This window comes from Altererythrobacter sp. Z27 (assembly GCF_052683155.1).
Map to the genome: position 1 here is coordinate 1,288,266 of NZ_JBQYMC010000001.1, position 57,671 is coordinate 1,345,936.

Genomic DNA, 57,671 nt, shown 5'->3' on the forward strand with positions numbered 1-57,671 from the left:
ACTCGGCTTGCTCAACCGCGTCGTCGACGGTTCGGCCCTCGATGCGGCGATCGAGCTGGCCCAGAAAATCAACGAAAACGGCCCGCTGGCGGTACGCGTTTCGAAGCAGATCATCGAGGAATCGCGCGGCTGGGGTCCGGATGAACGCTGGGAAAAGCAGGCTAAGCTGCTGCCGCAAGTGTTCATGAGCGAAGATGCGCGCGAAGGCGCCGCTGCATTCGCCGAGAAGCGCAAGCCCAACTGGAAGGGGAAATAAGATGTCCGTACTCAATGTCCCCCAGCCCGAGTTCATGGAAGACGAGGAAATCGCGATCTTCGCTGACGCGGTTGGCAAGTTCTACCAGCAGCATGCCCCGGAAAAACGCATCCAGAAATGGCGCGAGGACGGCCAGGTCGAGCGCGAATTCTGGAACGAGGCCGGAGCGGCAGGGCTGCTCGGCGTTTCGGTACCCGCGGAATACGGTGGCCACGGCGGCGACTTCCGGCACGACCTGGTAGTGATCGACCAGCAGGGCAAGCACGGGGTGGAGGGCTTTGCTGCCTCGCTCCATAACACAGTGATCCTGCCTTACCTCGTCCGCCACGGAACCGAAGAGCAGAAGAAGAAATACCTGCCCAAGCTGGTTTCGGGGGAACTGGTCAGCGCGATCGCCATGACCGAGCCGGGCGTCGGCTCGGACCTGCAGTCGATCACGACCACTGCGGTCAAGGACGGCAATGGCTATCGGATCAATGGTGCGAAAACCTATATTTCGAGCGGCCAGATCGCAGACTTCATCATCATCGTCGCCAAGACCGATCCAAATGAACGCGCCAAGGGCATTTCGCTGATGCTGCTGGAGACCGAAGGCGCAGAAGGGTTCAAGCGCGGCAAGAAGCTCGACAAGATCGGGCTCGACGCAGCCGACACCTCGGAGCTGTTCTTCGACGATGTCTTCGTGCCGGCGGAAAACGTGCTCGGCGGGGTCGAGGGCAAGGGCTTTTACCAGTTGATGGGCGAGCTGCCGCAAGAGCGCCTGATCATTGCGGTGGGTGCGATCAACAGCATCGAGAAAGCGCTCGAAACCACGATCGACTATGTCAAGAACCGCAAGGCGTTCGGGCAGACGATCTGGGACTTCCAGAACACGCAGTTCGTGATGGCCGACCTGAAGGCGCGCGCCACGGCGGCACGCATTTTCGTCAATGACTGCATTGCGCGCCACATCAAGCGCGAGCTCGATGTCGCGACGGCCTGCATGGCCAAATACTGGGTTACCGAGCTGCAAGGCGAAGTGGTCGACAAATGCCTGCAGTTCCACGGCGGCGCAGGCTTCATCAACGACTACCCGATCGCGCGCATGTATCGCGACAGCCGCATCACTCGCATCTTTGGCGGCTCGAACGAAGTCATGAAGATGGTGATCGCGCGCTCGATGTAAGTTGCTACGACTTTACATCGCTGCAATGCAAAGGGGCGGCCCGCGCAAGCGAGCCGCCCCTCTTGTTTGGCCGACCGACGATCAGAAGCGCTTGCGCGCCGTGATCCCGTAAGTCCGCGGGTCGTCGATGAAGGCACTGCGGCCTGTCGCCAGCCCGCTGCCGGTGAGCGGAGTGTTGAAGGTGATGCCGCGGGTGATCTCGTTGAAGATGTTGCGGCCCCACAATTCGATCGCGAAGCTCTTGTCAGGCGAGCTGATGCCGAGGCGGGCATTCACCTTCACATTGGCATCCTGCATATCGAACGCGACAGGTCCGGTAATCACGCCACCAGAGGACAGCAGCCCCTTGGTGCTGGTGCGCCGCTCGGTCTCGTAACGGACATTGACGTTGGCCAGCAGGTTCCATCCGGTATCCGAGCTGATCGGACCGTCATAGGTCATGCCCCAGACGCCCACGACCTTCGGCGCATTGGTGAGCGAGGTCCCGCACAGTTCGAGCGCCGGATTGGGCCCGCCCGCAGCGGTATATCGCGCATCGCAATTGCTGCCGTATTTCGCGTCAGTGTAGGTCACCGAGAACGAGTTGCTCAGGTGCGGGGTCCAGGCGGCGAACAATTCGGCTTCGACACCCTTCGCGGTCACATCGTCGACGTTGAAGGTCTGGAACTGCGTGCCGGTGAATTCGAGCACCTGGAAGTTCGCCAGCTCGTTATAGAAGATGGCAAAGTTTGCGCGGCCGCGACCATTGAGGATAGTGGCCTTGAGCCCGACCTCATAGGAGTCGATCTCTTCCGACTGGAAGCGCGGGTCCCCACCGCTTGCAGCCGCAGTGGAGTCGAGGTTGAAACCGCCCGCCTTGTAGCCATGAGTGAAGCCCGCATAGGCCAGCAGGTCGGGATTGGGTTCCCAGCCGATCTGTGCGGTGTAGATGAATTCGTCATCCTTGAAGGTGAGGTCGAATTCCTTCGGCAGGAAGCTGACCCCCAGCGCCGGAGCAGCAAAGGGGAAGCAGTTGATGAAGGCGGCCGGGCCGTTCAGTGCCGGAAGTGCAAGTGCGCCCGCTACCGTGCTTCCGAGGATCGGCTGCAGGGCTGCGAAGGCATCCGCCTGCGGAGTGCCCGCAAGCGTCAGGCCGGCGAGGCAGGCCGGATTGCTGGCGGCGAGCTGGTCATAGCTGCCATCCTTCCGGTCATCGACATAGCGCGCACCGAGTGTCAGATTGAACGTATCGGTGATGTTGATGATGTTGTGAGTGAAGACAGAGAAGCTCTCACCCTTCTGCTCATAATGGTTGTAGCCATAGCTATTGTCAGCGCTGATCGGCGTCGAGAAGATGCCCGGATTGGGCGATCCCGCAAGCACCGAATTGAGATAGGCGCCCGATTGCGCGACCAGGCCGAGGTAGGCCGGAGCAAGCGCGCCGAGCACGCTGCCGAAGTTGGCCTGCCCGACATAGGCTTGAAAGTCCGGGCCGAGGGTAAGGCTGGCTTCTTCGACAATCTTCTCGTCTGCGTAATAGACGCCAACCAGCCAATCGAGCACATCATCGAAGGCGGAACCTTGCAGTCGTGCTTCGGCAGTGAAGGTCATGATATCGTCAAAGGTCGGCGGAAGGTTGTCTTCTGTTACACCCGCGACCGAATAGACCTGCACACCCTGAAAGTCGTCCTGGATGCTCTTCGCGTGGAAGTCCCGATAGGCCACCAGGGTGGTCAACTCTGCCGGCCCGAAGTCCCAGCTCAGCTCACCCGAGATGCCCCATTGCTCGTTGCCATTCACGAACATTTCGGAGTTTCCGAACAGCTGGTTCTTCTTGATCGAGGGCAGCGAGACTTGGCCCGTGGCCGCCGGCAGGAACGGCGCGACGAAGCCATTGGGATAGGCCGCAGCAACAAATGGCGCGGTGTAATTGGCCCCTGGCGACAGCGTGATTGCATCGCAGCACAGTTCGTCGGCCTTCTGGTAGTCGCCGATGATGCGCAGGCTGATGTCGGGGGTCGGCTCCCACAGCGCCTGGCCGCGGATCATGTAGCGATCCTTGTCGTTCACGTCATTGCCGCTGGCGTCGATCAGGAAACCGTCGCGCTTGCGGTAGGCACCGGTAAGGCGAACGCCTAAAGTCTCGCCAACAGGAGCGTTGATCGCGCCCTGCACGTTCATGAAGTCGTAATTGCCGTAGCTCGCCTGCACAAAGCCGCCGAACTCGTTGAGATCGGGTGGATTGTTGCGAACGACAACGGCGCCAGCGGTGGTGTTACGACCGAACAGGGTACCCTGCGGGCCGCGCAGGATTTCGACCTGCTGCACATCGACCAGTTCGCCGAGCGCGATGCCCGGGCGCGACTGATAGACGCCGTCGATGAAGACGCCGACGGCGCTTTCAAGCCCGATGTTGTTACCGGTGGTGCCAATACCGCGAATACGGATCGAGGTACCTTGCGATTCCGTCTGTGACGACTGGATATTGAAGCTCGGCGCGACGGTCGAAAGCGTCTGGATATTGGTGATGCCCTGCCGCTGCAGTTCCTGCGGGGTCACCGCAGTCACCGCGATCGGAATATCCTGCACGTCCGACGCGCGCAGCGTGGCCGTGACGATGATCACGTTTTCGTCCATTTCCGACTCTGCCTGAGCGGCCGAGCCGGCATCCTGCGCAAGTACCGGTGATGTCAGAAAGCTGCCTGCCAGCAGGCCCGCTGCGAAAGTCGCCAACTTACGTTGCATAGGTTCCTCTCCCAAAAAACCTTATATTTGTGCGCGAAAGCTATCACTCAGGCGACTCATGTAACAAGAGCTCTGCCGTCCAAGCGGCCGAGACAATGTTCACCCGATGCAAAATTGGCACAGTTGCGGTTGCACGACGGAAAAAGGGAGTTTCGCGAAAGCTCAAAAGCCGTAGCGTAGACCTGCCCACAAGGTACGCGGGGCTCCAAGGTCGGTCGAGCCCCCGGAATTGCGAGTCACGATCCTCTCGCCGGTCAAATTCTCGCCCCTCAGCACGAGTTGGAGCTTATCGCGCAGCGTAACTCGCGCAAAAAAGCCCAAAGTCGTGGCGGGCGGCAAGCGGTCGGTTTCCTGCTCGTCCTCATATTGCGCGCCGACATGCCTCAGCGTCGCAGCAAGCTCCCAGCCCACGGCGGGAGTCCAGGCGAAGGTTGTCGATGCAGCCCAGCGCGGAGTTTGTGGCGGGCGGTTTCCGTCGACATCGGCGGAGGCACCGCGCCCCTCAATCGAAGCATCGCTGTAAACGATCGAGCTATCCAGCCTTACGCTTCCCAGCACAGCCTTGGCAGAGGCCTCAATGCCCCTCGCCTCGATCGCAGGAAGGTTCTGGCGCTGGCGCAGGATCTGCGTCAGCGTGACATTGGCTATCGCGTTCTCGACCCGGTTCTCGAACGCGGTCATCGAAAGTTCGAAACGATCGCTCGGCGAGAAATCGAACCCGGCTTCGAAGCCCTCGAGCCGCTCGTTGCGAAGCTCTGCATTGGCTTCCGTAACAACAGGGAACACCACGAAGGGTCGATAAAGCTCGTTGAGTGTAGGCAAGCGGAGCCCGGTGTAGGCCGCCGCGCGCAGCCGCAATGCGTCGCTTGCATCGAATGCTGCCCCTGCGCGCCAAGACAGCGCCCAATCCGCCCGGTCCAAGGCCACGGTCTCGTCCACCAAAGCTCCAAGCGCATCGACCGCCCTGTAGAAGCCGTCGGCAATGGAAGTGCGGTCGGCCCGCAAGCCGCCGGTCAGCGTGAGCGCGCCAGCCCGCCAGTCATCTTCGACGAACAGGCCGAGATTGGTGTTGGTGCCGCCCGCGCGGCGCCTTTCGCTGAGGTTGCCGGTGAAGGCGCTATAGGCCTCTTCCTGGAGCTCTCCCTCGGCGCGGCGATAGTCGATCCCCAGCCGCAACGTGTGGTCCCCACCCACGGGCGGCCGAAGCTCGAACTTGCTCCCCAGCCCGGTCGACGGCGTGTTGCGCTGATCGAGCACACGCACGAAGCGGGTCGCACTGACGACTACGTTCGAGAAATTGCGCGCCTGCACATAGGCCACGGCATCGAACTGCCAATCGCCGCGCCCGACCAGCCGCAAGCTGGCATCCTGGCCTTCGCTCGACGAATCCGCGCCATCGAACCGCAAGGTGCGTTGATCGCGGAAAGCCAGCACACGTGCCTGAAGTTCGACCGTGTCCGACAGAGGCGCGACGCCGCGTAGGCCCACCGACCAGCTATCGAAGGCGGCACGCGCGCTGGCGGGCACACGCTCGTCTCGCGGTGTGGTGTAGAAGCCCTGCCCGCGATCCCAGCGCGCGCTCAGCACGCCAAAGCCGCTGCCCAGTTCCTGCGCCAGCGATGCGCTGGCTTCGGTTTCACTACGATCGTTCGTCAGCAGGCTCGCCGCAAAAGGGCCAAGGGCAGCGGCATCGGCGCTCTCGAGTTCGATTGTCCCCGCGAGCGCCCCCGCGCCGAATGGCCCTGAGCCGCCGCCCCGGGTCACGCGGATCGCGGCCAGCTGCTCCGGCGCAATCGCGCTCAGCGGAATATAGCCGAAGAACGGGTCAGCCATCGGAACGCCGTCGAGCAGCACCAGTGCCCGGCTGGTGGCGTTGCCCCCCAGGGCGCGCAGCGTCACCCCTTGGGCGCTGGGGTTGGACGATCGGCTGTCCGATCGGCGGAATTGCTGGAAGCCCGCGACATTGACCAGCACGTCTTCGATCCGGCCGGAAGGCGCAGCCACGATTTCAGCGCGTTCGATCTCGCTCACCGCATAGGCCACCACGGATGGAGCCTGGGCCAGGCCTTCGCCTATGACCACGATTTCGCCTTCTGCTTCGTCGGGCGCTTGCGTGCTGTCTTGAGCGACAGCGGGGATCGCAATCAGGGCGGTGGTTGCAGTCAGGAAAAGCCGGGCAGGTATGGACATGGCGCGCGCCCTAACCCATCCTCTCATTCCAGTCAGTTGCAAAATGCCATTCGAACTACCATTCTGGGATGGACTATGCTTACATCGGTGTAAGTAAGGGAGAGAATTCGATGCTCGCAACCCCGCCCGATTTCGATGTCCTAATCGTTGGCGCCGGCATTTCCGGCATCGGCATGGCCGCACATCTGGAGATGATGTGCCCCGGCCGCAGTTACGCCATTGTCGAACGGCGCGATCAGATCGGGGGCACGTGGGACCTGTTCCGCTATCCCGGCATCCGTTCGGACAGCGACATGCACACGCTCGGCTTCGTGTTCGAACCATGGAAGCACGAAAAGTCGATCGCCGACGGCCCATCGATCCTCGAATATCTCAATCGCATCGCCGATGAACGCGGCATCAGGCCGCACATCCGCTTCGGCTACAAGGTCGTCTCGGCCGATTTCCGGCCCGACGAGGCACGCTGGCACGTCACGGTCGAGCTGGCCGATGGCGAGCGCAAGCTGCTCACCGCCAACTTCATCTATCTCGGCGCCGGCTATTACGACTACGACGATCCCTATGACGCCGGGTTCGATTTCAGCGAATTCGAAGGCGATGTGATCCATCCGCAGTTCTGGCCGAAGGACTATGACTACACCGGCAAGAAAGTTGTGGTGGTCGGATCGGGAGCGACCGCCGTCACGATCGTGCCGTCGATGGCCGACAAGGCAGCCCATGTCACCATGCTGCAGCGGACGCCCACATGGATGTTCTCGCGCCCCGCAAAGGATGCAATCGCCAATTTCCTGCGCAAGGTCCTGCCGGAAAAGGTCGCCTATGCGATCACTCGGTTCAAGAACATCACGATGCAGGATTTCAGCTTCAAGGCGGCGCGCAACAAGCCTGAGAAGGTGAAGCAGGCTCTGCACAAGCGGATCGAGAAGGCGTTGGGCAAGGATTACGACAAGGAAGCCTTCACCCCGCCTTACAACCCGTGGGAACAGCGGCTGTGCCTCGTGCCGGACAATGATTTGTTCGACGCGATGAAATCGGGCCGGGCATCGGTCGTCACCGGGAATATCGCCAAGTTCGAGAAAAACGGCGTCCGGCTGACGTCTGGCGAACTGCTTCCGGCCGATATTATCGTCACCGCCACCGGGCTCAAGCTGGCGATCGCCGGCAAGATCAAGATCAGCGTGACGGGCGAACCGGTCGATTTCAGCCAGCGCTATTACTACAAGGGCTGCATGTTCTCGAACCTGCCGAACCTTGCGGTGGTGTTCGGCTATCTCAACGCCAGCTGGACGCTGCGCGCGGACATCAATTCCGAATTCGTCTGCCGTGTGCTCAATCACATGGAAGCGACCGGGACTAACCTCGCCACCCCTGTGCTGACGGCGGCGGCCGAAGCGAAGATCGAAGATGACGACCTGTTCGACTTCTCCTCGGGCTATATCCAGCGCGGCAAGCACATCATGCCCAAGAGCGCCAAGGATTACCCATGGCGGCTCAACCAGGAATATGTGTTCGATCGCAAGGTGCTGCGGCAGGGTGATGTCGACGACGGCTTGCTGAGCTTCACCCGCGCCGGGGCCAATGCAGTGATGGAGGAAGAACAGCTTGAAGCGGCGGAATAACAGCCCCCTTCCCTCGCGCTGCGCTGTCCACTAACGCCTGGAATATGAGCGCATCGGATAAGATCTGGACCGCAGGGCTCGTCGTGATCGGCGACGAGATCCTGTCTGGCCGCACCCATGACAAGAATATCGCCCAGGTGGCGAGCTGGCTGCAGGTCCAGGGCATTCGCCTTGCCGAAGTGCGCGTGGTGCCCGATGTCATCGATCGCATTGTCGAGGCGGTGAACACACTTCGTGCGCAGAATGATTACCTCTTCACCACTGGCGGCATCGGCCCGACACATGACGACATCACGGTGGACGCGGTGGCGGAGGCGCTGGGCGTGCCGGTGGTCATCCACCCGCAGGCACGCGCCATCCTCGAACGCTATTATGCCGACAAGCCGGGCGGCCTGAACGAAGCGCGGCTGCGCATGGCCCGCGTGCCCGAAGGCGGCGAGCTGATTCCCAACCGCATGTCCGGCGCGCCTGGGATCAAGCTCGGCAATGTCTTCCTGATGGCAGGCGTGCCGCACATCACCGCAGGCATGCTCGATGCCCTTACGGGCACACTGGAGGGCGGCGCTCCACTGCTCTCTGAAACCGTGGGCTGTTGGGTCCCCGAAAGCGAAGTGGCCACGCTGCTGCGCGAGGTCGAGAAGGCGCATGAGAAGTGCCAGATTGGCAGCTATCCTTTCTTCCGCGAAGGCCGCGTGGGCGCCAATTTCGTGGTTCGATCGACCGATGCCGACGCATTGCAAAGTTGCGTGCATGTCTTGTGCGAAGGCCTGGGCGAACTCGGTCATGACTTCACGCCCGGTGGCATCTGACGTCAGCGAGGCACTGGCCTAGTAACAATTCGGCCTTTGTAGCTCTGCCAACTCGCCCTATCCTCCCCGCAAGGGGAGAGGGCACGATATGAATTTCCTTCTGATCTTGCTGCTTGGCACTGCCGTGGTCTGGCTGTGGAAGCGGGTGAACCGGCTTGAGCAGAGCATCTCCACGCTCGAATACCGCACCGCGAAGGAAGCCCGCGCACAGGAAGATCGGATCGAAGCGCAAGAGCGGCCCAGTGAGGCTGCTACTGTTTCCCGCCCGAGCGTCCCGCTAACACGCAGCGAAGAGCCACCGGAGGCGGTGGCGCAAGAGGCCGAGCCCCCACCTGCCGAACCAACACCCGCATGGGAGCCTGAATGGGCGAGCCAGGCCGCGCCCGATCTCGCGCCAGAAGTGGAGCAGGCGGTCGAAGAGCCGAGCCAGCGCTTCCAGTTCGATTTCGAGGATGTTTTCGGCAGGCGCCTGCCAATCTGGGCCGGCGGCATCACATTGGCGATCGCGGGCGTTTTCCTGGTCCGGTACTCGATCGAATCCGGCCTGTTGACGCCCGTGGTGCGGGTGGCGCTGGCCTTCCTCTTCGGCTTCCTGCTGCTTGGCGGTGCCGAATGGGCCTGGCGCAACGAAGAGAAGGTAGCCGATCCGCGCGTGCGCCAATCGCTCGCCGGAGCGGGCCTCGCAACGCTCTATGCCGCGTTCTACCTCGCCGGGACGCAATACGGACTGGTCGGGCAGACCGTGGCGTTCCTTGGGCTGGCGGCGGTCACCGCGGGATCCATCGCGCTGTCCTTCCGCTTCGGCCTGCCCTGCGCCGTATTGGGCCTTGTCGGAGGCTTCGCCGCGCCGGCGCTTGTCGGCGGCGAGGAAGCCAATTTGCCGCTGCTGTCGCTCTACCTTGGCCTTGTCACCGCCGGGCTGACCGTAACCGGCGAGCGCCAGTCCCGCCCATGGCTGTCGATCGCAGCGCTGGTTTTCGGCCTTGGCTGGGGCGCAGTGCTGCTGCTGGCAGGCGATCCCGGCGTGGCCGAAGTGATCGCGCTTGGGCTCTATTTCGTGGTGCTGGGGGCAGTGCTTCCCGCCTTTGCCGGGGCGCAAGGCTTCGAACGACCATTGCGCTTCGGCTCCGCGCTGGTCGCCAGCGTCCAGCTGGCGCTGCTGGTCGACCAGGCCGGCTATTCGCCGCTGGTCTGGGGGCTCTACCTGCTGCTGGGTGGCACGCTTGCCTTCCTTGCATGGCGCAAGCCCGAATTGCGCGAGACGAGCGCGGTCGCCGCGGTGGTCGCCATATTGCTACTGGCGCAGTGGGACGGTGCCCAGCCCATGATGTTCGCGCTCGTGACCGCAGGCATCGCGACCGTCTACGCGGCGGTGCCGCTGGCGCATCTCTGGCGCAGCGAAGCGACCCGGATCGACCTGTTCCAACTTGCTGGCGCGCCCATCGCGCTCGCATTGGTGGCCTATGCGACGTTCGGCGATCCCGATGCGGACGTTCCCGAGCTGCAGCTTGCGCTAGCGGTCGCCGCGCTTTCGGCATTCCCGCTGGCGGGCGCGTGGCGGATCTGGAACGGCGAGAAGTCCGGCGACCTCGCATTACTGCTCGCGATCGGCTCGCTCATGCTGTTCGGGGCCATGCTGCTGGTCACGCCCGCTTGGCTGGCGGTGGCGATGGCGACGCTGGTCTTTGCCGGGCTGTTCGCCTTGCTGCGCGAACGCAGCGACATGCCTTTGCACGCCCTGCCCTGGGCCGCTGCCTCCATATCCCTGCTTGCCCTGTTCGGATCGACATATCTCGGCGCCGAGATGGTGCGGCTTGGCGGCGGGACCAGCGATGGCGACTTGCTGACAGCCGGGATCCGCTGGCTGGCGGCATTGCTGCCATGGTGCGTCCTAGCCTGGTCCGAGAGTGACAAGCGCGGGCGCGGCATCGCCGAAGTATTGGCGGCACTGGTCGCCTATGGCCTGGTGGCGCAGTTCCTGCCCGAAACAGCCTTGACCTGGGCCGCCGCGGTCGGCGCGATCGCGCTGTGGCAATTGCAGCCGGGCCGCATCGCGGCGCAGCTCACACTCGTTGTGCTGACCGCATTGTGGGCGATTGCGCCACTCGCCACATGGCTTGCCGGAGGCGTGGCCGCCCTGCTTGGCGATCCGATGCTCTGGCGCGACCTCCCCTCCATGCGCGACTTGCTGGTCCGGGTACTGCCGCTCGCTGCAGTACTGGCGGCGGTGCGCCTGCCCCTGCCCGAGGGATCGAGCCGCTGGCTGCCGCACTCCTACCTGCTGGCAATCCCGATCGGTTTCGTGATCCTTCACACGCTGTACAAGCAGCTGTTCGCGATCGACACGGTTACGGGCTTCACCGACTATGGCATGGCGGAGCGGACGCTGTGGCAAGCGCTATTGCTGGCAGCGGCGGTGGCGCTCGATCGCGGGCTGCCGAAACTGGGCCCGCAGCCGCGCCTCGGCGCGCTGGTCGCCGGATTGGCACTGGCCCATGCGCTGTGGTTCACCGGTATGCTGCACAACCCCTTGTGGAGCAGGCAGGCAGTCGGGCCGACGCCGATTGCCAACCTCGTGCTCGCCGCAGGGGCAATCGCCAGCATTGCCGCGCTGATGCTGCGGCGCCATGCCGCCGGGCTGCCGCGCGCCATTGTCGACGGCGCGATCATGCTGGTGGTCGGCGTGGCCGCGCTGGCGCTCCTGCGCCAGGCATTTGCAGGCAGCATATTGGTCGATGTGCCGATGACGCAGGCGGAGGATTTGCTGCGCTCGCTGCTTGGCATACTTCTGGCGCTAGGCTTCCTCTTCATCGGGAACCGCTTGGCCGAACGCAGCTGGCGGATCGGTTCGCTGGTCTTCATGCTGCTGGCCGTGGCCAAGGTGTTCCTGTGGGACGCCGCCGGGCTTGAGGGCTTGTTGCGGATCGCCAGCTTTATGGCGCTGGGTTTCAGCCTGATCGGGATCGGCTGGGTCTATGCCCGGCAGCTGAGGGGAACGCCGAGCGCTTCTCCGCCCGAATGACATAGCCGTTCGTCGCTCAGCGATGCGACACATGCGACACATGCGACACTGTCTAAGCAGAAAACTCTCGGCTCGTCATTGCGAGCGTAGCGAAGCAATCCATGCAAACGCGAGCCAAGGTGGATTGCCACGTCGGCTGCGCCTTTTCGCAACGACGATACGAGGGATGGAGCGTTGGGGTGATGCGACGATGGCAAAGAGCGCCGTGCTCTTGCCAGAACGCGGCCAAGTAGGAAAATCGGATTGTCCGGTGACGGTTCAGAACTCGTCATTCCCGCGAACGCGGGAATCCACGAACTATCAGCACCAGTTGGCCTATGGATTCCCGCGTTCGCGGGAATGACGATGGGATAGTTTGCTCACAGATGCCCGCTAGCGACCCAATTGCGGACGTTGATCTTTCGTAGGCGCCTTGTTATCTGCGGCGCGTCATCTGGGGAGTAGCCCGCCGCCTTCGGCGGTTCCCTCGCGTCAACATACTCGGCTGAGAGGTCGTGGCGCAGGGGTTCGAAGATTTCCGTTCGGGCAAGACCAATGGCACCTAATTTCCGTCTGGCTGGGCGGGAAATCAGGTGCTGTTGCAGTCTTGAAGCCCGGCCCGGAGATAATCATTGGAAGCTATTCTCACCTCTACCGCAGTCGTTGCGCTGGCCGAAATCGGCGACAAGACAATGTTGCTCGCCATTGTCCTCGCCACCCGGTTTCGCAAACCGTTGCCGATCATTCTCGGCATCCTCGTCGCGACCCTTGCCAATCATGGGATTGCTGCCTTTCTGGGTCAAACGGTTGCAAGCCTGCTCGAGGGGCAGTGGTTCCGCTACGCAGTCGGCATCAGTTTTATTGCCATGGCCCTCTGGACTCTCGTTCCGGACAAGCTCGACGAGAGTGATGAACCCAAGGAACCACGTTTCGGCGCGTTCGTGGCGACGACTATTGCTTTTTTCCTTGTGGAGATTGGCGACAAGACACAGGTCGCAACTATTGCCCTGGGCGCACAGTTCCAAAGTGTGGTGCACGTCACTCTGGGAACAACGCTGGGCATGATGCTCGCCAACGTGCCCGCAGTCTATTTCGGCAATGTTATCGTTGAACGCGTATCGCTCAAGGTCGTCCGGATCGTGGCGGCGTTTTTGTTTCTGGCTATTGGCGCATGGGTTGTGTGGGAGGCAGCTGGTCTATGACCGCTATCCACCCAATTTCGGCCATTCCCAACCCCGCAGAAGCAAAGGGCCGGAGGATTGCTCCCCCGGCCCTTCGAAATTTGATTTGGTCGGGAAGGCTTACGCGCCTTCGACTTCCGACAGGGCGACCTTGAGGCCCGGGCCCATCGACGAAGTGACGGTGACCTTGCGGACATACTTGCCCTTGGCGCCGCTCGGCTTGGCCTTCACCACAGCTTCGGTCAGCGCCTTGAAGTTCGCCATCAGCGCCGCATCGTCGAAGCTCAGCTTGCCGATGCCCGAGTGGATGATGCCCTGCTTTTCAACGCGGAATTCAACCTGGCCGCTCTTGGCGTCCTTGACGGCCTGTTCCACGTTCGGCGTGACGGTGCCGAGCTTCGGGTTCGGCATCAGGCCCTTGGGGCCCAGCACCTTGCCGAGGCGGCCGACGACACCCATCATGTCGGGGGTCGCGATCACGCGGTCATAGTTGAGGTTGCCGGCGGCCATGTCGTCCATCAGGTCTTCGGCACCCACCTTGTCGGCACCGGCGGCCAGCGCCTTGTCGGCATTGTCGCCGCGAGCGAACACGGCAACGCGCACGTCCTTGCCGGTGCCCGAAGGCAGCGACACCATGCCGCGCACCATCTGGTCGGCGTGACGCGGGTCAACGCCCAGGTTCATCGCGACTTCGACGGTTTCGTCGAACTTGCCCTTGAACTGGCGCAGCGTAGCGAGCGCCTCTTCAACCGAATACAGCTTCTCGTGGTCGAGATCGGCCAGCAGCTTTTGCTTCTTGGTCGGCTTTGCCATGGTCTTAGCCCTCCACCACTTGAAGGCCCATCGAACGCGCGGAGCCTTCGATGATGCGTGTTGCCATTTCGATGTCGTTGGCGTTGAGGTCAGCCATCTTCATTTCGGCGATTTCGCTCAGCTGCGAACGCTTGATGGTTCCGGCCGAAACCTTGCCCGGCTCCTTCGAGCCTGACTTCAGCTTGGCAGCCTTCTTGATGAGGAAGGTCGCCGGCGGCGTCTTGGTGACGAAGCTGAACGAACGGTCCGCATAGACGGTGATGATCGTCGGGATCGGCATGCCCTTTTCGAGGCTGTCGGTCGCGGCGTTGAACGCCTTGCAGAATTCCATGATGTTCACGCCGCGCTGGCCCAGTGCGGGGCCGATCGGCGGCGAGGGGTTTGCGATGCCCGCGGGCACCTGCAGCTTGATATAGCCAGAAATCTTCTTGGCCATGAGGTCATTCCTTTCACACTGTCGCCGCGGATTGCGATCCTTGGCTCATGTTAAGCGGTCAAACAGGGTACCGAGGCACCCCTTCCGCACGGTTCTCCAAAGCTGTCGCTTTAGGAAGGCGCGCACATAGCGTTTTCGGCGCCAGATGCAAGCGATTCCGCCCGGCGGGCCTGCGGTGGAACTAGCCTGCGGGCGCCGGCTCGAACTCGTGCACAAACAGCCCCTGCCGCCGCGCGTCATACTGTGCCTGCATCGTGCAGGGTTTCGCCTTGCTGCGCTTGCACCAGCCCTGCGCCGACCTTCTCGCCCGGTCACCGCTGTTTTCGACCACTGCGGCATGGTCGGCTCCGAGCAGATAGACCTGCATCACGCCGTTGCCGGTGTAGCCCTGCACCCCGCATTCGCGCTCGGGATTGGCCTTGCCGCATGCCGCGATCGCCATTTCGGCGGCCGCCGCATAGGTGGGTTGGCCGCTGGCGATGTAGAGCTTGCCGTCATAGCCCTCGAGCCCCTTGACCCAGGCCGCGACGAGATAGCTCTTGCGCACTTCCGCGCCGGGAAAACGTTCGCTCGTGTTCGAACCCAGCCGGTGCACCCGCTCGCAGGCGAGGATGGCGTCGCCCCGGCAATCGGCCTGCGCCTTCTTCACCGCGTTCTTGTCATTCGCCCATGCCGAGAACAGCTCGCCGCGGGCATTGCGATAGAATTCCATGTAGGAGTTGGACCATTCGCCGCCGCTCACGCATCCTTCGCCCATCGCGCGGGCGCAGGCAGCGAGCGCCTTCGCAGGCCCTGCATTGTTGGGGCCGGTGTAGCCCCCGTCGACCCAGATGTCCGCAGCGTCGACGTGCCAGGCAAATGCGGCGTGGCTTTGTGCGACGGCAACCGCCTCGCCGCCGTTACCGGGGCAGAGCGGGACATGCGCGCTGGGGTTCGACGTATCCACCGCCACGGGGGTTTCACCCGGGCCGCACATCCGCATCTGCGCCTGCGCGGGAGACGGCGCGAAGGCGAGGCAGCTTGCCATCCCGATCAGCAGGAGAAGGCAATGGCGGAGAAATTGCGGCATGGTGCATCCGTGGTCATCGTCCGGGCAGGACAGGCAAGCGCCCACGCCCACAATGGCGCGTGAAGCCCACCGGCGCGAGCGCCGGCGATGTACTGATGCATCGGAATTCCGGCCGCAGCCGGATTACTTGACCAGTTCGACCTGTTCGAAGTCGAGTTCGACCGGCGTCGCACGGCCGAAGATCGAGACCGAGACCTTGACCTTCGCCTTGTCGAAATCGAGTTCCTCGACCACGCCGTTGAAGCTGGCGAAGGGCCCGTCGAGCACCTTGACCTGGTCGCCAATTTCGTAATCGACGCTGATGTCGCGCTTGGGTGCGGCCTTGGCTTCTTCGACACCGCCGAAATAGCGTGCGGCTTCCTTTTCGCTGATCGGCTGGGGCTTGTTGCCCTGCCCCAGGAAGCCGGTCACCTTCGGAGTGTTCTTGACGAGGTGGTACACGTCGTCGGTCATCTTCAGCTTGGCAAGGACATAGCCGGGCATGAACTTGCGTTCGACCTGCACCTTCTTGCCGCGCTTCACCTCGGTCACGGTTTCGGTCGGGACCTGCACGTCCTCAACCGCATCGCTCAGGCCCAGCCGCTCGGCTTCGGCGATGATCGCATCGCGGACCTTGTTCTCGAAACCCGAATAGGCGTGAATGATATACCAGCGAGCCATGGTGTGTTCCCGTGAATATTGAAGGCGCGGATCAGGCCAGCGACAGCAGCCACTGCACGATCGCACTGAAGACAGTGTCGATGCCAAGGAAGAAGACCGACAGAATCACCATCATGATGAAAACGAAGATCGCGGTGCGGATGGTTTCCTCACGCGTCGGCCACACCACCTTCTTCGTTTCGCTGCGAACCTGGTTCACGAACTCGGCGGGCGATGTCTTGCGCTTCTTTTCATCGGCCATGGTCTGACCTTTCGTCCTCGGTAAATTTCGTTCCCGCCTTCCGGGATCGGTTTCAGGTAGGGTTCTTCGCCGCCCCGAACAAGGTCCGGGAGGGGCAAGGCCTGATTCCAATGTCGGAAGACGATGCCGCATGTAGGACCGGCCCGAACCAAAAGCAAGCGGCGTTAGCGCGGCCGCAACGCAGCCGCCCTGTGCATGCGCGAGCATCGGGGGCTGGCCAAGCGCGCATGTCGTGGCTAGCGTGCGCGGCTTATTAAGGGTTGCTTTTGGGGAAGCCACACATGGCAGTTACAGATTCCGGGTCGGTCGGTCTGATCGATCACGTGACGAATGTTTCCGATTTCATCTGGGGCGGCACGTGGGAAGGGGAACTTGTTCCCTGGCTTTCCATCGGCGGCCAACCGATCCCTCCCATGACGATCATCCTGTTGGGTGTCGGCATGTTCTTCATGATCGGCCTGAAATTCTATCCGCTGCGCCAGCTGGGCAGCGCCTTCAAGGGCCTGTTCGCAGGCCGCAAGGGCCAGGGCGACGGGGAAATCAGCCCCTTTGCCGCGCTCTCGACCGCGCTTTCCGGGCAGGTCGGCACGGGCAACCTCGCCGGTGTCGCCACCGCGATCGCACTGGGTGGGCCAGGCGCGATCTTCTGGATGTGGGTTACCGCGCTGATCGGCATGGCGCTCGCTTTCGCGGAAGGTTCGCTGGCGATCCGCTATCGTGAAAAGACCAGCGACGGCACCTATCGCGGCGGCCCGATGAGCTACATCATGATGGGCCTTGGCCCGAAATGGACCTGGCTCGCGATCGTGTTCTGCCTGGGCACTTTGTTCTCGGCGATGGTCACCGGCAATTCGATCCAGGCCAATGCGGTGGCTGACGGGCTGAACGAATTGTTCGGGATCGAGGAAGCCGTGGGCGGCCTGATCGTGGCGATCCTGGTGTTCATCGTGATCATCGGCGGGATCAAGTCGATCGGCAACGTCGCCGAGAAGGTCGTGCCCTTCATGGCCGGCGCCTATATCGTGATGGCGATCATTGCGCTGATCCTGAACATACAGGACATTCCCGCAACCTTCGGCCTGATCTTCAACGGCGCGTTCAACCCGCAAGCAGCGACCGGCGGCTTCGTGGGCGCGGCAATCGCCCTCGCCATCCGCGCGGGCGTGGCACGCGGGCTGTTCTCTAACGAGGCAGGCCAGGGTTCGACCCCGATCGCCCACGCCGTGGCGCAGACCAGCGACCCGGCGCAGCAGGGCCGCATGGCGATGCTGGGCACCTTCATCGACACGATTGTGATCTGCACCATGACCGCGCTGGTGATCCTGACGGTGGAGGGCAATTTCACCGGCGGCGGCCAACAGGTCATCCATGCGTGGAATTCGGACCTACAGGGCTTCGCCATGACCAGCGGCGCATTTGCGGCAGCCTTCCCGACGCAGATCTTCTCGATCCCGTTGGGCACGCTGGTCGCTTCGACTGCGCTGATCCTGTTCGTGTTCACCACCCTGCTCACCTGGAGCTATTACGGCGAACGCGCGATTACCTTCCTCTACGACCGCGTCCCGGGCTCGACCCGTCGCGGCGAAAAGGTGCTCCACATCATCTGGCGCCTGCTGTGGTGCGTGGTGATCTATGTCGGCTCGACGCAGGACCTCACGCTGGTCTGGCGCCTGGGCGACATTTCCAACGCGGCGATGGCGCTGCCCAACCTGCTGGCCCTGGCCCTGCTTTCGGGCGTGGTGTTCAAGCTGGCGCAGGGCGACAAGACCGCGGGGCAAACCTTCGGTCGCGAAACGCCGGAGGAGCCGAACGAGTACTGACGGCAATCTGAAAAAAGGAAGGGCCGGTCCCACGCGGGGCCGGCCCTTTCATTTTGCCGCCAGCAGTAAATGGCAGGGGTGACAGGATTCGAACCCGTGGCCCTCGGTTTTGGAGACCGATGCTCTACCAGCTGAGCTACACCCCTGCAGGCGACGCAGCCCTCTATAGCCAAGCGTCGCACATGGCAACACGCCAGTTTGGCGCCTGAGCAGAACTATTTGCAATTGGCGATGCGCCCTCCTCGCCTGCTATAGAGCGGCATCATGCATTCTCCCTATCCCGCCCCGATCCCGGCCGAGATGCTGCTGCTGGCCTATCGCAGCGGGATTTTCCCGATGGCGGACCGGCGCGACGACCCGGAGGTGTTCTGGGTCGAGCCGCGCCAGCGCGCGATCCTGCCTTTGGAGCGCTTTCACCTGTCGCGCAGCCTGAGAAAGGCGATCCGGCAAGACCGCTTCACCGTCACGCTCGACCGCGATTTCGCCGCCGTGATCGCCGCCTGCGCGCAGCCGCGCACAGACCATCCGGAAAGCTGGATCAGCGACAGGATCATGGCGAGCTATCGCCAGCTCCACGAACTGGGCCATGCCCATTCGATCGAATGTTGGGACGGCGAGGAACTGGTTGGCGGGCTCTATGGAGTCGCCTTCGACCGGGTATTTTGCGGCGAAAGCATGTTCAGCCGCCGGACCAATGCCAGCAAGGTCGCGCTCGGCTGGCTGGTCGCCCTGATGCGGCGCGCGGGCTACCGCCTGCTCGATTGCCAGTTCATGACCGAGCATTTGCAGTCACTCGGCGCTGTCGAGATCGAGCAGAAGCAATATCTCGAAGGGCTGGCGCGCGCTTTCGGCGATCCCGCCATGAGCCTGCTCGATGCCTATGCCGCGCTGCTACGCGAGGCAGAGGCGGATCACTCGTCGTCGGGGAAGCTCATCGCGCAGTCTTTGACCCACACGTCATAGATCGGGTGTTCGACCACATTCAGGCTGGGCGAGTTCTTGAACAGCCAGCCCGAGAAGATGCGGCGGAAATCCTCCGAGCCGCGATCCTGCACCAGCACTTGCACGAAAGCGCCGGTTTCGCGCTGCATTTCCCACGGCGCGGTGCGCTCGCAAGCCTGCAGGCGGATGATGATGTCGCCAATCCGGCGCGATTCGCCCGGCTTCAGCTCGATATCCTGGCTCGAATTGTTGCGCTTGTTGAGCAGGCCCAGCGTCGCCACCCGATCTTCCATCGGCGTGCCAATTCCCGCGCTGCCCGCTGCGTCAGCCGGTAGCGGGGATGCTGGCGTCGACAAATCCTGCGGCAAATCGGTTTCAACCGGCTTGGGCGCCGGAGGTTCCCCATCGCATGCCGCCAGCGCCATCGCACCGGCTAGGGCCAGGCAGATATGCGGGGCGCGCATGTTCAGCCTTCCGGGCTCCACGCTTCGTAATCCCCGGTCGCGCGCGCGCGCTTGCCGCCGCGCTCGAGCGCACCCTGCGGCCGGTAGGCGGCAGAAGTGCCGGTGGCGTTGGGCGTATAATCGGCTTCCCAGATCCGCGGAGGCGGCAGGCGGCTTTCCGGCACATCGTCGAATGCGCCGTGCAACCATCCGTGCCATTCGCTCGGCACGCGGCTGGCATCGTTATTGCCGTTATAGATCACCCAGCGGCGCTCACGCTCGCCAGCCTTGGGCTTCGAGCGGTAATATTTGTTGCCTTGCGCATCGGTGCCGACGTGCTCGCCCTTGCGCGCGGTGAAGAGCATGGTGCCGATGGTGGCGCCATCCCACCAGGTGAAGATCTTGCTGAAGATACCCATGGCCCGCGCGATTAGCGGATAAGCATGCCCGCGCCAAGCACGAAGCTGACTCTAAGGCAGGGTGTATTCGACCTTGTCACCCGGCGCGATGCCCAATTCGGCTGCCCGGCCCGCGCGCAGTTCGAGCACTGCGCTGGCAATCCCCTCGGAACGGACCGAATCGAGCGAATAGGGTTCGGTATTGGCGGCGATGTTGATGATCCGCCCGTCGACCCCGACGAAGATGATGTCGAGCGAGAGCGGGGTGTTTTTCATCCAGAAGCTGCGCACGTCGGGAATATCGGACGGGAACAGCATTCCTTCGCCATCGCCCAGCTCGGTGCGGAACATCAGCCCGCGCGCCTGGGCTTGCGGAGTGTCGGCCAGCTCGACCCGGAATGGGTGGCTCTTTTGCCCGGACACGACCGACAGGTCGATCACCTGAAGCCCTGAAACCGGATGGCGGCTGGCGGCAGCCGGGGCCGATTCCGCATCGCTCGACCCTTGCCGCGCCGTGGCGTCCGGATTGGGCGAACAGCCGAGCGAAGCGAAGGCCAGCAAGGAGACAAGCCATTTCGATCTCATCAATCCCACTCCTCTGCTTCGCATGCCCAATTCTCGGCATCCTCCACGCTGGCGGCATCCACCAGCGCGCGCGCCGCATCGAAGCCATGGCCCGCCCGGATCATCGCCGCAATCTGTTTCTCGCGCCTTGCGCGATCAAGGCCCTCGTCATCCTCCGCAAGCGCCCCGAACGGGCCGAAGCCGCGTTTGCGCGCCAGAGCGAGCGCGGCGCGGCGCGCGACAGCTTCTTCCGGTGCCGCATCCTCGCGCAATTCCTCGTCGATCCCGGCCGCGCGAAGCGCCTCGTCGACGCGCCTTGCGCCATAGCCCTTGCGCAACAGGCCCGAGGCACGCGTGCGGGCGAAGGCGGCATCGTCGACATATCTCAGCTCGACCATGCGTTCGACGAGGGACGCCACATCGAGCGGTTCCGCCCCTTCCGCCACGCCTCGCTCGCGGATCTTGCGCCGCAAATAGGCCTCCAATTTGGCCGAACTGGTCGCGAACCGCGCCAGATAGGTCAGCGCCAATTCTTCCAGTTTTGCACGGTCGAGCGGTGCCGGGGTGCGACGTTTGCGTGACAAGGTGGTTTGCTTTGCAACCATTTCGCCTTATTCGTGCCACACTCCTTATCAAATGGGAAAGCTGGAATGGGTGCGGACATGGGGAGACTTCCGCATTGGGGACGATTAAAGCGCCATTTTGCGCCACATATAACGGGTATCGCTTAAAAATATGACCGACGCCGCACTCACGCCGACGCCGAACGACTGCCCCTTGCCGCGCAGGCGGTCTGACTTCGCTACGTTCAACGAAGCGATCGACTACGCCGCGCAGAGCGAAAAGGGCCTCAATTTTCACGATATGCGGGGCATGATCGAGCGCCCCTACCCCTATTCCGAGATGCGCAAGGACGCATTGGTCATGGCGCGCCGCATGGTCGCTGCCGGAATTGGCAAGGAAGACCGGGTTGCGCTGATCGCCGAAACCGGCCCCGATTTCGCGGCGCTGTTCTGCGCCTGCGTCTATGTCGGCGCATGGCCCGTGCCGCTGCCGCTGCCGACCACCTTCGGCGGCAAGGAAAGCTATATCGACCAGCTTGCGGTACAGCTGCAAAGCTCCGACCCCAAGATCCTGATCTATCCGGAAGAAATCACCGAGATGGCGCAGGCCGCCGCCGCCAAGCAAGGCTGCCCGAGCGAATCCTGGCAGGATTTCGCCAAGCGCGAAGCGCCCGAATGCGAATTGCCCGAAGCCGATCCGGAAGACATCTGCTATCTGCAATATTCGAGCGGCTCGACCCGTTTCCCGACCGGCGTCGCCGTGACTCACCGTGCCTTGCTCCACAACCTATACGGCCATGCCACTTCGATGGACTTGGGCCAGGGCGACCGAGTGGTCAGCTGGCTGCCGTGGTATCACGACATGGGGCTGGTCGGCTGCTTCCTGTCGCTGATCGCCAACCAGGTGAGCTGCGACTATCTCAAGCCCGATCATTTCGCGCGGCGGCCGCTCGCCTGGCTCGACATGATCAGCCGCAATGAGGGCAAGACGCTCTCCTATTCACCGACCTTCGGCTACGACATCTGCGCCCGCCGCATATCCAGCCAAAGCCATGTGTCCGAACGCTTCGACCTGTCGCGCTGGCGGGTCGCCGGGAATGGCGCGGACATGATCCGCCCCGACGTGATGCAGAATTTCGTCAACGCCTTTGCCGAGGCAGGGTTCAAGGCCAGCGCCTTCACGCCCAGCTACGGCCTCGCGGAAGCGGTTCTGGCGGTGACGGTGATGCCTCCGGGCGAAGGCATCCGCGTCGAATTGGTCGAGGAAGAGCGCCTTTCGGGTTCGGAGCGCAATCTGTCGCGCCCCGCGCGCTATCGCGCGATCGTCAATTGCGGCAAGCCGCTGCCCGACATGGATGTCGAAATCCGCGGCGAAGCCGGCCAGGCCCGGGGCGATCACCAGATCGGCAAGGTGTGGTGCCGCGGCCCCAGCGTGATGCACTCCTATTTCCGCAATCCGGAAGCGACCGAGGATTGCCTCGTCGACGGCTGGCTCGACACTGGCGACATGGGCTATGTCGCGGACGGTTACCTGTTCATCGTCGGCCGCGCGAAGGACATGATCATCATCAACGGCAAGAACCACTGGCCGCAGGATATCGAATGGGCGGTGGAACAATTGCCGGGCTTCAACCATGGCGACATCGCCGCATTCTCGATCGAGATGGAGAATGGCGAGGAAGCGCCCGCCGTGCTGGTGCATTGCCGCGTTTCCGATCCGGAAGAGCGCGTGCGCCTGCGCAACGAGATCGCCGACAAGGTCCGCTCGGTCACGGGAATGAGCTGTATCGTGGAACTGGTGCCGCCGCGCACACTGCCGCGCACCAGCTCGGGCAAGCTCAGCCGCGCCAAGGCGAAGAAGCTCTACCTCTCAGGCGAAATCGAGCCGATCCAGCTGGCGGCCTGAACGCCTGCCAGGGCCGACCTAGTTTGCGGTACTGGCCCAGCGCGCCTGCACCGCGCCGGTCCGCTGCGATGTCGAAGCCAGCGTCACCGTGACGCCTTGTTCCCTAAGTAATTCGGCAGCACGCGCCGCCTGCGCGGAAGGGCCTTCCAGCACTACCGGCGAATCAAGCCGCTGTGCGGCCCAGCCGATAAGCGCCAGAGCGGCCTGACCCGAGTCATCGGGTTCGCCATTGGCGAAGGGGATGGCCGGAAGCGAACGGCGTGGTGGAAGCAGCTCAATGCGCCATTCAGGCTCGGTTGCCGCGATCCGCTGTTCCAGCACACGATAGGTCGAAAGTGCAGCACCATCGAGCGGCTTCGCGCGTACCACTGCCCTGCGCCGCTGGCGGTCAACGATCACATCTTCGTCCGTAACGCCAGCCACAAGGGCAAGCCGCTGGGCCAGCGTCTCTGCACGTTGAATCGCCGCCGCTTCTTCCCTCGCGCGCGATGCCGAGAGTTCGGCCTGCTGCGCCGCCGTGGCACTTGTGCCGACCTGGTACTGTGTAATCGTCAGCTCGACCGGGCGTCCGAGCCGCTCAGTCAAGGCGCGCTCGGTGCGCGATTCGGCGTCGGGCTTCAGCGTGGGGGTCAAGACGGTGGCGCTGACCTTGACCGGCTCGGTCGCGTAGTCGCTTGCAACTTCGCTCAGCCGCGAACGCCCGCCGAAATTTTCCATGATCTCCGAACGGATGATCCGGTCCGCATTATACTCCCAGCCGATCTGGCGAAGCGTGAAGAACAGCGGCACCGCCAGCGCAACGAATACCGCGGCGACAGCCACGTTCTGAAAAAGCGATTGCCGCTCGCTCAGGCTACTGCGGAAGCCATAGAGCCGCGCCATGCCCCATGCGGTCAGCGCGATCGTGATCAGGTTGGTGACGAACAGCAGCAGGGCGCCCGAAAAGACCGTCCAGTTGACCGTCGCCACACCGAAGCCCACCACAGCCAGCGGCGGCATCAAGGCGGTGGCGATCGCCACGCCCACGATCGTGCCTTCGCGCCCTCGGATCATCGCATAGGCGCCGGCCAGCGACGAGAAGAGCGCGATCATCAGGTCAAAGAGATTGGGTCTCGTCCGTGCCGCTATCTCGGGTGTGACCGTCTGTATAGGCGACATGAAAACCACCACTGCGCACAGCATGATCGCCATCAGGCTGCCCCACGCCAGCGAGCGCGCGGATTGCTTGAGCCAATGGTAATCCCCGATCGCCAGAGCGAAGCCCAAACCCATGATCGGCCCCATCAGGGGCGACAGCAACATCGCGCCGATCACCACTGCCGGTGACGACAGCAACAGGCCAAGGATCGCGATGCCGCCCGACATGGCGGTCATGAACAGGTAGCGCTCGGTCAGCCCGCAATCTTCGCGCCGCTTCTCGATAACAGAAGCCTGGTCGACCGTGCCGACCACGTCCTGTCGCCACCAGAGGCGGAAACTGAGAAGGACGCTGGAGAAGTTCGAACTGACGCTGGCGAAGCCTTTTTCGGACGCCGGGCTCTGCTGTGCGGGGGTTTCTGTCAAACTTTCCATCCATCGCAAGTGTTGGCTTTTGGCTTTCTACCTCCTTGTCTCTTCGAACGAAAGCATGGACGTGAGCGCACGATTGCGGCACACTTCTTGAACTTCGTGTCTTAGGGCACTAATACAGTATCAGAAACCGGCTTGTCGCCGCCCCCAGGGAGCTTGAAGACCGACCATGAGCACGCAGGAAACCACCACCAAGACGGCTACCGATTTCGAGCTGTCGCCGCCCGATCCGGTGCCCACTGTCGCGCCGGAAAAGGCAGCCGGGCTCGTGCCTGTGAATGAGGAAAAACGCTCGAAGCTCGATGACAAGGTTGATGCCTTTGTCGCCGACCTGATCGCGGAAGATGCCAATTCGCCTGCTTTCGGCGAAAAGGTCGACCAGATCACGCGCATGGGGCAGGAGCAGATTCGCGCCGCAGCCGCCATGTCGAACCGCTTCCTCGACCGGCCGGTGCGGGCGATGGACAGCGACACCAGCGTAGGCGCGGATCTGGCCGAACTGCGCCGCACGGTCGAAGACCTCGATCCGGGTCGCAAGGGCAAGATGGCAGGCCGCAAGCTGTTCGGCATCATCCCGTTTGGCGGCAAGCTGCAGCGCTATTTCGACAGCTATACCAGCGCACAGGGGCACATCCAGGCCATCCTTGACCGGCTTTCCTCGGGCAAGCGCGAGTTGCATGAAGACAATGCCGCGATCGACGTCGAGCGGCAGAAGCTGTGGGCCGCGATGGGCGAGCTCGAACAGATGATCCACATCGCCAAGACGCTCGACGAAAGGCTCGAAGCCAAGGCCGACGAGATCGAGAGCGTGGACCCGGCCAAAGCCAAGGCGATCCGCGAAAGCGCGCTGTTCTATGTGCGCCAGCGCACGCAGGACCTGCTGACCCAGATGGCGGTGAGCGTGCAGGGCTATCTCGCGCTCGACCTGGTCAAGAAGAACAATGTCGAACTGGTGAAGGGTGTCGACCGCGCCAGCACCACCACCGTGGGCGCGCTGCGTACTGCCGTAACGGTCGCACAGGCGATGACCAACCAGCGGCTCGTGCTGCAGCAGATCACGTCGCTTAACGAAACGACTTCGAACATCATCGATTCGACCAGCACCATGCTGCGCGAGCAGACCGGCAAGATCCACGAACAAGCTGCTTCGAGCACGATCCCGCTCGAAACGCTGCAGCGCGCCTTCCAGAACATCTATGACACGATGGACGAAGTCGACGAATTCAAGGTCAAGGCGCTCGCCAGCATGAAGCAGACGGTCGAAACGCTGTCGCAGGAAGTCGAGAAATCGAAGGGCTATATCGCGCGTGCCGAAGGCCAGGCGCAAGCACAGAAAAAGGCGCTTGAGCCGTCATTGCTGGCGCTGGAGAGCTGATGGCGGATTCCACTCATCAGTCCGACCTGATCCTGAACGCTGCGGGCAAGTCGCTGGCGCTGCAGCGCGATGGCGGCGTGCACCGCCGCCCCTCGATCGGGCGCGGCTCGGCCGAACTCAAGACACAGCATTGGAAGAAGAAACTTGGTCGCATCCTGATTGCCTTCGGGGCGATCTGGACGACAGCGGTAATTGCCGGCCTGATCATCGACGGGATCGGGTTTACCGGCATCATGCTGACGCTGTTCGCCGCGGTGATCGCGGTCGGCCTGTTGGCGAATTACCCCAAGATCAAGGTGCCCAAACGCGCCGACCTGAAGAAAGGCGATGCCAAGGCGATGGTCGCGCGCACCGAGCTGTGGCTTGAGGCGCAGCGCCCCGCCCTGCCCGCGCCGGCGGTCCAGATCGTGGACCAGTTGGGTGTGCAGCTCGATGCACTGGGGCTGCAGTTGCAGAGCATCGACCAGAACGATCCGGCGGTGAACGAAGTGCGCGAGCTGGTGGGCGAGTATATTCCCGAGACGATCGAGAACTATCGCAAGATACCTGCCCACCTGCGCGGCGAAGACCATGCCGGGAAGACTGCGGACGAGCGAGTGACCGAAAGCCTCGGCAAACTCAGCGGTGAAATCGATCGCGTAACGCGCCGCCTGGCCGAAGGCGCGCTCGACGATCTTGCGATCAAGTCCCGCTACCTCGACTACCGTTTCGGAGGCGCCGAAGCGCTGGAGGATCTCAGCAAGTGAGAGTCGCGCTGCCGCACGATCTGGGCCGCGAGGAAGTGCGCCGCCGCCTGAGCGAGCGAAGCCACGAGATCGCCGACCACATGCCCGGTGGGCTGGCCCAGGTCGAAACTGACTGGATTGGCGAAGACAGCATGGCGCTGCATATTTCGGCGATGGGCCAGAACCTCACCGGCCATATCCATGTCGAGGACAGGCAAGTCGTGTTCGAGATCAAGCTGCCGGGGATGCTGTCCTTCGTCGAACCGATGATCGAAAAGGCGATCCGCAAGGACGGCGCGAGGCTGCTGGAAGCGCCGAAATAGAGGTCAGGCAGGGCGCGCCAGCAGGGTGATTGCAGCGGCGGCGAAATCCACTTCATCGATCGACGGCGCGTAGGCGCAAGCGCCCGCTGCCAAAGTGGACGAGCCGATCCGCAATTCCCCCTCAATCGGTAGCGCCAGCAGCGCGTCATCATATGCCGCGCGGATCGCAGCGTCGGGCGCACCGATGATCCGGTCGAGCCGGAAATGCGGCCCATCGACGAGGCACTGGCTACTATCCGATATCCTTTGGCGCATGGCTGACGGATATGGCGCGCGTTGCGCGACGTCGATCGCGCGGTCGAGATGCAATTCGCGCGGGCGGCCATAGTCATATAGGCGGAAGGTAGTGTCGCTGTTCTGTTGGATTTCCACCAGGCTCAGCCCCCCGCCGATCGCGTGGATCGTGCCTGCGGGCAGGTAGAAAAAATCGCCGGGCTGCACTTCATGCCATTCGAGCAAATGCTCGATCGAGCCATCGATTGCCGCGTCGCGCAATTGCTCTTCGCTCGCCGCGTTCCGCAGGCCGATCGCAATTTCCGCGCCGGGATCGGCATCCAGGATAAGCCAGCACTCTTCCTTGCCTTCTTCGCCCTCTCGGGCTTGCGCGTCGGACGGATGGACCTGGACCGAAAGCCTTTCGCTCGTGAACAGGAACTTCACCAGCAGGCTGTCGAGTTCGGGCGGGGGTTCGAACCAGATCTCTCCAATCCGCTGGCCGGCAGGCGCCACGAAGGGCGCAGGAAGCTCGTCACGACCCCAGACCTTCTCCACCGTAAGGGTCGCAAGTGTCCGCGCGAACGTCATTGTTCGCTCGCACCGCGCAGCTTGCCGACATGCGGCGCCGCGTCGCGCGTCGTGACGAGAACCTCGTCGCCGTCGACAATCACGCACACGTCGGAAAGGCCCAGCACTGAAATCCGCGGCCCGTCGCTCACTGCCAACACGCGCTGGCAATCGACCAGTTCGGCATTGGAAGGCGCGTAATTGCCCGCCGGATCGGCCGGAAGCGCATCCTGCAGGCTCGCCCAATTGCCAATGTCGGACCAGCCCATTGCCGCCGGGACCATCGCCGCGCGATCGGTATTCTCCATCACGGCATAGTCGATCGACTCTCCGACAATTGCAGCGAAGGGCTCTGCGGCCGGATGGAAGCGAATGCCTTCGACGCGCCCTTCCGCCACCGAACGCATGACAGCCTCGGCCATGTCTGGACGGTATCGCGCCAGCTCCTCCAGCAGCTTGCCCGCGCGGAACGCGAATATCCCGCCATTCCAGGCATATCCCCCTTCCGCCAGGAATTGCTCGGCAAGCTCGCGCGACGGCTTCTCAACAAAGCGTTCGACCTTGACGCCGCCCGGCAGCGGTTCTCCCGGCTTGATATAGCCGTAGCCGGTTTCGGGCCGATCCGGCGTAATCGCGAGCGAAACCAGCCAATCGCCATGCGCCAGCCCGGCCGCGGCCTTTGCCGCGGCATGGAACGCATTCACATCGGCAATATGGTGATCGCTCGGGCACACCAGCATGATTGCATCGGGATCGAGCCTTGCGGCAGCGAGCGCCACGGCGGGCGCGGTGTTGCGTGCTGCGGGCTCGACGATCAGCGCAGTTGCACCGAGCCCCGGCACCTGCTCCTCGATCAGCGGCGCATGGTCGGCACCCGCGACCAGCGTCGGTGGCGCAAAAAGAGAGGGTTCCGCGCAACGTGCCATTGTCTGCTGGAGCATCGTGCGCCCACCGATCAGCGGGAGGAACGGCTTGGGGTGCGCCTTGCGGCTGCGCGGCCATAGCCGGGTACCGCCGCCGCCACACAGGATAACGGGATAAATCAGTGAGTTCTGGCGATCGGACGACATGGGAATACTCTAACAAAGCCCGGGCAATCGCACCATCGCCAATTGTCAGTCCGCGCGGCGAAACCGCTGCTCCCATCCGAATTCCGCTTCGATCTTTTGCCCCCTTGCGTTGCGCGCCGGCTCGAAGCGAAAGCGCGCCATCGCCAGCTCGCAAGTCCGAGCATCGGTGTCAGGCAACCCGCTTGAGCGGAACACGCGGCAGCGCTTCGGCAGGCCATCGGTGCCGACCAGCAGCGCGATCCGCACCGACGTACCAAAGCGCACTTCGCGCCCGCCCTCTGGCACGGGATAGTCGCGCGCGGAATTGATCGTCCCGGCAATCTTGACCGGCCCTGTCGCCATGCTCGATCCTTGCCCGCTGCCCTCATCGCCGGACCCGGTGCCTGCGCCACTGCCGCTGGCGCCGGTGCCCTCGCCGCTGTCGCGCGCGCCTGAAGTAGCGGCATCGCCGGTCGAGGACGCGCGCGGAATCTGGCGATCGGGCTTTGGCGCGACTCTGGGCGTGGGAGCGGTGACCGGCTGCGGCACCGCCTGCTTGCCAGCATCGCCCGCCATGCCTTCGTCAGGCACTTCAGGCACGTCGTCAGGCGGGGCTGTGATCGTGACGGTAAAGGCTTCGACTACGTTGCGTTCGATCGTGGCGGTCACTTGCGGAGCGAAAGCGCGGGTCAGGCCATAGAGCGCCACGATGTGCAGCAGGACAATCAGGGCAATCAGGCCGGGGTGCAGGCGCCGCCTGGTTTCCGAATAGCGCTGCACGGGCCTGTCCATCCGGGCAGCTTATCGCGCCTTCACCCCAAAGCAAAACGGCGGAGCCATGGGCCCCGCCGCTTCACTTGTTCCAGCAATGTTGCCGAGTTCTAGAACTCGTAGCTCACGCCCAGCTGGATCTTCCACAGCGAGGAAGAAGACTGGACCACCGGATCGCGGAAGCCGGTCGTTCCGGCAGTCGCATCATACTGCGCCGTGATCGGCGAGTAGACGTAGCGACCCTGCGAGTCGATCGCCGCGGCGCGCACGAGGCCTTCGGTGTAGCTGTAGCGCTTGAAGACGTTCGAGCCCGAGTCGAGCAGGTTCAGGAAGTTGTCGAAGTCCACGAACAGGCGGAACTTATCGTCCTTCATCCCGAATGCCTTCATCGGCCCCGGCAGTTCCTGGCTGAAGCGCAGGTCGAGGTCGTAGAACCAGGGGTTGCTGCAGCTGTTACGCGGCAGCGTCTGGCCACGGTACTTGTTGATGCACGGCGTCTTCGAAATGAAGTCGTCGAGCGCCTGAGCGAACGTAGCATCGGCAATCACCACGTTCGGGTCGCCCACGCCGGTCGGGATGTACATCAGCGAGTTGAAGTCGCCGCTCGAGCTGTCGTTCAGCACTTCGCTCGGGAGGTTGTCCCAAACGACCGAGAACGGACGACCGGAGCGGGCAACGAACATGAAACCGAAGCTGGTTGCATAGTCGCCGAAGAATTCTTCGCGCATGTTCAGGCCAAGCGTGAAGTTGTGCTTCGAGGAATATTCGCTGCGAGCAACGTCCGCAGCCTGACGGTCCGCAGCCGCGACGATGTCAAAGCTGGAGGTGGCCGTCGAGCTGTTGTTGTTCCGGTTGTTCTCGGAGTCGGTGTAGGCATAGCCGAGGTTGAAGCGGACGCTGCCGCCCTCGGTGAAGATGCCGCTGCGCCAGGTCTTCGAAAGGATCGCCGAAGCAATCTTGCTTTCGTAGCTCTTGCCGTTGGTCAGCTGGATTTCGTCGTCACGGCTGGTGCCAAAGCAGGCCGCGGTGACACCGCTCCACACCGGCGGGCTTCCGCCCTGGTTCTGCAGTACCGCGTCGCAACCCGTGCGGGTCGGGTCGATCGCACGATAGATCGGGCGACCGTCAACGGTGTAACCGTTGAGGCCCAGCGCCGTGTTCACGGTCTGCGACAGGTCGACGAAATCGACCGGATTGTTGAACTTCGAATAGATGAAGTCGAGGTTCAGGTTCCAGTCGCTGAAGAAGCCGCTTTCGGCGCCGAAGGTCGTCGAAACGCCCAGGTTTGCACGCCACACTGTCGGCATCTTGAAGTTCGGATCGGTCGACTGAGTGTCAGCCAGGCCCTGCGCCGACTGTGCCCCCGCGTTTGTGAGCACGCACTGCGGGATACCAGTGAACTGGCCATTGGTGACCACGTCAGCCTGCGTACCGACGAAGCAGCCATTCTGGCCGGTCCGTGCGAAGCCGGTCACGAAGCCGTTGTTAGAGAAGGCGTTCGAGAAATATACGCCCGGGTCGCCGCCGGTGAAACGGCCCACACCACCCTTGACCTGCGTGTTCGAGAAGAACCCGTCATTGTAGAGCTTGTAGGTAAAGCCGAGGCGCGGCAGGATTTCCGGATCGATCTTGCCGAAGCCAATCCGGTTGGTGAAGCCGTAGCGATCCACGAAGTTCGGGTTCGCAGTCGGTGCATCGCCCGAAAGCCATTCGACGCGAACGCCGCCGATCACGTCGAACTGGTCCGACAGGCTCCATTCGTCCTGAGCATAGATTGACCAGGTCCGGCGCTTCCAGCGTGCAGCAGCGTCGTTGATGTCGCCGCTTGCGGTGAAGTTGCCGTAAGCGCCTGCGCCGTTGCCATTGTAGACGTCAGCGCCGCCGGGGTTGGTGTTCGAACCGCCCGACAGGATGCCATTGGCGAAATCGGTCAGGTTGTTGAACGTCAGCGTGCCGGTCGAGTTCTGCGCGAACAGGTTGAATACCTTGAGTTCGTTCAGTTCGGCACCGATCGTGATCGTGTGATCGTTCTTGTTCCAGCGACCGAGCGCCTTGACCTGGGTAACCGTGGTCTTGAGGTCGTTCGAAGTACGCGAGAAGCCCGGGCCTGCCAGCAGCGAGCCGAATTCGCCGCCATTGGTGACGCCGACCATGAAGCGCGGCATCGGGTTGGCGTCTTGCGCTTCACCGCCGCCGACCGGGCCCTGGATGTCCTGCACGATGGCGCGGCTGGCGCGGATCTCGGTCGAGAAATCTTCCGACCAGTCAGAGTAGAGGCGGACCGAGTAGTAATCGCTCTCAGTACCTTCATCTTCGAAGCTGTTGTAGCCGGTGAAGATGTTGTTGGTGTCGGAGAAATCGTCGCTCTCGACGTTGGTTTCCTCGAGGCGCTGGTAGCTCGCTTCGAGGCGGTGATTGTCGCTGATCAGCGCGTCGATACGGCCGAAATAGCGCTTGTTCTTCTCCGGCAGGTTACGCGCGAGGCCGCCGGTTTCAAAGCCATAGACGTCGCTGAGAATTTGCGAGAACTGTTCGAACTGCGCGGTGGTCACATAGTCGACTTCGTTCGGATAGCCTTCGCCCGCCGGGCCATATTCGAAGCTGTCCGAAAGGTCGGTCGCTTCGTAGCCGAGGAAGAAGAACAGGCGGTCCTTGATGATCGGGCCACCCAGCGTCGCGCCCCAGCGCTTTTCCTTATAGGGGCTGGCGCTGAAATCACGCCCGCCGGCGGTGTCGCCCTGCAGGCTGTCGCTCGCATAGGTGTAGAATGCCGAACCGGTGAATTCATTGCCGCCCGACTTGGTGACGACGTTGATCGCGCAGCCCGTGAACTGGCCATACTGAACATCGAACGGTGCGAATTCGACCGAGGTTTCACGCACCACATCATAGGGAAGCGGGAGCGAGTTGCGGCTTGCGAACGGCGTGCCGTTGAGGCCGAACAGGTCGGACTGGGCGATACCGTCAACGGTGAAGGCGTTCGAGCGGTCGTTGCCGCCAAGGCAGGACACGCGATCGACTTCGTTCGAACGGTCGAGGCTGACGCGCGGGTCGATGCGGATGATGTCGCGGACGTCGCGGGTGATCGAGGGGAAGGCTTCGATGGTTTCGACGCCGAACGACTGGCCCGGGCCGATTGCGCGCTGGCTGAGCTGCACGCGGGCGCCGGTCACGATGATCACATTATCGCCGCCGGCCGATGCACCGGCCAGGCTGAAGACCAGCTGGGTATTGCCCTGCAGGGTCAGGAACACGTTCTCGAGCGTCTGGCCTTCAAAGCCCGACGAGGTCGCCGTGACGGTGTAGGGACCGCCGGTGACGAGGCTGTCGACGCGGAAGGTGCCATCGGAACCAGTCGACAGCGTGCGGACCTGGCCGGTGCGCGTGTCGGTGACAGTGACGGTGCCCGAAATCGCGGTGCCGCTTTCGTCCACAACGCGGCCTTCGATGCCGGAAGTGATCTGTTGCGCCACGGCAGGCGTTGCGATCGTCGTCGCAGCGGTAAGGCTGACAACGCTCGCTGCCAGAAGATACTTGAGTTTCATGTGTATTGCCCCTGGTGAGAATGGGAAACGAAAGTGATTCTCTGAACACGGCGATAAGCGTGTTGCGCTGCGGCAAAAAGGCAGATTTGTGACAAATCTGTGAAATGCCCTGCCGTGGTTAACCTGCTTCAGGCGTCATGCTTCCTCTTGCCCGCCGCAAAGCCGCAGAATCCCTTCGACTCCTGCGACTGTTGCGACAGGGCAACAGCCTGAAAATTTTTGAAATTCAGGCCGAATTGAGGGGGCGATCAGGCGAGATTTATCTCGCGCAGCCGCTGCTGGAGGAATTCGTGGCTCGAAATCGGCGCCGGAGCCTCCGATTCGTGGCCTTCCTCAATGCATTCCGGCAAGGTCTCGATCACGTAATCCGGCCGGAAATGGAGGAAGAACGGCATCGAGAACCGCGCCCGCTTGGCAGCCGCTCCCTTGGGGTTCACCACACGGTGCGTGGTCGAGCGCAGGCGGCTGTTGGTGAGCCGGTCGAGCATGTCGCCAACGTTGATCACCAGCGCGCCCTCGGGCACATCCACGGCCTTCCACGAGCCCTGCTTGGTCAGCAATTCGAGGCCCGCTTCCTCTGCGCCCAACAGCAGGGTAATCGTGTTGATGTCGCCATGCGCAGCCGCGCGGATCGCACCTTCGGGCGCTTCCTCGCCAAGCGGCGGATAGTGCAGGAGGCGCATCACCGAATTGCCGTCTTCAACCGTCGACGCGAAATAGTCGCGATCGAGCCCGAGATGCAGCGCGATCGCTTCGAGCACGCGGCCGCCAGCGGTTTCAAACGCGGAATAGAGCTCGCTGAAAGTCTCGCGGAAGCTCTCGACTTCGTTCGGCCAGACGTTGGGCGCCATGTATTGGGCGAGCGGATGCCCTTCGGGGAGCGAACGGCCGACGTGCCAGAATTCCTTGAGGTCCTGCACTTCGGCGTCCTTGGCCTTCTCGGTGCCGAACGGCGTGTAGCCGCGCGCGCCGCCGCCGCCGGGGATGTGATAGCCGCGCTTCACCTCCTCGGGCAGGGCGAAGAACTCTTTCGACTTCGCTTCGGCGCGGTCGATCAGTTCCTGCGGGATGCCATGGTCGCGGATCACGGCGAAGCCGAATTCGGCGAAGCTGCGGCCAAGTTCGTCGGCAATATTCTCGAGCGGCTGGTCGAGCGATACGGATGCTATTTCGGTCATGATTCTTCTTAATATGGGAGGAACAAGCTTGCCAGAGCCGCGCTCATTAGATTGGCGAGGCTACCGGCGGCAAGCGCTCTCATACCGAGCCGTGCGATGACCGGTCTTTGATTTGGCGCAAGCCCGCCCGTCACCGCCATCTGTATGGCAATAGAGGAGAAATTGGCGAAGCCGCACAGCGCGAATGTCACGATTGCACGGCTGCGATCGGACAAAACGTCAAGCTGGCCGAGTTCGATGAAAGCGACGAATTCGTTGAGCACGACCTTGGTGCCGAACAGCCCGCCGGCGATGCCTGCTTCTTCCCATGGAATGCCGATCAGGAACATCACCGGGGCAAAGACGAAACCGATGATCTGCTGGAAGCTCAGATCGGGATAGCCGAACAGGCCGCCGACACCGCCAAGGATGCCATTGGCAAGCGCGACCAGCGCCACGAACACCAGCACCATCGCGCCCACGGCCACCGCCAGCTTGACGCCGGTTTGAGTGCCCTGCGCCGCGGCCTCGATCACATTGGCGGGGTGATGCCCTTCCTCGAAAGTCTCGGACACGGTGATCGGCTGTTCGTCCGCAGCATCGTCACCCTCTTCGTCGGGATAGATGATCTTCGCCATCAGGATCCCGCCCGGGGCCGACATGAATGCGGCGGCGAGCAGGAACGGAACCGAATCATCGCCGATGAAGCTGGCGTAGGCGGCAAGGATGGTGCCCGCCACGCCCGCCATGCCGACGCACATGAGCGTGAACAGGCGCGCGGGCGGAAGCGCGGCGAGATAGGGCCGCACGACCAGCGGGCTTTCGGACTGGCCGACGAAGATGTTGGCCGCGCTGCCCAGCGCTTCGACCTTGCTGACGCCGGTAATCCAGCCAATCGCGCCGCCGACCCAGCGCACCAGCCGCTGCATGATGCCCCAGTGATAAAGGATCGAGACAAGCGCGGCGAAGAACAGGATCACGGGCAATGCGGCGATAACGAACGTATGGGCGAAGGGGTTGGCTCCCATCGGGCCGAACACCGCCTCGATCCCGATCTTGGAATAGGACAGCAGCGCGATCACGCCGTTCGAAAGCCCCTCGATGGCAGTGACGCCCCACGGCATGCGCAGCACCAGCAAGGCCATGGCGGTTTGAAGGGCAAATGCCGCGATCACGACGCGCGGCTTGATCCGTTTCTTCCCGTTCGAAAGCAGGAAAGCGATGGCGAGGATCGCGGCGATACCCGCGAGGCTGATGAGGAACTGCGGCATAAGACCCCTTACACTGCCCTTACGTTAGGCTCTGGAACGGACTTCGCCTTTTGTTTCCAATCAGTCAAACCCGCGAATGACCCACAGAAGCTTGCTGTCCCCCGCTTTTCTTTTGCCCCGCGCGCGGATTAGACAGCTGGGATGACAGACCAAGCCCCTGCTATCGCCGCTCCGGCCATGCCGCGCTCGCTCACCGTCTATATGCTGCTTTATGGCGGCATGACCGTGCTGGCCGGCGTCCTCGCCTTCAAGCAGGTGCAATTGCCCCCGACCGACCTTTCGGTCGAAGCAGGCATTTTCGCCTTCCTGATCCTGGTGGTGATTTCGAGCACCGTCGCCCAGCTGCACGGCCAGCAGGCCGCCAACCGCATCGTGTGGTGGGGCTTCGTCCCGCTGGTCGTCTCCGCCCTGCTGATGCAGCTGGTGCTGAACCTGCCCCCCTCGACCGAGATGGTTGAATTCCGGCCGGACGATCTTGCCGGTTTCGAACGGGTCCATGCATCGACCTGGCGCGTATGGCTGGCTGGCCCGGCCGCCTACCTGACTTCGCTCCTGCTCAACGTCTGGATCTTCTCGAAGCTGCGCGGCAGCGGGGAAGCGACGACCTTGGGGCTGATGGTACGCGGCGCGATCGCTTCGGCGCTTTCGCAGGCGGTCGATTCGGTAATCTTCGTGACGCTCGCCTTCTACGGCGAATTCGACATCACCAACCTCATGATCGGCCAGGTGATCGCCAAGGTCGCGCTCAGCTTCGTGCTGGTGCCGTTCCTGATCACCGGTGGCGTGGCGCTGGCCAAGAAACTCGACGCCAAGGCGTGATCGACCAAGGCGAGGTTGTCGGGCGGCCCTTTCGAGCCGCCCGCTTGAACCTCATTCCGGCTTGAAGCGGATCGCAAAGCCGCCGCCCGGCGCCATCGCCAGAGCCAGCACATCGCCTGACGTCACGCGGCGCTGCTCGATCACGATGTCGAAACGCGCATCGCCTTCGTAATTTGCGTTCGGCCCGTCGCGATAGATCTGCGCCGTGTAGCGCCGCCCCTTGTCGAGGAAGTCGAGCTTGAGATCGACCTTGCGGCCCTGTTCGTCGGCACCGCCACCTACATACCAGTCTTCGCTGTTGCGGTCCTTGCGCGCAGTGACGACGTAATCGCCCACTTCGGCATCGAGCACCAGCGACTGCGACCAGTCCGCCGGGACATCCTTGATGAACTGGAAGGCGGATTTGTGCTCTTCGTAATGCTCTGGCAGGTCCGCCGCCATCTGGATCGGCGAATAGATCAGCACATATTCGGCCAGCGCGCGAGCTTGCGTCATCTGGATCGGCTGGCCGCTGCCTTCGAGGCTGAGGACGCCGGGCGTATAATCCATCGGGCCTGACAGCATGCGGGTGAATACCAGGATCGGCACATGGCTTGGGCCGTTGGGCGGCACACCCCAGGCATTGAATTCCATGCCTCGCGCACCCTCGCGGCTGACCCAGTTGGGATAGGTACGGCGCAGGCCGGTATCCTTCACCGGCTCATGCGCGTTGATCGCGATCTTGCGCTTCGCCGCTTCGGTCACCACGCGCAAATGATGGCGCTGGGTGATCTGGCTTTCCTGGTGCTCGCGGCTTTCGCTGCCGTCCGCATGCGCAAAGCGCAGATTGTGGGCGTCGGTGACATAGCCGGTCTTGATGGTTTTCACGCCGCGCGCGGCCATCAGGTCGAGCGCCGCTTCGAGCTGCGCCTCGTAATTGCCGACATCGCCCGAAGTCTCATGGTGGCCCACGATCGGCACGCCCTTTTCCGCGGCATAGCGGGCAAGTTCGGTGAAATCGTAATCGGGATAGGCCTGAGTGAAGCTGAAAAGTTCGCCATTGAAGAACCAGTCGCCATCCCAGCCGACGTTCCAGCCTTCGACCAGCACGCCTTCGAAGCCGTTCTCGGCAGCGAAATCGATATAGCGCTTCACATTGGCGGTGTTGGCGCCGTGCTTTGGCCCAGAGCCCCAGGTCTCTTCGTTCAAATGGAGCGACCACCACACGCCGATATATTTGTGCGGCTTGAACCAGCTGACATCGCCAAGCTTGTTCGGCTCGTTGAGATTGAGGTCGATGTCGCTCATCGCCAGCCCGGCGGCATTGTCGCTGATGCGGATCGTGCGCCACGGCGTGGCGAAGGGCACATCGCGCTCTGCACGGGCAGCGCTGCTGCCACTCGGCGCGAGCGTCGCGCGGAAATGCGTGCCGCGCACGCGCTTCACGAACATGCCCGCAAAGTCGACCAGTGCCGCTTCGTGGATCGCAACATGCGTTCCGCGCTCGAGTTTGAAGGTGAGCGGTGTGAGCGCTGTCCCGACTGCCGAGACCGGAGTTTCCTCATAGAGATATTCGTAGCGGTTCCACTCACCTGCCGGAATCCACCATGCCTTGCCGTCGCTGGCGAGGTTGAACTCGGTCAGTTCGTCCGCGACCCGCAGGGTCTCGCCCACGCTCGCATCGTCGAACAAATAGCGGAAGCCCACACCATCGTCGAAAACGCGGAACACCACGCCGAAGCGGCGCTTCTGCTCGCTGGCTTCCTCGAAGCGAACGGTCAGCTGGTTGTAGTGATCGCGCACGAAGCGGCGCTCGCCCCAGGGCTGTTCCCATGTGCTGTCATTGCCGCCCAGTTCGCCTGAAACGATCGAAAGGCGCCGTTCGAGCTTGTCCTGATCGGTGAGCAGGAAGCCGAGCCGACTTTCGGTGAATAGCGGTTCGCCGTCGAGATCGATCCGGTAGAACGGCCGGCTCTCGCCATTCACGTCCACCGTCACCACGATGCGCCCGTCAGGCGATGCGACTACCTCCTTTGCCGCGGCAGGAGCGACCGGCGCGAAGAGCAGCAATACGACAAAAAACAGCCTCTTGGGCAGGGCGAGCATCATCTTCTCCTTGTTCAATTCAGTCGGCCTCGCGGAATATGCGGTAGCCCCAGGGCCCGAGCTTCAGCCCGTCGCCTGCGCCAAAACTGGCCCCTTCGCCGCTCAGCGCGTCGATGTAGTTGCCGGTGTGTCGCTCAAGCGAGAAAGCGACGTCCTGCGGCTCACGCGAGAGGTTGAACACGGCGAACACCCGCTCGCCCTTGCCTCCGCGCACGAAGCTGTAGACATTGGCGCTGGCGCTGTTGGGCACTTCGACCATCGCCGCGCCAAACTTGCCGTTCCACAGCGCCTTTTCTTCGGTCTTGAGCGCGATCAGCTTTGTGAAAAGGTCGGCATGCCTGCCATCGCGCCAGGCGATCTCGTCCTTGGTGAAGAATTCGAGCCGATGGTCGAGATCGGCTTCCTGACCATTGTAGATCAGCGGGATGCCGCTGCCGACAAATGACAGCGCGATCGCCGCTTCATAGGCATCGCCATAGATTTCGGACGCAACCCCGTCCCACGCGTTCTGGTCGTGGTTGTCGGTATAGACCATGCGATATGCCGCCATGGGCCAGGCGGATTGCTGCTCGCCGTAATAGGCACGTATGGCCCCTGCCCCGCCGTCCTTTGCGCTGCGCTGCATCGCGTTCTTCCAGCTCCAGCCGTAAGTCGCATCGAAGGCGCGTGCGTGAAGGTCGCGGCTTTCCCACTCGGCCAGCATGAAGACCGGCTTGATGGCATCCAGCTTCGCCCGGGCGGTGTCCCAGAAGTCGACCGGGACATAGCCTGCCACGTCCGCGCGATAGCCGTCGATGTCGAATTCGCGCACCCAATAGGCGAGGCTTTCGGTCATGTATTCGCGCAGGCCCGGCTGGTCGTAATCAAAGGTGACCACATCGCTCCAGTCGGTGCCCAGCGGCGGCATCATCTCGCCTTCGGGATTGCGCATGTACCAGTCGGGATGCTCGCTGGTCAGCGGATTGTCCCAGGCTGAATGATTGGCCACCCAGTCGAGGATCACGCGCATCCCCAGCCGATGCGCTTCCTCGACGAAGGCACGGAAATCGGCCTCGGTACCGAGATCGGGATTGATCGCGCGATAATCGCGCACCGAGTAGGGACTGCCGAGTTCGCCCTTGCGATTGACCTCGCCGATCGGATGGATCGGCATCAGCCACACGATGTCGACCCCCATCTCCGCGAGGCGAGGCAAGTGCGCCTGCGCCGCCTTGAAAGTGCCTTCGCGCGTGAACTGGCGGGTATTGACCTGGTAGATCACCGCATCGCGGGTCCAATCCGCATGCTCCAGCTTCACATATGGCTCTGGCTCATAATCGCCAGCGCCGCCATTGCTGCACGCACCGAGCGCCAGTGCGCCAAGTGCCGAAAAGAAAAACTTGCGCATCATGCTTGCGCTCCCGCTAATTGAGCCGTTGCGGCCGTGTCATTGACGAACAGCGTCGCGATGGCGGCGATGACGAAGGACGCGGCGGAAATCGCCAGCGCCCAGATCGGCGCGCCGTCGAAGAAGGTCGTCAGCAGGAAGCCAAGCAACGTCGCCGCAACCAGCTGGGGCACCACGATGAAGATGTTGAAGATGCCCATGTAGATGCCCATTTTCGACGCGGGCACCGACCCTGCGAGGATCGCGTAGGGAAGCGACACGATCGAGGCCCATGCGATCCCGACCCCGATCATGGCGAGCCAGAGCAGCTGCGGATCGCGGATCAGCAACATCATCGCAAAACCGATCGATCCGATCAGCAGGTTGGCCGAATGCAGGCGCCGCCGATCGATCCGCGATGCCATCCAGATAAAGCCGAGCGCCGCTGCTGCCGCCACGCCATTGCGCACCGATCCGAGCAGGCTCCACCAATCGGCTGCGTCCTGATAACCGCGGGTCGCAGGATCGGGCGACATGAAATGATACTCGGCAACCGCCGGCGTGCCGTAAATCCACATCGCGAACATCGCGAACCACGAGAAGAACTGAACCACTGCAAGCTGGCGCATCGTGGCGGGCATGGCGAACAGGTCGTTCACCACTTCCATGAAGCCGTTGCGATCGCATCCCTTGCTCCTGAGCATCCCGGCGACGAGCTGGATCACGCCGAAGGCCGCCACCAGTCCGGCAAGCACGAACAATTCCTGCGAAATCTGCACTTCGCCGAGGAAGTCGAGCGCGGCCGGCCGCGGATCCTGCCGCCCGAAGAAGACAAAGGCGGCGAAGGCGAGCCCCGCGATGAGCCAGATTGCCGCGCCGCGCCGGAACTGGCTTGCACTGCGCTGCGCTTGCACGTTCTGCTCCGCTTCGCCCCCGAGCCCCGCCTTGCGCGCCGCCTCAAAAGCCGCGAGCTGTTCGGGGCTGTATTCCTTGGTCTTGTAGACCGTCCAGGTGACAGCGGCGAGCAAGGCCGCTCCCCCGATGTAGAAGGCCCAATGCACCGTCTCGGGTATTTCCCCCGGAGGCGCGGTGTTGCTCAGCCCCATCCAGTTGGTCATCACCCAGGGCAAGGCCCCTGCAACGACGGCGCCCACCCCGATGAAGAAGCTTTGCATGGCATAGCCCATGGTGCGCTGCTCGTCGGGCAAATTGTCTCCCACGAATGCGCGGAACGGCTCCATCGTGATGTTGAGCGACGCATCCATCATCCACAGCATGCCCGCCGCAATCCACAATGCGGGCGAATTGGGCATGATGAACAGGGCGAGGCTGGCAAGGATCGCGCCGGCGAGGAAATAGGGGCGGCGGCGGCCGAACCTGCCCCAGGTATGGTCCGAAAGGTGCCCGATGATCGGCTGCACCAGCAACCCCGTCATCGGCGCGGCGATCCACAGGATGGCCAGTTCGTCGACCTGCGCGCCAAGCGTCTGGAAGATGCGGCTGACATTGCCGTTCTGCAGGTCAAACCCGATCTGGATCCCGAGGAATCCGAAACTCATGTTCCAGATCTGCGCCGGATTCATCGCCGGTTTCTGCATTCGCCTGACCTTCCCCATCCCTGGCCCAAAGCGCCCCGCCAAATGCGTGACCTCTGGCCTTAATTATCCTATACCGCAGCCTTCTGGCGGGCGCGGCCGGAATCCCAATCAAATCGCAGTCTGGCTGAATTGCAAAATTTTGCAAGATTTTCCGTTATTCAGGCCTGTCGATTGCCGTTCCGCATGCTTCAATTCGCATGATACCGCCACAATTCAATGATATTCCTGATTTTCGCCATGCAAAATTGTGAAAACAAAAATTTGTAAAATGGCTGCAAACATGGCAGTCATGGGCTTCAGGGGGAGTCTTGGCGATGCGAAAGGTATTGGTTCCGATTCTGGCAGCGCTTTGGCCGATTGCGGCCAGTGCCAGCGCGCCCGCACCGCAGGACCGCCTCCCTGAAGACGAGATCATCTATTTCGTCCTGCCCGACCGGTTCGAAAATGGCGACACCAGCAACGATCGCGGCGGGATTCCCGGTGGTCGGCTGGACCACGGCTTCGACCTCACCCACAAGGGCTTCTTCCAGGGCGGAGACCTGAAAGGGCTCATCAAGCGGCTCGACTACATCCAGGGGCTCGGTGCAACCGCAATCTGGCTCACCCCGATCTTCGAGAACAAGCCGGTTCAAGGCCCGCCGGGGCGGGAATCATCCGGCTATCACGGATATTGGATCACCGACTTCCTCAATGTCGATCCACACCTTGGCACGCGCGCAGATTTCAAGGCGCTGGTCGAGGCGGCGCATGCGCGCGGGATGAAGGTCTATATGGACATCATCACCAACCATACCGCCGACGTGATCAAGAATGAGGAATGCCACGGCCCCTCGGCCCCTGCCGAATATCGCGAAAACCTGAGCTGCCCCTATCGCTCGCTTGGCGACTATCCCTACACCACGGCAGGCGGACCCGACGGCGAGCCGATCAACCAGGGCTTTCTCGGCACCGACAGCAAGCATCTCACTGCCGAAAACTTCGCCAAGCTGACGCGTCCCGACTGGGCCTATACGCCCTACGTCCCAAGCGAAGAGCGCGAGGTGAAGAACCCCGCCTGGCTCAACGATCCGATCTACTACCACAATCGCGGTGACAGCATCTGGGAAGGCGAGAGCCGCGTCACCGGCGACTTCTCTGGCCTTGACGATTTGATGACATCGCACCCGCGCGTGGTCGAAGGCTTCATCGAGATCTACAAGCAGTGGATCACCGATTTCCGCGTCGACGGCTTCCGGATCGACACCGCCAAGCACGTCAATCTCGAATTCTGGCAGCAATTCGCGCCTGCCATCCTCGATCATGCCAAGGCTGAGGGAATCGAGCACTTCCACATGTTCGGCGAAGCCTATGAATTCGAACCGGCACAGCTGGCCAAATTCACGACAACGGGAAAGCTGCCGACCGTGCTGGACTTCGCATTCCAGAGCCGCGTGCAGGCCGTAATTGCCAATGGCACCCCGGCGACACGGCTGAGCTATCTGTTCGAAGCCGATGCCGCCTATGCGAAGGGCTTCGAAACAGCCAAGCAGCTGCCGACATTCCTCGGCAATCACGACATGGGTCGTTTCTCCATGTTCGTGAAGCAGGGCAGGCCCGATGCTTCCGACGAGGAACTCGCCGAACGGGTGATACTGGGCCATGCGCTGATGATGTTCTCGCGCGGGGTACCGACGATCTATTACGGGGACGAACAGGGTTTCATTTCGGACGGCAACGACCAGAATGCGCGCGAAACGATGTTCCCATCGCAAACCGCCGTGTATCTCGACAATGATCTGGTCGCGACCGACGCGACCGTGGCCGACGACAATTTCGACACCACCCATCCCATCTACCGCGCGATCGCCGAAATGGCGAAAGTCCGGCTGGGCGAAGTCGCACTGCGGCATGGGGAGCAGGTAACCCGCCATGCCGATCATGACGGCGGCGTGCTGGTCATTTCAAGGCTCGATCCTGAAGACAAATCGGAAGTGGTCATTGCCTTCAACGCCGGCGATAGCGATCGCACGATCGCCTTTCCGGTGGATGGGCGGGCCGTCTCATGGACATCGCTCATCGGAAGCTGTGGCGTTTCGTCGAAAGCTCCTGGTTCCTATCAGCTGGACGTGCCTTCGGCCGGCTTCGTCGTCTGCAAATCGGAGTACTGATCCTGTGAATGCGCCGTCTCTCGACAAGGCACAGGCTAGCGAAGCTGCCCGCCACCAATGGTGGCGCGGCGCGATCTTCTATCACATTTATCCGCGCAGCTTCCGCGACACCAATGGCGACGGCATCGGCGATCTCAACGGAATCGTCGAAGGGCTGGATTACATTGCCTCGCTCGGCGTCGACGCGATCTGGATCTCGCCTTTCTATACCTCCCCGATGGAGGATTTCGGCTATGACGTGGCCGATTATTGCGGGATCGACCCCAGCTTCGGCGATTTCGACGATTTCGACCGGATTATCGCGAAGGCGCACGCGCTCGGCCTGAAAGTGATCGTCGACCAGGTCTATTCGCACACTTCGGACCAGCACGCCTGGTTCCAGGAAAGCCGGCAGGATCGCACCAATCCCAAGGCCGACTGGTATGTCTGGGCCGATGCAAAGGCGGACGGATCGCCGCCGTCGAACTGGCAATCGGTGTTCGGGGGCTCGGCCTGGCAGTGGGATGGCCCGCGCAAGCAGTATTACCTACACAATTTCCTCACCAGCCAGCCCGACCTCAACCTGCACAATCGCGAAGTGCGGGATGCGCTGATCGAAGTGGCGAAGTTCTGGCTTGATCGTGGGGTCGACGGGTTTCGGCTCGATGCGATCAATTTCGCGATGCACGACCCACAATTGCGCGACAATCCGCCTTCAGGCTTGCCGATCGAACTGGTCACCCGCCCGTTCGACATGCAGGACAAGGTCTACAACCAGTCGCACCCGGACATTGCCGCTTTCCTCGAACGCGTCCGCCACACGATGGACGAGTATCCCGGCACCTTCACTGTTGCAGAAGTCGGCGGGAAGGAACCGCTCGGTGAAATGAAGGCCTTTACCGCTGACGGGAAGCGGCTCGATTCCGCCTATAATTTCGATTTCCTCTATGCCGAGCGGCTCACCGCCCCGCTGGTCAGGAAATCGCTGCTGCAATGGGATGGCAGCGCTGGCGAAGGCTGGCCGTCATGGGCTTTCTCGAACCACGATGCGCCGCGCGCGATCACCCGCTGGAGCGAAGGCCACGATATCGGGCGCACAGCACGGCTCGCACTGCTGCTGCTCACTGCACTTCGGGGGAACGCTTTCATCTATCAGGGCGAAGAACTGGCCCTGCCGCAGGGCGAAGTGGCTTTCGAGGACCTGCAGGATCCCGAAGCGATCGCCAATTGGCCGCACACGCTTGGCCGGGACGGCGCACGCACCCCGATGCCCTGGATCGCCACGGCACCGCATGCCGGCTTCTCCGATGCCAACCGGACTTGGCTCAGGCTCGACCCGGCGCATGCCGAACTGGCGATTGACCGGCAGTCGGGCGATCCCGGCTCGATGCTCAAATACACGCGCGATCTTCTGGCTCGACGGCGCACTCTCCCTGCGCTTGTCGATGGCGAAATCCGCCTGCTCGACACTCCGGAAGAGATCGTCGCCTTCGTCCGCAGTGGCCCCGCTCGCAGCGTGCTCTGCGCATTCAACCTGTCCGATCGAAATGTGGGCTGGTCACCCGGGCCCGAATTCGGCAAGGCGGTGGTCGTGGCGAATGAAAGCGAAATTGGAACGATGGGCGAACTGCCGGAGAACATGGCGCCGATGTCCGGCTATTGGGCTGTCGCGAACGGCGGGCAAGACTGATGGCGGCTGCCGAGCGCACATCGAACAAGGGTGCCCGGCTTGAGGATATCGCGCGCGAGGCGGGCGTTTCGATTGCCACAGTCTCGCGTGCCTTGAATGACAGCCCGGCCGTGAAGCGCCGGACCAAGCAGCGGATCTGGAAGATCGCGCGCGAGCACGATTACGATTTCAGGGTCAACATGCCCAAGGGCCCGATTGGCGCACAGGCCACCATTGCCGTGGTCGTGCCCGCCCCGCAGGCGCGTGAAACGCGGGTAGCAGACCCCTTCTTCCTCGAATTGCTCGCCGGAATTGCAGAGGCCGCTCGCGAGCGCAACGCCGACCTGCTGATCAGTCACTTGAGCCCCAGCACGTCGGAAGACATCGAATTCGCGATGGCAACCAGCCGCGCCACTGGCGTGATCTTCATCGGGCAAAGCTCTCTGCATGACGCGTTCAACGAACTGGCCAAGCGCGACAACCGTTTCGTCGTGTGGGGTGCCGAGCTCGGCGATGCGCAATATTGCTCGATCGGTTCGGACAATGTCGCAGGCGGGCGCAGGGCGACGGCCCATCTCGCGCGACTGGGCCGCAAGGACATATTGTACCTGGGCGACACCGAAGCGCCGGAAATGGAACAGCGCTATCGCGGCTATCGCCAGGCGCTCGAACAGGCGGGCATTCCATTCCGCGAGGAACTCAACGTCTCGGCCCATTTCGACGTTCATTCGGGCGAAGCCGCGACGCGGGCCGCGATCGACCGCGGCACACGCTTCGATGCGATCTTCGCCGCCAGCGACCTGATCGCAATCGGCGCAATCCGGGCGCTCACGCGCGCCGGCTTGAGCGTACCTGGCGATGTTTCGGTGGTCGGCTATGACAATATCCCGGCCTCACGGCTGGTCACGCCGCCGCTAACCACAATCGACCAGGATGCGAACCTCGCCGGACGAATGCTCGTTTCCAAGCTGATCGATACCAAAGGCGGTATTGCAACTTCGGACCGGCTTGAAACGAGCCTGCTGATCCGCGAGAGCTGCGGCGGCTGACGGCACAGGGGACGCAAGAGTGGCGCAAGGTTTTTCTCCCCTCGAACATGTCCTGATCATCGGCGGTGGCAGCGCCGGCTGGATGACCGCTGCGGCGCTTTCGGATACGCTCGGCCCGCGCTGCAAGATTACCCTGATCGAATCCGAAGAGATCGGCACTGTGGGTGTCGGTGAAGCGACCATTCCGCCGATCCGCTATTTCAACAACCGCCTCGGCATCGATGAGGCAACTTTCGTGCGCGAGACCTCGGGCTCGTTCAAGCTGGGCATCGAATTCGTCGACTGGACCCGGGTCGGGCACAGCTATTTCCATCCCTTCGGGCAACATGGCGCCGAATTCGACCAGGTCCCCTTCTATCACTACTGGATGCGCGAAAGCCTCGCCGGCCGCATCGAAGGCCCGATTGACGATTTCTCGATGGCCTGGGCCATGGCCAAGGCAGGCAAGTTTGCCCATCCATCGCCCGATCGCCGCCAGATCCAGTCGACCTTCGACTATGCCTACCACTTCGATGCCGTGCTCTATGCGCGGTTCCTCCGCCGCTTCGCCGAAGCGCGCGGGGTCACTCGCGTCGAGGGCCGTGTGGCAGATGTCGCGCTCGATCCCGAAAGCGGCGACATCAAGCAGGTGACGCTCGCTGACGGGCGCGAGTTCGCTGCAGAATTCTTCATCGACTGTTCGGGCTTCCGCGGCCTGCTGATCGAGGATGCGCTCGAGACCGGATACGAAAACTGGCAGCACTGGTTGCCGTGCGACCGTGCCATCGCTGTGCCGTGCTCGAAGGGTGACGAGATCGCCCCCTACACGCGCTCGACCGCCAAGGCGGCGGGCTGGCAATGGCGCATCCCGCTCCAACACCGCACCGGCAATGGCTATGTTCATTGCAGCGAGTTCATCGACGAGGGCGACGCCACCGAAGCCTTGCTCGGTTCGCTCGATGGCGAGGCCTTGGCCGATCCGCGCACGCTGCGCTTCGTAACCGGAAGGCGGCGCAAGTTCTGGAACCGCAATTGCGTGGCTATCGGACTTTCGGCTGGCTTCATGGAGCCGCTGGAATCGACCAGCCTGCATCTGATCCAGTACGGTATTTTGCGGCTGCTTGCGCTTTTCCCTGACCGGGAAATGTCGCCGCTGCTGGCCGAGGAATACAATCGCCAGACCTTGGCGGAATACGAACGGATCCGGGACTTCCTGATCCTTCACTACAAGGCCACCGAACGGCAGGATTCGGAGCTGTGGCGCTATTGCGCGGCGATGAAGATCCCCGACAGCCTGCAATACAAGATCGATCATTTCCGCAATTACGGGCTGATCGTTTCGGACGAGCGCGAACTGTTCAACAACCCGAGCTGGATTGCGGTCTATCTGGGGCAAGGCATCGCGCCGCGGCGCGCTCCTGCCATCGCCGAACTGCGGAACGCCGTGCCGGTATCCGAACGCTTCGCCGCCATCGAACAAGCCATGCGCGAAGCGGTCGCGGAAATGCCGGCGCATGCGGAGTTCCTGGCGCGCAACTGACCAAGCCCGCACAACTGACCTCGCTTCGCTAGCCTGCATAGCAAGAGGGCCCGCCGTTTCCGGCGAGCCCTCCCAGTCAGCGACCCTCGAGAGAGCCCTTCGCGATCAGAATTCCTTCTTGATCGTGAAGTTGAAGGTCCGACCATAAAGTTCATGGCGGCTCGGGAAGTTGCCAACCTCATTGCCGCTGGCATCGAACAGCGCGTTCTCGGTGACGAAGGGTTCGTTGGTCAGGTTGAACACTTCGAACTGGAAGCCAAACCCGCCGAGCCAATCGTCGCGATCTTCGAACGTATAGCCGATCTGGGCGTCGATGATCGTTTCGCTGCGCGCCTCTGCGCCGCTGAGGCTGCCGTCGAAGTTCTGCACTTCGGACAGGAAGCCACCACGATGACGGGCGCTCAGCTTGGTCTGGAAGCCGTTCTTTTCGTAGAACAGGTCGCTCGACCAGACGGTTTCCGAATAGCCCGGGATCGGCAGCGAGTCCCCGTTCTGGTCGTCGACCTTGGCGTCGGCATAGGTGAAGCTGAAGCTGCCACCGAAGCCATCGAGCGCATCGGTCAGGTCGATGAAATCAAGCCGCAGGGTTGCTTCGATGCCGGTGATCTTGCCGTTGGCGAAATTGACCGGGCCGCTGAAAGATGCGGTGGCCAGTTCGGGCGCATTGGTAAGGATCGACCCGTAACCAGCGTTGATGATCTGCTGTTCGATGTCGATCGTGTCGCTGTACTGGATCACCCAGTTCGACAGGTCCTTGTGGAACAGCGCCACTGCCAGTGCCGTACCGCGCGAGAAGTACTTCTCGAACGAAAGGTCATAGGAAGTGGATTCATACGGGCGAAGATAGGGATTGCCGCCGCTGAGATTGAAGCAGGTAAGCTGCGGCGGATTGAACGCGATCACCGTATCAGGGATCTGGTCGCCATTGGTGTCGATGCAGCTAAGCGGATTGACCGAGATATTCTGGTTCGCCGCCAGCTGGTCGAGCCGCGCCCGAGTGATCGACTGCGAGAACGCCGCCTTCACAAAGGTGCCGTCTGCCACTTCAAACGAAAGGTTCGCGCTGGGCAGCCAGTTTTCGTAGGAATCGCTGATCTCGTTCGTCAGGCCACCGCCGAGAGTGCCGAAGGACTCCTGCTTGGTGCGAACATATTTGAGGCCGACGTTGCCGCGCACCGGAACGGTACCCATCATCGCGTCGATGTTAGCCATCGCGTAGATGTTGTGGACCTTTTCGGCCACGCGCCACTGCGTGTCGAAAGTCGCCTTGTCGTAGAAATAGGTACCATCGTCGAAGAAGCTCGACGGATCATAGGCGATGATGTCCATCCCCAGTCCGCCGGTCTTGGTCTTGCCGATGATGGCATCGGCCGGGATCGCCAGCGAGCCATCGGTCCACGACGCATTCGAACGAATGAATGCCTCGTTCGAGTCGAAGCCCTTGTCGCGATCGGTGTAGAGCCAGCCGACGGTGATGCTCGAGAGGAAGCTGCTGTCGAGCTCGTAATCGGCTTCAGCGCGGAGCTGGTGAAGCTCGTCATTGATCTTCGGCTCCTTGATGAAGCCGACCTGGCCCCAGCCGCCCGGATCGGTCAGCAAGACGAGGCCCGGATCGGTATAATCGAGCTGCGAAGAGATGCTGTAGCGTCCGCTCGAAGGCATGGTGAAGGTCAGGACGTCCTGTGCGCCCGACCGCGCACGGCCGGTACCCGCATAGGATTCGTAGTCGATGTCGTCGCGGTTGAGCTTCGAATAGCCATAATCGAGCTCGAGGTTCAGGCGATCGGTGACATTGTAGGACAAATTGCCGCCAAAGGCATAAATCTGGGACTTGTTGCCCTCGGTATCGGTGCGCAGGATCGGCACGACCGCATTATAGGTGGCGGTATCGGCAAACGGTCCGTCACCGGTGGCGCTTCCGAAGCTTGCGCCGCTCCATGAAGCGATCGGCGTTTCCGTGCCGCGGAAGATGCCCATGTCCTTCGTGTCGCCATAGAAGCCATCAAGCGTCAGTTGGAACTTGTCATTCGGTTCGAACTGCAGCGTGCCAGCGACCGAAGTACGCTCAAAATCGCGCGAGACGACGCCCTGGCGGGGATTGTCCGCGGGATAGATCAAATCGCCCGCCGTGCGACCGACCTGGTTGCGGTTGGTCTTGAGTTCGCGCGAGATGAAATGCGTCGGGTTCGACTGGTGCGTGATGCCCAGCGACCAGCCGATCGTGCCATCGGCGTTCTGGTCGATGTACGAACCGAACAGGCGATAACCCTGGTCGCTATAGTCGGGGTTGAGCTTGCCGATGTCGGCCAGCACGTAACGCGCCGAAAGATTGATCTTGCGCTCGTTGAAATCGAGCGGGCGGATCGTGCGCAGGTCGACCGCTCCGGCGATACCGGTTGCGGCGAGGCTGGCATTCGGAGTCTTGTAGACGATGCCCTGCCCGATCAGTTCGGACGGGAACTGGTCGAATTCGATGCCGCGGTTATTGCCAGCGGAAACGACTTCGCGACCATTGAGCAGCGCCAGCGAGAAGTCCGGGCCGAGGCCGCGGATCGAGATCTGCTGCGAGCGGCCACGTACGCGCTGCGCGGTAACGCCGGGCAAGCGCGCCAGCGAGTCCGCAATCGAAAGGTCAGGCAGCTTGCCGATGTCTTCAGCCGAAATCACTTCGACGATGCCGGTCGCTTCGCGCTTGGCCTCGAGCGAGGTTTCGATTGCGCTGCGAATGCCGGAAACGATGATACGGTTTTCGTCGACCTCGTCGGCCTGTTGGGCCGGATTCGAGTCCTGAGCCATGGCCGGAGCGGCTACAGCCACCATCGCCAGGCCCGTTGCTGCACCGCAGAGCAACCGCGCGTGCACGGAATTACGTCCGAGTTTCATTTATGCACTCCCCCATGAATCACTTATGGAACGTTTATTTGCAATTTTTTACATAGCGCAGATGCGCGAGCAGGTAAATCGGAAATCAGCACTAGGTCATGCAAACGTATTCACGGGTTTTTATAACGTATTTTCAATATCTTGTAGATTCCCCACCGGGCGCATGCCGCAGATGACAAAGCCACATGCCAACCGCTTTGTTGCGCGCAGAACACATGGCGGGCCCAGAGCGATTGGCCTCGAAGCTTCCACCGGTCGTGCGGCCCGGTTCCTGGAAGCCGGTTTCTGCGTTTTTTATGTTGTATTATAGCCTCTTAATTTATCATCGTTGATTGGGCCGAGATGTTTGATAGCCTTGCCCCGAAGAATTTGAGCGACCGCAAAATCACAGGATCGACATGCAGGACTGGAGCACTTCCCTGTCACACATCACAGCTGGAAGCTTTTCATCCGAAAAACATCGGCTTGTGACGATCGAGGGCCTTCTTGAGAGGCCCGAACTGGCGATCCAACGTGCTTGTTTGCAAAAATTTGCAAAGATTACTCCGCAATATCCCGGCTTGCGCGCGCCGCTGGATCCGGCCGCTTGTGAGGAACTGCTCCGCGCGCTTTCGCCAATGCTGTGTTCAGCCTTCGAGTCGCGGCCCGGAAAGTGGTCGATGATCGCCTGGTACTCGATCGTAACCTGCCCCCCGGCCGAGCTGCTTCCGATCCAGCGGCTGCCGCATGTCGATGGCACCGATCCCGGCCAGATCGCGATGATGCTGTACCTCCACCGCACCGGTCATGGCGGAACGGCATTCTTCCGGCACAAATCGACCGGGCTTGAAGCGCTGACCGAAGAGAGCTTTCCGCGCTATCGCGATGCGCTGCAACGCGAAGTGGCGCAAACGGGGCTTCCCCCGGCAGCCTATGTCACCGAGGGCGGACCGCTGTTCGAACGCACCTATGCTGCACCGGGCGCGTTCAACCAAGCGGTGTTCTACCGCGGCAACATCCTGCATAGCGGCGTGATCGACAATGACGCGCCGCTGCCACTGGACCCGCGTGAGGGGCGGCTTACGATCAATGCCTTCCTGCGGCCTCCTGCGGCTTGAGGCACGGCGACACAAAAGAGAGGGTTGGAATTCGGGGCATGGACGAACGAGGCATAAACAAGCTGGTGATCGTGGGCGGCGGCACGGCCGGATGGATCACGGCGGCCGCCTTTGCCCGCCTGCTCGGGCCGGGCCTGAAGATCGAACTGGTCGAATCCGAAGCGATCGGCACGGTCGGCGTCGGTGAAGCCACCATTCCGCAGATTATTCGGCTCAACACGATCCTGGGCCTCGACGAGAACGATTTCCTCAAGCACACTTTCGGCACTTTCAAGCTCGGCATCGAATTCGTCGACTGGGGGAAGCTGGGCCAGCGTTACCTGCACACGTTCGGCGATGCCGGGCTGAATTTGGGTAGCGTGCATTTCCACCACTACTGGCGGCGCCATGCGATGGCGGGCGAGGTGCCCGACCTGTGGCATTACTCGCTGCACCAACTGGCCGCTTCGCAATCGCGCTTCGCCCACCTCGACCGGGTCGGTAACACGCAGATGACCGGCCTTGCCTATGCCTATCACTTCGATGCTAGCCTCTACGCGCGCTATTTGCGCAGCTATGCCGAACAATGCGGCGTGATACGGACCGAAGGGCTTGTGCAGGCGGTCGAGCGGGATAGCGAGAGCGGCGATATCCGCGCGATCAGGCTCGATGGCGAGCGCGAAGTGCGTGGTGACTTCTTCGTGGACTGCACCGGCTTTCGCGCGCTGCTGCTGGGGCAGGAACTGGGCATTGGCTATCGCGACTGGTCGCATTGGCTGCCGTGCAACCGCGCGCTGGCGGTGCCGAGCGAACGCCTGCCCGACCTTCCGCCCTACACCCGCGCAACCGCGCGCACGGCAGGCTGGCAATGGCGCATTCCGCTCCAGCACCGCACCGGCAATGGCCATGTCTATTGCAGCAGCTTCATGGAGGACGACGAGGCCGCCGAACTGCTGATGGCCAATCTCGAGACCCCGGCGCTCGACGATCCGCGCCCGATCCGCTTCACTACCGGGCGGCGGGAGCAGTTCTGGGCGAATAATTGCGTCGCAATCGGCCTTTCGAGCGGCTTCCTCGAGCCGTTGGAATCGACCAGCATCCACCTGATCCAGTCGAACGTCAGCCGGTTGATAGAGCTGTTTCCGCGGCAGCATGTGCGCGCGGCAGACCGCGACGAATACAATCGCCGCACGATCCATGAGTTCGAACAGATCCGCGATTTCCTGATCCTGCATTACCACCAGACCGGGCGCGAGGATTCCGAGTTCTGGAAATACTGCCGGAACATGGAAATCCCTGAACCGCTTGCGCGCAAGATCGATCTGTTCGAAGCGTCAGGACGGATCGGGCGCGATGTCGACGATCTGTTCCGCGATGCCAGCTGGGTACAGGTGATGCTGGGCCAGGGGATCATGCCGCAAGACTACAACCCCATGGCCGACCAGCTGAGCGATGCACAGCTAGGCCAGTTCATGGGCGATTTGCGGTCGGTGATCGAAAAGGCAGTGGCAAGGCTGCCGCTGCATTCGGACTACATCGCCGAGAATTGCCAGGCCGGGTGACGGAGCCCGGCCTGACAGCTCAGGCCCAGACGCGCAGCGGCACAAGGCCGAAATAGCCTAACACCGCCATCCACTGGATTACGCACAGGCTGGCGGCAACGTCCCATTTCCACATCCGGAATTTGTGCTTCCACGCTCTCACGATCTGCAACAGCGCTCCGACTGGAATCAGCATTGATGCAACGGCCAGCGCCACGCTTGCCAGCGACATGTCTCCCCATTGGATGAAATGGAGATTGTACATCAGCAGGCCCGCCGGAACGACCGACAGCACACCCCAGAAGGCAGGTTCGCAAATCCCGCGATGCCGCTTCAAAGCCAGCACCGGCAATGCAAGCAGGATATAGGCGATGCCCGCGAGCCCAGCCCACAGGTTCAGCCACATTGCATGGTTCAGCCATTTGGACGTCATGCGGTAGCTGCGCTGCCCGTCCGAGAGGATACGGGCATCATTCTGTTCGAACAGCACGTGGCTTGTGCTCACGCGGTCGGCTGCGCGCAGCCTGTGATCGTCGAGCGGGTAAAGATCGAGTGGGGGTTTCCCGCTTCGGGTGAAGACAAGGTGGTCGCCACTCCGCGCGAGTTCGACACCGCCTTCCAGCAAATCGGCATATCGCTCGATCGCGAACCTTGTGACCAGCGGCACATAATAGCCTTCCCAGCTTCGAAGGTCTGGCGCCGTGCCCGCGGTGGCGGCTGGCTGCACCTTGCGGGGGTTCAGCCCCTCGACCATGGTCTTGTGGAAGCGCTGCAGGTTCACCCCGTCGCCATCATTGTTGAGCGCGAGGAAGAACGCTTTCTTTTCAGATGGATAGATGCAGAAAAGCGCATGATAGCCAAAGGTGTCGCCCTGATGGCAAAAGCCGATCCGGCCCTCGCGATCGCGCTCTTGCAGGCCCAGTCCATATCCTGAATCGAGGCCGGCCCGGTCAGCCGCCGTACCGGTGACATGGCCCATTTGCCGGAGCAAGTCGGCCCGGACGATTTCCCGACCACCCAACATGCCATCGCTCATCATGAACTGCGCCAGCTTCGCCATATCGCTGGCGGTAGTCGCAAACTGTCCGGCCGGCCGCACAGCCATTGGCCATGCTTGAGCGAGCGAACCGCCGCCCAGATGCCCCCACGCAAGGCGCGGATCGGCACCCTGCCCTGCCTGCGACACGAAGAAGAAGCTGCTGTCGGTCATGCCGAGCGGCTCCAGCAATTCCCGCTCCAGCCACTTTTCGTAACGCTCGCCAGTGACTTTCTCGATGATCATCCCGGCCAGCGAGTATCCCATGTTCGAATAGGAGAACACTTCGCCAGGGCGGGTCCGCAGCCGCAATGTTGAGGGATCATCATCGAACACGGCACTCAGCGGCATGTCCGGTGTGTTGCTGCTGCTGAAGACGTGCCAGATCCGCGCGTCCTCAAGCCCGGCAGTGTGATCGAGCAAGTGCCGCACGCGCACAGGATCAGTCGCTGACCACCGGTTCTGGAACCGGATGTTCGGCAGGATGCTCTCGACCGGCGTGTCGAGCCCGATCCGGCCTTCCGAAACCAGCCGCAGAATGCCCAGCGCTACGAAGGTCTTCGTAACCGACCCGACCAGGACCTTGTCGTCCGGCCGCATATTCTCGCCTGCATTGGCGTTGCGGAAACCGGCAGTGCCGACGGATATATTCGCGCCCTCGATGGTGCTCCACATTGCACCGGCTACCTTCTCTTGCGCCAGCGCATCGCGCATTTCCCGATCGATGCGGGCAGTGCCATCGGCGTGCGCGGGAACAGCCGCCAGGCAGAACGTAAGGACCAGCGCCAGGAAGCGGGAGGTCACAGAAAACATAGCTCGCATCAAAAGTCGGTCCTCGTCGCCATTTGCCTCCCCAATCGCAGGGCAATGTATTGCGAATGTCATTTCGCATACCGCCCGGCTTACAGTCGCAATACATTGCCTCGCTATTGAGCGCGTCGAAGCAAGCAATCCAGACCAGCAAGGCAGCTCAAATGAGACAGAAATTCAGGACGATGTTTTTCGGCGCTGCGCTATTCGTGGGAGCGACTTTTGCCGGATCGGCAGCCTATTGGCACAGCCTCGACCTTGACAGCCAGCCGCTCGCCAATCCTGACACCCGCCCGAGCGACCTCGCCTTCCTGAAGCAAGCACCGCAGTTGCAACGAGGAAAGATCCTGGCGGTCGTCACCAGCACCGGTTCCGCGCCCGGGACCGATGTGAACATGGGCTACGAGCTGACAGAGCTCGCCCGCGCCTATTACGTATTCCAGGCCAATGGCTTCGAAGTCGACATTGCAAGCCCGCTTGGTGGGCGGGCGCCGGTCAATATCGATGAGGAACTCACCGAAACCGACTACGCCTTTCTCAACGACGGAAGCGTGCGTGGAGCCCTGGCTGATACGAAGAAGCTCAGCTCGATTGTGCCCGAAGATTATGCGGCGGTGTACTTCGTCGGCGGCAAGGGCGTGATGTTCGATTTCCCGAACGATCCCGACGTCAAGCGCATCACTGCGAACATTTATGAACGCGGCGGCGTGGTCGGCGCGGTCTGCCATGGGCCGGTTGCGCTGGTGGACGTCAAACTGTCAGACGGCAGCCCGATCCTGGCAGGCAAAACCGTAACCGGCTTCACCAATGAGGAAGAGCTTTTCCTTATCGACAACGCGCGCGAAGTCTTCCCCTTCCTGCTTGAAGACGGCCTGATGATGAAGGCCCGAAGGTTCGTGGAGGGCCCGATGTATCTCGACAAGACAATCACGGACGAGCGGATCGTGACCGGGCAGAATCCGTGGTCGACCTGGTCAGTCGCCGAATCTATGATTGAAGCCATGGGATATGAGCTCGCCCAGCGGGAACGGACGATGGAAGAAAAGGCCGTAGATGTTCTCGCGACCTATTACGGGCAAGGCTTCGACGCTGCCAAGCGCGCCAACGCCGAATCGGGTGGCTCGGACAAGCGCCTCATCCTTCTTCATGCGCTGATCGCAGCGATGAAGGGCGAATTCGCCCACGCCTATCACATCCAGCGCCTGGCGCACTGAGCCCGGAGACCGAAACAAGCGTGGGCGCCATTCTGAAAGCTTTGTTGGTCGAAGACGACTTCGACGTTGCAGCAGGGCTTGCAGCCTATCTCGAAAGCCGGGGTATTGGCCTGGAATTCGCATACAGCATTTCCGGGGCAAGGAATTCGCTGCGGGATGGCGCCTTCGACATTGTCATTATGGACGTACAACTGCCCGATGGCAGTGGCGTGGAATTGTGCCGTGAGCTCAAGGCCAGCGGGCTCGAAACGCCCGTCATCTTCCTGACCGCGCTGGGCACACTCAAAGACCGGCTTGGCGGATTCGACGCGGGCGGCACGGACTATATGGTCAAGCCCTTCGCCCCGGCTGAACTGCTCGCGCGGATCAGGGCCCTGACGCAGCATTCGCAGCGGCAGGGCGGGCTCGGCATCAGGGCCGGAGGATATCACTTCGATCCGCTGACAGGCCTGCTGACCGGCAATGACCGCGAAATCGTGCTCGAGAAATCGGCGCGCAAGCTCCTGAGGCGCATGATGGAGGCAAGCCCCGGCAGCGCCAATCGCGAGGAGCTGATGGATGCCCTGTGGGGCGACGACATTCCCGAGAGTACGCCGCTGAGGATGCATATCCACCAGATGCGGGCACTGTTCACGGCAGAGTTCGGGCACCCATTGATCGAAACCGTGAGAGGAGTTGGCTATCGCTTCGTCGGGAACTCCTAGCAGCCGCAGCTTGCGAATGGCTCTGACCGCCCGATGGCTGGCCTATGTGTCGCTTTCGATCATCGCGATCGCGGGCGCGGCGCTGGTCGCACTCTACATAGTGGAAGACCGCTTTATCGATCAGAGGCTCAGGTCGGCAGCGGCGCAGGTTGACAGGCAAGGAGAAGAGCAGCCAGGTCCGATCAGCGCTTACGATGAATTGTCATTGCCGCTCGATATCGGTGCGCAGATTGCCGATGCCCAGAACGGCCAAATCTTCGAGATGCGGCGCGCAAACGGTCGCTACGTCCATGTCCTGCCGATTGCCGATCCGGGAACCGGAACGAAATTCCTCGTCTATGATGCGACCGACGAGCTGGTCGTCAACGACCTGCTCGGGAATCTGGTCTGGGCTTTGGCCTTGTTCCTGCTGCTGATCGTCGGCGGGGCGTGGATTTCGCTCAGGCGATTCTTCGACGGGATCGCGTCCGATGCCGAGCGGCTGGGGGACGCTATGCTCAATGCGCGCGATGCCGACAGCTTGCGGGCCACTGCCGGTGCGGAGCGCTTCGCGGAAATGGCGCAATTCGCGCGCTTGCACGCCGACCTGTGGGACACCCACCTGAAGACGGTGCAAGCGGAACGCGAGATGCTCGGCTATCTGTCGCATGAATTGCGCACACCACTCCAGTCGGCCCGCAACGCACTCGCGCTGCTGGAGGAAGATGAAGCGAGCCGCCACGTCCACGGCTTGCTGAACCGCGCCATCGCCAGGCTGACGCGAGCGAGCAATACGGCGCTATGGCTGGGTTCGGACCGGATCGTGCAA

At 62.3% G+C, this 57,671-nt stretch carries 45 protein-coding genes and 1 tRNA gene (2 of these 46 cut by a window edge); 22 read left to right on the forward strand and 24 right to left on the reverse strand.

Features of this window, described 5'->3' with window-relative positions:
- Together ACUJ47_RS06355 and ACUJ47_RS06360 are read left to right on the forward strand one after the other, a co-directional pair.
- On the forward strand, positions 1-256 hold the final stretch of the coding sequence (locus tag ACUJ47_RS06355) for a crotonase/enoyl-CoA hydratase family protein (RefSeq protein ID WP_445537572.1). It extends 506 nt beyond the left edge of the window; only the last 256 of its 762 coding nucleotides appear in the window; its start codon lies off the left edge, out of view; its stop codon occupies positions 254-256.
- Between the two features lies 1 nt (position 257).
- Positions 258-1,421, forward strand: a complete 1,164-nt coding sequence (locus ACUJ47_RS06360; protein WP_445537573.1) for an acyl-CoA dehydrogenase family protein — start codon at positions 258-260, stop codon at positions 1,419-1,421.
- A gap of 81 nt (positions 1,422-1,502) precedes the next feature.
- Here ACUJ47_RS06360 and ACUJ47_RS06365 read toward each other — a convergent pair whose 3' ends face one another.
- Positions 1,503-4,145 (reverse strand): TonB-dependent receptor, encoded by a 2,643-nt coding sequence (locus ACUJ47_RS06365; protein WP_445537574.1) that lies wholly within the window; start codon positions 4,143-4,145, stop codon positions 1,503-1,505.
- A gap of 162 nt (positions 4,146-4,307) precedes the next feature.
- The gene (locus tag ACUJ47_RS06370; RefSeq protein WP_445537575.1) at positions 4,308-6,335 is read right to left on the reverse strand and encodes a TonB-dependent receptor plug domain-containing protein; all 2,028 of its coding nucleotides are present in this window, start codon (positions 6,333-6,335) and stop codon (positions 4,308-4,310) included.
- A 110-nt stretch (positions 6,336-6,445) separates the two neighbouring features.
- Here ACUJ47_RS06370 and ACUJ47_RS06375 point away from each other — a divergent pair, with 110 nt between their 5' ends.
- The 4 genes from ACUJ47_RS06375 (at position 6,446) to ACUJ47_RS06390 (ending at position 12,966) form a co-directional block, all read left to right on the forward strand.
- Positions 6,446-7,954 (forward strand): flavin-containing monooxygenase, encoded by a 1,509-nt coding sequence (locus tag ACUJ47_RS06375; protein ID WP_445537576.1) that lies wholly within the window; start codon positions 6,446-6,448, stop codon positions 7,952-7,954.
- A 44-nt stretch (positions 7,955-7,998) separates the two neighbouring features.
- Positions 7,999-8,763: a competence/damage-inducible protein A gene (locus ACUJ47_RS06380; protein ID WP_445537577.1), complete on the forward strand. Its 765-nt coding sequence runs from the start codon at positions 7,999-8,001 to the stop codon at positions 8,761-8,763.
- An 88-nt stretch (positions 8,764-8,851) separates the two neighbouring features.
- Positions 8,852-11,785, forward strand: coding sequence for a DUF2339 domain-containing protein (locus ACUJ47_RS06385; protein WP_445537578.1), 2,934 nt, complete (start codon positions 8,852-8,854; stop codon positions 11,783-11,785).
- Between the two features lie 611 nt (positions 11,786-12,396).
- Positions 12,397-12,966, forward strand: coding sequence for a TMEM165/GDT1 family protein (locus tag ACUJ47_RS06390; protein WP_445537579.1), 570 nt, complete (start codon positions 12,397-12,399; stop codon positions 12,964-12,966).
- A 99-nt stretch (positions 12,967-13,065) separates the two neighbouring features.
- On the opposite strand, the gene rplA is transcribed toward ACUJ47_RS06390, so the two are convergent.
- The 5 genes from rplA to secE all read right to left on the reverse strand — a co-directional run bounded on the left by rplA (position 13,066) and on the right by secE (position 16,164).
- Positions 13,066-13,758, reverse strand: coding sequence for a 50S ribosomal protein L1 (gene rplA, locus ACUJ47_RS06395; protein ID WP_445537580.1), 693 nt, complete (start codon positions 13,756-13,758; stop codon positions 13,066-13,068).
- Positions 13,759-13,762: 4 nt separating this feature from the next.
- Complete coding sequence (gene rplK, locus ACUJ47_RS06400; protein ID WP_445537581.1) at positions 13,763-14,194, reverse strand: 50S ribosomal protein L11; 432 nt, start codon at positions 14,192-14,194, stop codon at positions 13,763-13,765.
- A gap of 181 nt (positions 14,195-14,375) precedes the next feature.
- The gene (locus tag ACUJ47_RS06405; RefSeq protein ID WP_445537582.1) at positions 14,376-15,263 is read right to left on the reverse strand and encodes a hypothetical protein; all 888 of its coding nucleotides are present in this window, start codon (positions 15,261-15,263) and stop codon (positions 14,376-14,378) included.
- 123 nt (positions 15,264-15,386) lie between these two features.
- Complete coding sequence (gene nusG / locus ACUJ47_RS06410) at positions 15,387-15,923, reverse strand: transcription termination/antitermination protein NusG (RefSeq protein ID WP_354144171.1); 537 nt, start codon at positions 15,921-15,923, stop codon at positions 15,387-15,389.
- Between the two features lie 31 nt (positions 15,924-15,954).
- On the reverse strand, positions 15,955-16,164 hold the full coding sequence (gene secE / locus ACUJ47_RS06415) for a preprotein translocase subunit SecE (RefSeq protein WP_445537583.1): 210 nt from the start codon (positions 16,162-16,164) through the stop codon (positions 15,955-15,957).
- A 281-nt stretch (positions 16,165-16,445) separates the two neighbouring features.
- On the opposite strand from secE, the gene ACUJ47_RS06420 reads away from it, so the two are divergent.
- Positions 16,446-17,984 carry an alanine/glycine:cation symporter family protein gene (locus tag ACUJ47_RS06420; RefSeq protein WP_445537584.1) on the forward strand — a complete coding sequence of 513 codons (1,539 nt, stop codon included), beginning with the start codon at positions 16,446-16,448 and terminating at the stop codon, positions 17,982-17,984.
- Between the two features lie 70 nt (positions 17,985-18,054).
- Here the strand turns inward: ACUJ47_RS06420 and ACUJ47_RS06425 are convergent.
- Positions 18,055-18,130 (reverse strand) — tRNA-Trp (locus ACUJ47_RS06425).
- A gap of 118 nt (positions 18,131-18,248) precedes the next feature.
- On the opposite strand from ACUJ47_RS06425, the gene aat reads away from it, so the two are divergent.
- Positions 18,249-18,947: a leucyl/phenylalanyl-tRNA--protein transferase gene (gene aat / locus ACUJ47_RS06430; RefSeq protein WP_445537585.1), complete on the forward strand. Its 699-nt coding sequence runs from the start codon at positions 18,249-18,251 to the stop codon at positions 18,945-18,947.
- Here aat and ACUJ47_RS06435 read toward each other — a convergent pair.
- Genes ACUJ47_RS06435 through ACUJ47_RS06450 form a run of 4 tightly spaced genes read right to left on the reverse strand, consistent with a single transcriptional unit; the run spans position 18,896 to position 20,915 of the window.
- Positions 18,896-19,390, reverse strand: a complete 495-nt coding sequence (locus tag ACUJ47_RS06435; protein WP_445537586.1) for a DUF2155 domain-containing protein — start codon at positions 19,388-19,390, stop codon at positions 18,896-18,898. The genes aat and ACUJ47_RS06435 overlap by 52 nt on opposite strands.
- A 2-nt stretch (positions 19,391-19,392) precedes the next feature.
- Positions 19,393-19,788 (reverse strand): NADH:ubiquinone oxidoreductase subunit NDUFA12, encoded by a 396-nt coding sequence (locus ACUJ47_RS06440; protein WP_445537587.1) that lies wholly within the window; start codon positions 19,786-19,788, stop codon positions 19,393-19,395.
- Between the two features lie 51 nt (positions 19,789-19,839).
- Positions 19,840-20,352, reverse strand: a complete 513-nt coding sequence (locus tag ACUJ47_RS06445; protein ID WP_445537588.1) for a DUF192 domain-containing protein — start codon at positions 20,350-20,352, stop codon at positions 19,840-19,842.
- The gene (locus tag ACUJ47_RS06450) at positions 20,352-20,915 is read right to left on the reverse strand and encodes a regulatory protein RecX (protein WP_445537589.1); all 564 of its coding nucleotides are present in this window, start codon (positions 20,913-20,915) and stop codon (positions 20,352-20,354) included. Before ACUJ47_RS06450 ends, ACUJ47_RS06445 begins: the two co-directional genes overlap by 1 nt.
- A 151-nt stretch (positions 20,916-21,066) precedes the next feature.
- On the opposite strand from ACUJ47_RS06450, the gene ACUJ47_RS06455 reads away from it, so the two are divergent.
- Complete coding sequence (locus ACUJ47_RS06455; RefSeq protein ID WP_445537590.1) at positions 21,067-22,800, forward strand: fatty acyl-AMP ligase; 1,734 nt, start codon at positions 21,067-21,069, stop codon at positions 22,798-22,800.
- A gap of 18 nt (positions 22,801-22,818) precedes the next feature.
- Here the strand turns inward: ACUJ47_RS06455 and ACUJ47_RS06460 are convergent, their stop codons facing one another.
- Positions 22,819-24,372: a TIGR00341 family protein gene (locus ACUJ47_RS06460; RefSeq protein WP_445537591.1), complete on the reverse strand. Its 1,554-nt coding sequence runs from the start codon at positions 24,370-24,372 to the stop codon at positions 22,819-22,821.
- 166 nt (positions 24,373-24,538) lie between these two features.
- On the opposite strand from ACUJ47_RS06460, the gene ACUJ47_RS06465 reads away from it, so the two are divergent.
- Genes ACUJ47_RS06465 through ACUJ47_RS06475 form a run of 3 tightly spaced genes read left to right on the forward strand, consistent with a single transcriptional unit; the run spans position 24,539 to position 26,792 of the window.
- On the forward strand, positions 24,539-25,744 hold the full coding sequence (locus ACUJ47_RS06465) for a toxic anion resistance protein (protein ID WP_445537592.1): 1,206 nt from the start codon (positions 24,539-24,541) through the stop codon (positions 25,742-25,744).
- Positions 25,744-26,490: a hypothetical protein gene (locus ACUJ47_RS06470; protein WP_445537593.1), complete on the forward strand. Its 747-nt coding sequence runs from the start codon at positions 25,744-25,746 to the stop codon at positions 26,488-26,490. The genes ACUJ47_RS06465 and ACUJ47_RS06470 overlap by 1 nt, the downstream gene beginning before the upstream one ends.
- On the forward strand, positions 26,487-26,792 hold the full coding sequence (locus ACUJ47_RS06475) for a polyhydroxyalkanoic acid system family protein (RefSeq protein WP_445537594.1): 306 nt from the start codon (positions 26,487-26,489) through the stop codon (positions 26,790-26,792). Before ACUJ47_RS06470 ends, ACUJ47_RS06475 begins: the two co-directional genes overlap by 4 nt.
- A gap of 3 nt (positions 26,793-26,795) precedes the next feature.
- Here the strand turns inward: ACUJ47_RS06475 and ACUJ47_RS06480 are convergent, their stop codons facing one another.
- The 6 genes from ACUJ47_RS06480 to ACUJ47_RS06505 all read right to left on the reverse strand — a co-directional run bounded on the left by ACUJ47_RS06480 (position 26,796) and on the right by ACUJ47_RS06505 (position 35,368).
- Entirely contained in the window at positions 26,796-27,563 is a 768-nt protein-coding gene (locus tag ACUJ47_RS06480) for a class I mannose-6-phosphate isomerase (RefSeq protein ID WP_445537595.1), read from the reverse strand.
- Between the two features lie 29 nt (positions 27,564-27,592).
- Positions 27,593-28,645, reverse strand: coding sequence for a mannose-1-phosphate guanylyltransferase (locus ACUJ47_RS06485; protein ID WP_445537596.1), 1,053 nt, complete (start codon positions 28,643-28,645; stop codon positions 27,593-27,595).
- 45 nt (positions 28,646-28,690) lie between these two features.
- Positions 28,691-29,416, reverse strand: coding sequence for a hypothetical protein (locus ACUJ47_RS06490; RefSeq protein ID WP_445537597.1), 726 nt, complete (start codon positions 29,414-29,416; stop codon positions 28,691-28,693).
- An 89-nt stretch (positions 29,417-29,505) separates the two neighbouring features.
- Positions 29,506-32,940 carry a TonB-dependent receptor gene (locus ACUJ47_RS06495; protein ID WP_445537598.1) on the reverse strand — a complete coding sequence of 1,145 codons (3,435 nt, stop codon included), beginning with the start codon at positions 32,938-32,940 and terminating at the stop codon, positions 29,506-29,508.
- A 248-nt stretch (positions 32,941-33,188) separates the two neighbouring features.
- Positions 33,189-34,118, reverse strand: a complete 930-nt coding sequence (locus ACUJ47_RS06500; RefSeq protein ID WP_445537599.1) for an isopenicillin N synthase family dioxygenase — start codon at positions 34,116-34,118, stop codon at positions 33,189-33,191.
- Between the two features lie 8 nt (positions 34,119-34,126).
- Entirely contained in the window at positions 34,127-35,368 is a 1,242-nt protein-coding gene (locus ACUJ47_RS06505) for a NupC/NupG family nucleoside CNT transporter (RefSeq protein WP_445537600.1), read from the reverse strand.
- Between the two features lie 141 nt (positions 35,369-35,509).
- Here ACUJ47_RS06505 and ACUJ47_RS06510 point away from each other — a divergent pair, with 141 nt between their 5' ends.
- A complete protein-coding gene (locus ACUJ47_RS06510) occupies positions 35,510-36,187 on the forward strand; it encodes a queuosine precursor transporter (RefSeq protein ID WP_445537601.1) in 678 nt (225 codons plus the stop codon).
- Positions 36,188-36,238: 51 nt separating this feature from the next.
- Here the strand turns inward: ACUJ47_RS06510 and ACUJ47_RS06515 are convergent, their stop codons facing one another.
- From ACUJ47_RS06515 to ACUJ47_RS06525, 3 genes are read right to left on the reverse strand one after another with little or no spacing between them, the layout of a single operon-like run.
- Positions 36,239-38,290 (reverse strand): glycoside hydrolase family 97 protein, encoded by a 2,052-nt coding sequence (locus ACUJ47_RS06515; protein ID WP_445537602.1) that lies wholly within the window; start codon positions 38,288-38,290, stop codon positions 36,239-36,241.
- Position 38,291: 1 nt separating this feature from the next.
- Positions 38,292-39,662, reverse strand: coding sequence for an alpha-amylase family glycosyl hydrolase (locus tag ACUJ47_RS06520; RefSeq protein WP_445537603.1), 1,371 nt, complete (start codon positions 39,660-39,662; stop codon positions 38,292-38,294).
- Positions 39,659-41,236 (reverse strand): MFS transporter, encoded by a 1,578-nt coding sequence (locus ACUJ47_RS06525; protein WP_445537604.1) that lies wholly within the window; start codon positions 41,234-41,236, stop codon positions 39,659-39,661. The genes ACUJ47_RS06520 and ACUJ47_RS06525 overlap by 4 nt, the downstream gene beginning before the upstream one ends.
- A 314-nt stretch (positions 41,237-41,550) precedes the next feature.
- On the opposite strand from ACUJ47_RS06525, the gene ACUJ47_RS06530 reads away from it, so the two are divergent.
- The 4 genes from ACUJ47_RS06530 to ACUJ47_RS06545 are packed head-to-tail and all read left to right on the forward strand — an operon-like array spanning position 41,551 to position 47,599.
- On the forward strand, positions 41,551-43,383 hold the full coding sequence (locus ACUJ47_RS06530; RefSeq protein WP_445537605.1) for an alpha-amylase family glycosyl hydrolase: 1,833 nt from the start codon (positions 41,551-41,553) through the stop codon (positions 43,381-43,383).
- A gap of 4 nt (positions 43,384-43,387) precedes the next feature.
- Positions 43,388-45,052 carry an alpha-amylase family glycosyl hydrolase gene (locus tag ACUJ47_RS06535; protein ID WP_445537606.1) on the forward strand — a complete coding sequence of 555 codons (1,665 nt, stop codon included), beginning with the start codon at positions 43,388-43,390 and terminating at the stop codon, positions 45,050-45,052.
- Positions 45,052-46,080 carry a LacI family DNA-binding transcriptional regulator gene (locus ACUJ47_RS06540; RefSeq protein WP_445537607.1) on the forward strand — a complete coding sequence of 343 codons (1,029 nt, stop codon included), beginning with the start codon at positions 45,052-45,054 and terminating at the stop codon, positions 46,078-46,080. The genes ACUJ47_RS06535 and ACUJ47_RS06540 overlap by 1 nt, the downstream gene beginning before the upstream one ends.
- Before the next feature lie 19 nt (positions 46,081-46,099).
- The gene (locus ACUJ47_RS06545) at positions 46,100-47,599 is read left to right on the forward strand and encodes a tryptophan halogenase family protein (RefSeq protein ID WP_445537608.1); all 1,500 of its coding nucleotides are present in this window, start codon (positions 46,100-46,102) and stop codon (positions 47,597-47,599) included.
- 105 nt (positions 47,600-47,704) lie between these two features.
- On the opposite strand, the gene ACUJ47_RS06550 is transcribed toward ACUJ47_RS06545, so the two are convergent.
- Positions 47,705-50,482: a TonB-dependent receptor gene (locus ACUJ47_RS06550; protein ID WP_445537609.1), complete on the reverse strand. Its 2,778-nt coding sequence runs from the start codon at positions 50,480-50,482 to the stop codon at positions 47,705-47,707.
- Positions 50,483-50,880: 398 nt separating this feature from the next.
- Here ACUJ47_RS06550 and ACUJ47_RS06555 point away from each other — a divergent pair, with 398 nt between their 5' ends.
- Together ACUJ47_RS06555 and ACUJ47_RS06560 are read left to right on the forward strand one after the other, a co-directional pair.
- Positions 50,881-51,579: a DUF6445 family protein gene (locus ACUJ47_RS06555; protein ID WP_445537610.1), complete on the forward strand. Its 699-nt coding sequence runs from the start codon at positions 50,881-50,883 to the stop codon at positions 51,577-51,579.
- Between the two features lie 38 nt (positions 51,580-51,617).
- Complete coding sequence (locus ACUJ47_RS06560; protein ID WP_445537611.1) at positions 51,618-53,120, forward strand: tryptophan halogenase family protein; 1,503 nt, start codon at positions 51,618-51,620, stop codon at positions 53,118-53,120.
- Between the two features lie 19 nt (positions 53,121-53,139).
- Here the strand turns inward: ACUJ47_RS06560 and ACUJ47_RS06565 are convergent, their stop codons facing one another.
- The gene (locus tag ACUJ47_RS06565) at positions 53,140-54,948 is read right to left on the reverse strand and encodes a serine hydrolase domain-containing protein (protein ID WP_445537612.1); all 1,809 of its coding nucleotides are present in this window, start codon (positions 54,946-54,948) and stop codon (positions 53,140-53,142) included.
- Positions 54,949-55,109: 161 nt separating this feature from the next.
- On the opposite strand from ACUJ47_RS06565, the gene ACUJ47_RS06570 reads away from it, so the two are divergent.
- The 3 genes in view from ACUJ47_RS06570 to ACUJ47_RS06580 are tightly spaced (at most 20 nt apart) and all read left to right on the forward strand, a layout consistent with a single transcriptional unit that may run on beyond the window.
- On the forward strand, positions 55,110-56,159 hold the full coding sequence (locus ACUJ47_RS06570; protein WP_445537613.1) for a type 1 glutamine amidotransferase domain-containing protein: 1,050 nt from the start codon (positions 55,110-55,112) through the stop codon (positions 56,157-56,159).
- A gap of 20 nt (positions 56,160-56,179) precedes the next feature.
- Positions 56,180-56,863, forward strand: coding sequence for a response regulator transcription factor (locus tag ACUJ47_RS06575; RefSeq protein ID WP_445537614.1), 684 nt, complete (start codon positions 56,180-56,182; stop codon positions 56,861-56,863).
- Between the two features lie 16 nt (positions 56,864-56,879).
- Positions 56,880-57,671, forward strand: the 5' portion of a protein-coding gene (locus ACUJ47_RS06580; protein WP_445537615.1) for a sensor histidine kinase. It continues 372 nt past the right edge of the window; 792 of the gene's 1,164 nt are visible here — the first part of the coding sequence; it begins with the start codon at positions 56,880-56,882; the stop codon falls past the right edge of the window.

What these genes read in the sequence shown, in the direction of transcription:
- ACUJ47_RS06360 (WP_445537573.1), top strand. Translation starts at nt 258, where the DNA reads ATGTCCGTACTCAATGTCCCCCAGCCCGAGTTCATGGAAGACGAGGAA.
- ACUJ47_RS06365 (WP_445537574.1), bottom strand. Translation starts at nt 4,145, where the DNA reads ATGCAACGTAAGTTGGCGACTTTCGCAGCGGGCCTGCTGGCAGGCAGC.
- ACUJ47_RS06370 (WP_445537575.1), bottom strand. Translation starts at nt 6,335, where the DNA reads ATGTCCATACCTGCCCGGCTTTTCCTGACTGCAACCACCGCCCTGATT.
- ACUJ47_RS06375 (WP_445537576.1), top strand. Translation starts at nt 6,446, where the DNA reads ATGCTCGCAACCCCGCCCGATTTCGATGTCCTAATCGTTGGCGCCGGC.
- ACUJ47_RS06380 (WP_445537577.1), top strand. Translation starts at nt 7,999, where the DNA reads ATGAGCGCATCGGATAAGATCTGGACCGCAGGGCTCGTCGTGATCGGC.
- ACUJ47_RS06385 (WP_445537578.1), top strand. Translation starts at nt 8,852, where the DNA reads ATGAATTTCCTTCTGATCTTGCTGCTTGGCACTGCCGTGGTCTGGCTG.
- rplA (WP_445537580.1), bottom strand. Translation starts at nt 13,758, where the DNA reads ATGGCAAAGCCGACCAAGAAGCAAAAGCTGCTGGCCGATCTCGACCAC.
- rplK (WP_445537581.1), bottom strand. Translation starts at nt 14,194, where the DNA reads ATGGCCAAGAAGATTTCTGGCTATATCAAGCTGCAGGTGCCCGCGGGC.
- ACUJ47_RS06405 (WP_445537582.1), bottom strand. Translation starts at nt 15,263, where the DNA reads ATGCCGCAATTTCTCCGCCATTGCCTTCTCCTGCTGATCGGGATGGCA.
- nusG (WP_354144171.1), bottom strand. Translation starts at nt 15,923, where the DNA reads ATGGCTCGCTGGTATATCATTCACGCCTATTCGGGTTTCGAGAACAAG.
- secE (WP_445537583.1), bottom strand. Translation starts at nt 16,164, where the DNA reads ATGGCCGATGAAAAGAAGCGCAAGACATCGCCCGCCGAGTTCGTGAAC.
- ACUJ47_RS06420 (WP_445537584.1), top strand. Translation starts at nt 16,446, where the DNA reads ATGGCAGTTACAGATTCCGGGTCGGTCGGTCTGATCGATCACGTGACG.
- aat (WP_445537585.1), top strand. Translation starts at nt 18,249, where the DNA reads ATGCATTCTCCCTATCCCGCCCCGATCCCGGCCGAGATGCTGCTGCTG.
- ACUJ47_RS06435 (WP_445537586.1), bottom strand. Translation starts at nt 19,390, where the DNA reads ATGCGCGCCCCGCATATCTGCCTGGCCCTAGCCGGTGCGATGGCGCTG.
- ACUJ47_RS06440 (WP_445537587.1), bottom strand. Translation starts at nt 19,788, where the DNA reads ATGGGTATCTTCAGCAAGATCTTCACCTGGTGGGATGGCGCCACCATC.
- ACUJ47_RS06445 (WP_445537588.1), bottom strand. Translation starts at nt 20,352, where the DNA reads ATGAGATCGAAATGGCTTGTCTCCTTGCTGGCCTTCGCTTCGCTCGGC.
- ACUJ47_RS06455 (WP_445537590.1), top strand. Translation starts at nt 21,067, where the DNA reads ATGACCGACGCCGCACTCACGCCGACGCCGAACGACTGCCCCTTGCCG.
- ACUJ47_RS06460 (WP_445537591.1), bottom strand. Translation starts at nt 24,372, where the DNA reads ATGGAAAGTTTGACAGAAACCCCCGCACAGCAGAGCCCGGCGTCCGAA.
- ACUJ47_RS06465 (WP_445537592.1), top strand. Translation starts at nt 24,539, where the DNA reads ATGAGCACGCAGGAAACCACCACCAAGACGGCTACCGATTTCGAGCTG.
- ACUJ47_RS06470 (WP_445537593.1), top strand. Translation starts at nt 25,744, where the DNA reads ATGGCGGATTCCACTCATCAGTCCGACCTGATCCTGAACGCTGCGGGC.
- ACUJ47_RS06485 (WP_445537596.1), bottom strand. Translation starts at nt 28,645, where the DNA reads ATGTCGTCCGATCGCCAGAACTCACTGATTTATCCCGTTATCCTGTGT.
- ACUJ47_RS06490 (WP_445537597.1), bottom strand. Translation starts at nt 29,416, where the DNA reads ATGGACAGGCCCGTGCAGCGCTATTCGGAAACCAGGCGGCGCCTGCAC.
- ACUJ47_RS06495 (WP_445537598.1), bottom strand. Translation starts at nt 32,940, where the DNA reads ATGAAACTCAAGTATCTTCTGGCAGCGAGCGTTGTCAGCCTTACCGCT.
- ACUJ47_RS06500 (WP_445537599.1), bottom strand. Translation starts at nt 34,118, where the DNA reads ATGACCGAAATAGCATCCGTATCGCTCGACCAGCCGCTCGAGAATATT.
- ACUJ47_RS06505 (WP_445537600.1), bottom strand. Translation starts at nt 35,368, where the DNA reads ATGCCGCAGTTCCTCATCAGCCTCGCGGGTATCGCCGCGATCCTCGCC.
- ACUJ47_RS06510 (WP_445537601.1), top strand. Translation starts at nt 35,510, where the DNA reads ATGACAGACCAAGCCCCTGCTATCGCCGCTCCGGCCATGCCGCGCTCG.
- ACUJ47_RS06520 (WP_445537603.1), bottom strand. Translation starts at nt 39,662, where the DNA reads ATGATGCGCAAGTTTTTCTTTTCGGCACTTGGCGCACTGGCGCTCGGT.
- ACUJ47_RS06525 (WP_445537604.1), bottom strand. Translation starts at nt 41,236, where the DNA reads ATGCAGAAACCGGCGATGAATCCGGCGCAGATCTGGAACATGAGTTTC.
- ACUJ47_RS06530 (WP_445537605.1), top strand. Translation starts at nt 41,551, where the DNA reads ATGCGAAAGGTATTGGTTCCGATTCTGGCAGCGCTTTGGCCGATTGCG.
- ACUJ47_RS06540 (WP_445537607.1), top strand. Translation starts at nt 45,052, where the DNA reads ATGGCGGCTGCCGAGCGCACATCGAACAAGGGTGCCCGGCTTGAGGAT.
- ACUJ47_RS06550 (WP_445537609.1), bottom strand. Translation starts at nt 50,482, where the DNA reads ATGAAACTCGGACGTAATTCCGTGCACGCGCGGTTGCTCTGCGGTGCA.
- ACUJ47_RS06555 (WP_445537610.1), top strand. Translation starts at nt 50,881, where the DNA reads ATGCAGGACTGGAGCACTTCCCTGTCACACATCACAGCTGGAAGCTTT.
- ACUJ47_RS06560 (WP_445537611.1), top strand. Translation starts at nt 51,618, where the DNA reads ATGGACGAACGAGGCATAAACAAGCTGGTGATCGTGGGCGGCGGCACG.
- ACUJ47_RS06565 (WP_445537612.1), bottom strand. Translation starts at nt 54,948, where the DNA reads ATGTTTTCTGTGACCTCCCGCTTCCTGGCGCTGGTCCTTACGTTCTGC.
- ACUJ47_RS06570 (WP_445537613.1), top strand. Translation starts at nt 55,110, where the DNA reads ATGAGACAGAAATTCAGGACGATGTTTTTCGGCGCTGCGCTATTCGTG.